Source organism: Serratia sp. B501, assembly GCF_051172315.1.
GTDB classification, from domain to species: Bacteria; Pseudomonadota; Gammaproteobacteria; order Enterobacterales; family Enterobacteriaceae; genus Serratia; species Serratia ureilytica.
Genome location: NZ_JBPIZB010000009.1, coordinates 57,672 through 115,196, shown reverse-complemented (window position 1 = coordinate 115,196; position 57,525 = coordinate 57,672). Strand labels below are relative to the sequence as shown.

General features: G+C 60.9%; 50 protein-coding genes (1 of these 50 cut by a window edge). 27 read left to right on the top strand and 23 right to left on the bottom strand.

Annotated features, from left to right (window positions below):
- Positions 1-142: 142 nt before the first annotated feature.
- Complete coding sequence (locus ACSBQV_RS21865; RefSeq protein ID WP_025159894.1) at positions 143-736, top strand: YhgN family NAAT transporter; 594 nt, start codon at positions 143-145, stop codon at positions 734-736.
- Between the two features lie 30 nt (positions 737-766).
- On the opposite strand, the gene gntK is transcribed toward ACSBQV_RS21865, so the two are convergent.
- The 4 genes from gntK to ACSBQV_RS21845 all read right to left on the bottom strand — a co-directional run bounded on the left by gntK (position 767) and on the right by ACSBQV_RS21845 (position 5,038).
- Positions 767-1,294 (bottom strand): gluconokinase, encoded by a 528-nt coding sequence (gene gntK / locus ACSBQV_RS21860; protein WP_046687937.1) that lies wholly within the window; start codon positions 1,292-1,294, stop codon positions 767-769.
- A gap of 101 nt (positions 1,295-1,395) precedes the next feature.
- On the bottom strand, positions 1,396-2,712 hold the full coding sequence (gntT, locus tag ACSBQV_RS21855) for a gluconate transporter (protein WP_004930830.1): 1,317 nt from the start codon (positions 2,710-2,712) through the stop codon (positions 1,396-1,398).
- A gap of 340 nt (positions 2,713-3,052) precedes the next feature.
- Entirely contained in the window at positions 3,053-4,048 is a 996-nt protein-coding gene (gene gntR / locus ACSBQV_RS21850) for a gluconate operon transcriptional repressor GntR (protein WP_004930833.1), read from the bottom strand.
- 294 nt (positions 4,049-4,342) lie between these two features.
- A complete protein-coding gene (locus ACSBQV_RS21845) occupies positions 4,343-5,038 on the bottom strand; it encodes a pirin family protein (RefSeq protein WP_033651758.1) in 696 nt (231 codons plus the stop codon).
- 390 nt (positions 5,039-5,428) lie between these two features.
- Between ACSBQV_RS21845 and ACSBQV_RS21840 the strand changes: the two genes are divergently transcribed.
- Positions 5,429-5,944, top strand: coding sequence for a GNAT family N-acetyltransferase (locus ACSBQV_RS21840; protein ID WP_099784939.1), 516 nt, complete (start codon positions 5,429-5,431; stop codon positions 5,942-5,944).
- A complete protein-coding gene (locus tag ACSBQV_RS21835) occupies positions 5,937-7,118 on the top strand; it encodes a P1 family peptidase (protein ID WP_047573413.1) in 1,182 nt (393 codons plus the stop codon). The genes ACSBQV_RS21840 and ACSBQV_RS21835 overlap by 8 nt, the downstream gene beginning before the upstream one ends.
- Positions 7,119-7,178: 60 nt before the next feature.
- On the opposite strand, the gene iolE is transcribed toward ACSBQV_RS21835, so the two are convergent.
- The 4 genes from iolE to iolD are packed head-to-tail and all read right to left on the bottom strand — an operon-like array spanning position 7,179 to position 12,055.
- Positions 7,179-8,075 (bottom strand): myo-inosose-2 dehydratase, encoded by an 897-nt coding sequence (iolE, locus tag ACSBQV_RS21830; RefSeq protein WP_033645315.1) that lies wholly within the window; start codon positions 8,073-8,075, stop codon positions 7,179-7,181.
- A gap of 59 nt (positions 8,076-8,134) precedes the next feature.
- The gene (locus tag ACSBQV_RS21825; RefSeq protein ID WP_033645316.1) at positions 8,135-9,019 is read right to left on the bottom strand and encodes a sugar phosphate isomerase/epimerase family protein; all 885 of its coding nucleotides are present in this window, start codon (positions 9,017-9,019) and stop codon (positions 8,135-8,137) included.
- Positions 9,020-9,050: 31 nt separating this feature from the next.
- A complete protein-coding gene (locus tag ACSBQV_RS21820; protein ID WP_047026504.1) occupies positions 9,051-10,073 on the bottom strand; it encodes a Gfo/Idh/MocA family protein in 1,023 nt (340 codons plus the stop codon).
- A gap of 41 nt (positions 10,074-10,114) precedes the next feature.
- On the bottom strand, positions 10,115-12,055 hold the full coding sequence (gene iolD / locus ACSBQV_RS21815) for a 3D-(3,5/4)-trihydroxycyclohexane-1,2-dione acylhydrolase (decyclizing) (RefSeq protein ID WP_033651763.1): 1,941 nt from the start codon (positions 12,053-12,055) through the stop codon (positions 10,115-10,117).
- Between the two features lie 546 nt (positions 12,056-12,601).
- On the opposite strand from iolD, the gene ACSBQV_RS21810 reads away from it, so the two are divergent.
- Positions 12,602-14,533 carry a bifunctional 5-dehydro-2-deoxygluconokinase/5-dehydro-2-deoxyphosphogluconate aldolase gene (locus ACSBQV_RS21810; RefSeq protein WP_099784937.1) on the top strand — a complete coding sequence of 644 codons (1,932 nt, stop codon included), beginning with the start codon at positions 12,602-12,604 and terminating at the stop codon, positions 14,531-14,533.
- A 203-nt stretch (positions 14,534-14,736) separates the two neighbouring features.
- Positions 14,737-15,573, top strand: coding sequence for a MurR/RpiR family transcriptional regulator (locus ACSBQV_RS21805; protein ID WP_099784935.1), 837 nt, complete (start codon positions 14,737-14,739; stop codon positions 15,571-15,573).
- A gap of 38 nt (positions 15,574-15,611) precedes the next feature.
- Here the strand turns inward: ACSBQV_RS21805 and iolB are convergent, their stop codons facing one another.
- A complete protein-coding gene (iolB, locus tag ACSBQV_RS21800) occupies positions 15,612-16,433 on the bottom strand; it encodes a 5-deoxy-glucuronate isomerase (protein ID WP_033645320.1) in 822 nt (273 codons plus the stop codon).
- Between the two features lie 77 nt (positions 16,434-16,510).
- Complete coding sequence (locus ACSBQV_RS21795) at positions 16,511-18,016, bottom strand: CoA-acylating methylmalonate-semialdehyde dehydrogenase (protein ID WP_046687940.1); 1,506 nt, start codon at positions 18,014-18,016, stop codon at positions 16,511-16,513.
- Between the two features lie 556 nt (positions 18,017-18,572).
- Here ACSBQV_RS21795 and ACSBQV_RS21790 point away from each other — a divergent pair.
- Both ACSBQV_RS21790 and ACSBQV_RS21785 read left to right on the top strand, forming a co-directional pair.
- Positions 18,573-20,015, top strand: a complete 1,443-nt coding sequence (locus ACSBQV_RS21790; RefSeq protein ID WP_099784933.1) for a sugar porter family MFS transporter — start codon at positions 18,573-18,575, stop codon at positions 20,013-20,015.
- A 32-nt stretch (positions 20,016-20,047) separates the two neighbouring features.
- Entirely contained in the window at positions 20,048-20,884 is an 837-nt protein-coding gene (locus tag ACSBQV_RS21785) for a TIM barrel protein (RefSeq protein WP_099784931.1), read from the top strand.
- A 35-nt stretch (positions 20,885-20,919) separates the two neighbouring features.
- On the opposite strand, the gene fetB is transcribed toward ACSBQV_RS21785, so the two are convergent.
- The 5 genes from fetB to ACSBQV_RS21760 all read right to left on the bottom strand — a co-directional run bounded on the left by fetB (position 20,920) and on the right by ACSBQV_RS21760 (position 24,355).
- Positions 20,920-21,693 (bottom strand): iron efflux ABC transporter permease subunit FetB, encoded by a 774-nt coding sequence (gene fetB, locus ACSBQV_RS21780; RefSeq protein WP_033645324.1) that lies wholly within the window; start codon positions 21,691-21,693, stop codon positions 20,920-20,922.
- A complete protein-coding gene (fetA, locus tag ACSBQV_RS21775) occupies positions 21,680-22,357 on the bottom strand; it encodes an iron efflux ABC transporter ATP-binding subunit FetA (protein ID WP_033645325.1) in 678 nt (225 codons plus the stop codon). The genes fetB and fetA overlap by 14 nt, the downstream gene beginning before the upstream one ends.
- 189 nt (positions 22,358-22,546) lie before the next feature.
- Positions 22,547-22,834 (bottom strand): FaeA/PapI family transcriptional regulator, encoded by a 288-nt coding sequence (locus ACSBQV_RS21770; RefSeq protein ID WP_033645326.1) that lies wholly within the window; start codon positions 22,832-22,834, stop codon positions 22,547-22,549.
- A 37-nt stretch (positions 22,835-22,871) separates the two neighbouring features.
- On the bottom strand, positions 22,872-23,981 hold the full coding sequence (locus ACSBQV_RS21765; protein WP_241900239.1) for an FKBP-type peptidyl-prolyl cis-trans isomerase N-terminal domain-containing protein: 1,110 nt from the start codon (positions 23,979-23,981) through the stop codon (positions 22,872-22,874).
- Between the two features lie 29 nt (positions 23,982-24,010).
- On the bottom strand, positions 24,011-24,355 hold the full coding sequence (locus ACSBQV_RS21760; RefSeq protein WP_370571642.1) for a hypothetical protein: 345 nt from the start codon (positions 24,353-24,355) through the stop codon (positions 24,011-24,013).
- Between the two features lie 825 nt (positions 24,356-25,180).
- Between ACSBQV_RS21760 and ACSBQV_RS21755 the strand changes: the two genes are divergently transcribed.
- The 8 genes from ACSBQV_RS21755 to ACSBQV_RS21720 all read left to right on the top strand — a co-directional run bounded on the left by ACSBQV_RS21755 (position 25,181) and on the right by ACSBQV_RS21720 (position 32,631).
- Positions 25,181-25,711, top strand: a complete 531-nt coding sequence (locus tag ACSBQV_RS21755; RefSeq protein ID WP_019455211.1) for a fimbrial protein — start codon at positions 25,181-25,183, stop codon at positions 25,709-25,711.
- Positions 25,712-25,802: 91 nt separating this feature from the next.
- A complete protein-coding gene (locus ACSBQV_RS21750; protein ID WP_033651771.1) occupies positions 25,803-26,354 on the top strand; it encodes a fimbrial protein in 552 nt (183 codons plus the stop codon).
- Between the two features lie 71 nt (positions 26,355-26,425).
- Complete coding sequence (locus ACSBQV_RS21745) at positions 26,426-28,927, top strand: fimbria/pilus outer membrane usher protein (protein WP_033645331.1); 2,502 nt, start codon at positions 26,426-26,428, stop codon at positions 28,925-28,927.
- A gap of 24 nt (positions 28,928-28,951) precedes the next feature.
- Positions 28,952-29,698 (top strand): fimbrial biogenesis chaperone, encoded by a 747-nt coding sequence (locus ACSBQV_RS21740; RefSeq protein WP_033645332.1) that lies wholly within the window; start codon positions 28,952-28,954, stop codon positions 29,696-29,698.
- Positions 29,699-29,709: 11 nt separating this feature from the next.
- On the top strand, positions 29,710-30,321 hold the full coding sequence (locus ACSBQV_RS21735; protein WP_033645333.1) for a fimbrial protein: 612 nt from the start codon (positions 29,710-29,712) through the stop codon (positions 30,319-30,321).
- A gap of 14 nt (positions 30,322-30,335) precedes the next feature.
- Positions 30,336-31,340 carry a fimbrial protein gene (locus ACSBQV_RS21730; RefSeq protein ID WP_099785021.1) on the top strand — a complete coding sequence of 335 codons (1,005 nt, stop codon included), beginning with the start codon at positions 30,336-30,338 and terminating at the stop codon, positions 31,338-31,340.
- 18 nt (positions 31,341-31,358) lie between these two features.
- A complete protein-coding gene (locus tag ACSBQV_RS21725; RefSeq protein ID WP_099785023.1) occupies positions 31,359-31,898 on the top strand; it encodes a fimbrial protein in 540 nt (179 codons plus the stop codon).
- Positions 31,899-32,007: 109 nt separating this feature from the next.
- On the top strand, positions 32,008-32,631 hold the full coding sequence (locus tag ACSBQV_RS21720; RefSeq protein WP_099785025.1) for a LuxR C-terminal-related transcriptional regulator: 624 nt from the start codon (positions 32,008-32,010) through the stop codon (positions 32,629-32,631).
- A gap of 15 nt (positions 32,632-32,646) precedes the next feature.
- Here the strand turns inward: ACSBQV_RS21720 and ACSBQV_RS21715 are convergent, their stop codons facing one another.
- The 5 genes from ACSBQV_RS21715 to ACSBQV_RS21695 all read right to left on the bottom strand — a co-directional run bounded on the left by ACSBQV_RS21715 (position 32,647) and on the right by ACSBQV_RS21695 (position 38,172).
- Positions 32,647-33,738 carry a fimbrial protein gene (locus tag ACSBQV_RS21715; RefSeq protein ID WP_168188556.1) on the bottom strand — a complete coding sequence of 364 codons (1,092 nt, stop codon included), beginning with the start codon at positions 33,736-33,738 and terminating at the stop codon, positions 32,647-32,649.
- Positions 33,739-33,772: 34 nt separating this feature from the next.
- On the bottom strand, positions 33,773-36,319 hold the full coding sequence (locus tag ACSBQV_RS21710; RefSeq protein ID WP_099785029.1) for a fimbria/pilus outer membrane usher protein: 2,547 nt from the start codon (positions 36,317-36,319) through the stop codon (positions 33,773-33,775).
- Between the two features lie 59 nt (positions 36,320-36,378).
- A complete protein-coding gene (locus ACSBQV_RS21705; RefSeq protein WP_099785031.1) occupies positions 36,379-37,083 on the bottom strand; it encodes a fimbria/pilus periplasmic chaperone in 705 nt (234 codons plus the stop codon).
- 61 nt (positions 37,084-37,144) lie between these two features.
- Positions 37,145-37,675, bottom strand: a complete 531-nt coding sequence (locus ACSBQV_RS21700; protein ID WP_099785033.1) for a fimbrial protein — start codon at positions 37,673-37,675, stop codon at positions 37,145-37,147.
- 110 nt (positions 37,676-37,785) lie between these two features.
- Positions 37,786-38,172 (bottom strand): winged helix-turn-helix domain-containing protein, encoded by a 387-nt coding sequence (locus tag ACSBQV_RS21695; protein ID WP_158234578.1) that lies wholly within the window; start codon positions 38,170-38,172, stop codon positions 37,786-37,788.
- A gap of 830 nt (positions 38,173-39,002) precedes the next feature.
- Here ACSBQV_RS21695 and ACSBQV_RS21690 point away from each other — a divergent pair.
- On the top strand, positions 39,003-40,496 hold the full coding sequence (locus tag ACSBQV_RS21690) for a PLP-dependent aminotransferase family protein (RefSeq protein WP_099784616.1): 1,494 nt from the start codon (positions 39,003-39,005) through the stop codon (positions 40,494-40,496).
- Here the strand turns inward: ACSBQV_RS21690 and ACSBQV_RS21685 are convergent.
- Positions 40,493-41,407, bottom strand: coding sequence for a DMT family transporter (locus tag ACSBQV_RS21685; RefSeq protein WP_033645389.1), 915 nt, complete (start codon positions 41,405-41,407; stop codon positions 40,493-40,495). The genes ACSBQV_RS21690 and ACSBQV_RS21685 overlap by 4 nt on opposite strands.
- 298 nt (positions 41,408-41,705) lie before the next feature.
- Between ACSBQV_RS21685 and ACSBQV_RS21680 the strand changes: the two genes are divergently transcribed.
- The 5 genes from ACSBQV_RS21680 to ACSBQV_RS21660 all read left to right on the top strand — a co-directional run bounded on the left by ACSBQV_RS21680 (position 41,706) and on the right by ACSBQV_RS21660 (position 48,833).
- Positions 41,706-42,944 (top strand): SrfA family protein, encoded by a 1,239-nt coding sequence (locus tag ACSBQV_RS21680; RefSeq protein ID WP_099784618.1) that lies wholly within the window; start codon positions 41,706-41,708, stop codon positions 42,942-42,944.
- Entirely contained in the window at positions 42,944-45,889 is a 2,946-nt protein-coding gene (locus tag ACSBQV_RS21675; protein WP_168177222.1) for a virulence factor SrfB, read from the top strand. Before ACSBQV_RS21680 ends, ACSBQV_RS21675 begins: the two co-directional genes overlap by 1 nt.
- Positions 45,886-48,066: a virulence factor SrfC family protein gene (locus ACSBQV_RS21670; RefSeq protein ID WP_099784612.1), complete on the top strand. Its 2,181-nt coding sequence runs from the start codon at positions 45,886-45,888 to the stop codon at positions 48,064-48,066. Before ACSBQV_RS21675 ends, ACSBQV_RS21670 begins: the two co-directional genes overlap by 4 nt.
- 93 nt (positions 48,067-48,159) lie before the next feature.
- A complete protein-coding gene (locus ACSBQV_RS21665) occupies positions 48,160-48,570 on the top strand; it encodes a VOC family protein (protein WP_099784610.1) in 411 nt (136 codons plus the stop codon).
- Between the two features lie 8 nt (positions 48,571-48,578).
- Positions 48,579-48,833: a hypothetical protein gene (locus ACSBQV_RS21660; protein ID WP_099784608.1), complete on the top strand. Its 255-nt coding sequence runs from the start codon at positions 48,579-48,581 to the stop codon at positions 48,831-48,833.
- A 17-nt stretch (positions 48,834-48,850) separates the two neighbouring features.
- Here the strand turns inward: ACSBQV_RS21660 and ACSBQV_RS21655 are convergent, their stop codons facing one another.
- A complete protein-coding gene (locus ACSBQV_RS21655; RefSeq protein ID WP_099784606.1) occupies positions 48,851-50,050 on the bottom strand; it encodes an NAD(P)/FAD-dependent oxidoreductase in 1,200 nt (399 codons plus the stop codon).
- 300 nt (positions 50,051-50,350) lie between these two features.
- Here ACSBQV_RS21655 and pitA point away from each other — a divergent pair, with 300 nt between their 5' ends.
- Positions 50,351-51,853, top strand: a complete 1,503-nt coding sequence (gene pitA / locus ACSBQV_RS21650) for an inorganic phosphate transporter PitA (protein WP_033645348.1) — start codon at positions 50,351-50,353, stop codon at positions 51,851-51,853.
- Between the two features lie 73 nt (positions 51,854-51,926).
- Here the strand turns inward: pitA and uspB are convergent, their stop codons facing one another.
- Positions 51,927-52,262, bottom strand: coding sequence for a universal stress protein UspB (gene uspB / locus ACSBQV_RS21645; protein WP_004930978.1), 336 nt, complete (start codon positions 52,260-52,262; stop codon positions 51,927-51,929).
- A gap of 434 nt (positions 52,263-52,696) precedes the next feature.
- On the opposite strand from uspB, the gene ACSBQV_RS21640 reads away from it, so the two are divergent.
- From ACSBQV_RS21640 to ACSBQV_RS21620, 5 genes are all read left to right on the top strand, one after another.
- Entirely contained in the window at positions 52,697-53,470 is a 774-nt protein-coding gene (locus tag ACSBQV_RS21640) for an SDR family oxidoreductase (protein WP_099784604.1), read from the top strand.
- Between the two features lie 104 nt (positions 53,471-53,574).
- Positions 53,575-54,483, top strand: coding sequence for a LysR family transcriptional regulator (locus tag ACSBQV_RS21635; RefSeq protein ID WP_033645350.1), 909 nt, complete (start codon positions 53,575-53,577; stop codon positions 54,481-54,483).
- 267 nt (positions 54,484-54,750) lie between these two features.
- Positions 54,751-55,188 (top strand): universal stress protein UspA, encoded by a 438-nt coding sequence (uspA, locus tag ACSBQV_RS21630; protein WP_004930988.1) that lies wholly within the window; start codon positions 54,751-54,753, stop codon positions 55,186-55,188.
- A 200-nt stretch (positions 55,189-55,388) separates the two neighbouring features.
- The gene (gene gdhA, locus ACSBQV_RS21625) at positions 55,389-56,732 is read left to right on the top strand and encodes an NADP-specific glutamate dehydrogenase (protein ID WP_016930438.1); all 1,344 of its coding nucleotides are present in this window, start codon (positions 55,389-55,391) and stop codon (positions 56,730-56,732) included.
- A 329-nt stretch (positions 56,733-57,061) separates the two neighbouring features.
- On the top strand, positions 57,062-57,525 hold the 5' end (the start) of the coding sequence (locus ACSBQV_RS21620; RefSeq protein ID WP_033636379.1) for an autoinducer 2 ABC transporter substrate-binding protein. Its footprint extends 523 nt past the window's final position; 464 of the gene's 987 nt are visible here — the first part of the coding sequence; the start codon lies at positions 57,062-57,064; the stop codon falls past the right edge of the window.

Sequence of the window (57,525 nt, the reverse complement as noted above, 5' to 3'; positions counted from 1 at the left end):
GATTTGTCATACCCCAGTCACTTACTTGAGTAAGCTCCTGGGGATGCGATCGCTGGGCGCCTAGCTGCAATTTGAAATCCATAGGGTATAGGCAAGGACGCGGCCGAAAAGGCCGAGGCGTTTTCCCGATCACGAGGTCACCATGACAGAGATGATTTCCGCTACGGTATTGCTGTTTTTAATTATGGATCCGCTGGGCAACCTGCCGATTTTCATGTCGGTGCTCAAGCACCTGGAACCGCGCCGCCGCCGCGTGGTGTTGATTCGCGAGCTGCTGATCGCCCTGCTGCTGATGCTGATCTTCCTGTTCGCCGGCGAGAAAATTCTGGCGTTCCTCAACCTGCGCACCGAAACCGTCTCCATTTCCGGCGGCATCATCCTGTTTCTGATCGCCATCAAGATGATTTTCCCCTCGCAGGAAGGAAACAGCTCCGGGCTGTCCGCCGGCGAGGAGCCGTTCCTGGTGCCGCTGGCGATCCCGCTGGTGGCCGGGCCGTCGATTCTGGCTGCATTGATGCTGCTGTCGCACCAGTATCCGCATCAACTGCCCCATCTGGTGGCGGCGCTGTTGATCGCCTGGGGCCTCTCTGCGGCCATTTTGCTGATGTCGAACCTGTTCCTGCGCCTGCTGGGCAGCAAAGGCGTCAGCGCGCTGGAGCGGTTGATGGGGCTGATTCTGGTGATGCTGTCGACCCAGATGTTCCTGGACGGCGTGCGGGCTTACATGAAGCTGTAGGCGCCTGGCGGCGCCGACAACGGCCCGCGCTCAGCGGGCGGTAACGCGGCGAATATAGGCGAGCGTATCGGCGACCACGCCGTCCAGCGGCTGGTTGATGTCGATCGCTTGCACATCCGGCTCCTGCTCGCCCGGCTCTTCCAACGTGGCGAACTGCGAAACCAGCATCTGCGGTTTGAAGAAGTGACCTTTGCGCTGCTTCAGGCGCTCCTCGATCACCGCCTTGTCGCCTTTCAGGTAGAGGAAATGCAGGTTGCTATTCCCTTCGCGCAGGCGGTCGCGATAGCTTTTCTTCAGCGCCGAGCAGACCAGCAGCGACACGGGATTGGTGCGTTGCATGGCGAAGATGGCGTCGTTCAAGGCCGCCAGCCACGGGGCGCGATCGTTGTCGTCCAGCGCATGCCCGGCAGCCATCTTGTTGATGTTGGCGCGCGGATGCAGATAATCGCCGTCCAGCATGGCGGCATCGGCCTCGCGGGCGACGGCGCTGGCTACGGCGGATTTGCCGCTGCCGGACACGCCCATCAGGATAAATACGTGATTCTGCGGATTGCTCATTGTGTCATGCCCTTATGGGAACTGGCGCAAACGCGCCAAATGCGTCCCGACTGATAAAGATACTTTGGAACGCCGACGCCCCGCAGGGCGCCGGATAAAGATTATACGACCGTCGCCAGCAGCAGGCAGCCCACCAGGCCGCACACCGAGATGATGGTTTCCAGCACCGACCAGGATTTGATGGTTTCCATGATGCTCAGGTTGAAGTACTCCTTGAACAGCCAGAAACCCGGATCGTTGACGTGCGAGAAGATAACGCTGCCGGAACCGACCGCAATCACCATCAGCTCAGGGCTGACGCCGGTAGTGGCGATCAGCGGCGCCACGATGCCGCCGGCGGTGATTGCCGCCACGGTGGCGGAACCCAGCGCCAGACGCAGCGCGGCGGCGATCGACCAGGCCATCAGGATCGGCGAAACGTTGCTGCCTTCCATCAGACCGGCGATGTACTTCTCGACGCCGCTGTCCACCAGTACCTGCTTGAAGGCGCCGCCGCCGCCGATGATCAACAGCATCATGGCGATGATTTTAATCGAATCGGTGATGGTGCCCATCACTTCATCCATGGTGCGGCCGCGGTTCAGGCCGAAGGTGAAGATAGCGATCAGCACGGCGATCAGGGTCGCCATCACCGGGTCACCGAAGAACTCGGCGAAGCGCAGCAGGCTGTGGCCCTTCGGCAGCACCATTTCAGCGACCGCGCGCAGCGCCATCAGGATCACCGGCACCAGCGACGTGGCGACGCTGACGCCAAAGCTCGGCATCTCCGCGTCGGTAAAGGTTTTCGGGTTGTACAGGCCTTCCGGCACCGGCTTGTCGATGCCTTTCAGGAAGCGGGCATAGACCGGGCCGGCCAGGATCACCGTCGGGATCGCCAGCAGCGTGCCGTACAACAGGGTTTTACCCATGTCGGCATGGAAGATGGTGGCGATGGCGGTCGGGCCCGGGTGCGGCGGCAGGAAGCCGTGAGTCACCGACAGCGCGGCGGCCATCGGCACGCCGACGTACAGCAGCGGAATGCGCGCGGAGGCGGCGATGGTGAACACCAGCGGCAGCAACAGCACGAAGCCCACTTCGTAGAACAGCGCGAAGCCGACGGTGAAACCGGTCAGCACCACCGCCCATTGAATGTGTTTTCTGCCGAACTTGTCGATCAGCGTGGTGGCGATGCGCTGTGCGCCGCCGCAGTCCGCCAGCAGCTTGCCGAGCATGGCGCCGAAGCCCATGATCAGCGCCAGGCTGCCCAGCGTGCCGCCCACGCCGGCCTTGATGGAGCCGATGACCTTATCGACCGGCATCCCCTGTGCAATCCCGACCGCCAGAGCAACCAGAACCAGAGAGATAAAGCCGTTCAGCTTGAAGCGGATCATCAGCAGCAGCAGCAGCGCTACGCCGCCTGCAACAATCACTAATGGCATAGTTTTTCTCCAACCTTTTATCGCGACTCTCTTTACGATAGGCGTAAAGCGTGCGGTTGTTTTATTTTTAGGCTCTTTCCCGGTGTTTAAGAAGAGCTGTAGGTGTTGTTGATTCAGAGGTTCAGTCTTGCAGCAAGATGACCGTCCGCTCGTTGTTACCGGTATCATGATACCGGTAACAACATAATCCTCGGAACCGGGTAAGCGGCTAAAATTCGCGTTCTGGGACAGAGATCAAACTTATGTCGGCAACGAGCGGCGGGCTTACAGGCGGGATAACCAGCGCGCCTCAGGACGCGCTGAAAAAAGAAAGGGTGTTAAAACAGAACGTTAAAATGGCTCAGATGCTGCCGCCGGGGATCACGGTGAAACCGACGTCCACCATGCGCGGGCACACCGTTTCGCCGCGCAGCCGGGCCAGCAGGCGCTCTGCGCCGATCTGCCCCATGCGTTCGCGCGGGGTCAGCACGCTGGCCAGTTTCGGCACCATCACCTGACCGATGTCATGGCCGTGGAAACCGGCGATCGCCATGTCCTGCGGGATCGACAGCCCCTGTCGCTGGCACTCGAAGGCCGCGCCGATCGCCAGGTCATCGTTGGTGCAGAAGATACTGTCGATCTGCGGATAATCGCGCTGCGCCTGGCGCAGCAGCTCACCGCCGGCGGAGTAGGAGGAAGACCGCGCGGTCATGATGCTGTACGGCTCCAGGCCGGATTCACGCATCGCCTGCTCATACCCCTGTTGTTTGATGATGGTACGTTCATCCTGACGGGCGCCGAAGTAGACCACGTGACGGTGGCCGTGCGCGATGATTTGCTGCGTCATCTGGCGCGCCGCCTCGAAGTTGTTGAAGCCCACCGCCAGATCGATGCACGGCGAGACGCAGTCCATCAGCTCTACCACCGGAATGCCCGCCACCTCGATCATCTTCAGGGTGCGCGGCGTGTGGTGGCGCTCGGACAGGATCAAACCGTCGATATTGTAAGACAGCAGCGAGGTCAGACGCTCTTCTTCACGCTCCGGCAGATAGCCGTAGTGCGCCAGCATGGTCTGGTAGTTGTGCGCGTCGGTCACGCTTTCGATGCCGCGCAGCACTTCGGCGAACACCTGGTTGGTCAGCGACGGCAACAGCACGCCAATCGCCCGGCTGGTGGCGTTGGAGAGAATGTCCGGCGCGCGGTTGGGGATGTAGCCCAGCTCATCCAGCGCGACGGCGATTTTTTGCTGCAGGGCGGCGGAAACCTGGTCGGGATTGCGCAGATAACGGCTCACCGTCATCTTGGTCACGCCCACCTTGTCTGCCACATCCTGGAGTACCGGCCGTTTTTTCTTCATTATCAATGAACTGACTAACCGTGAATGGGCAGTCATTTTAGCAAAAAAAACGGCGCGCCGATATTGTCGGTTATGCGACGGCCAACGCAAAAAGGGCTCACACCGTGAGCCCTTCATACGCAGACAAAGGGGGAAAAAGCGTGGTTTCTCCCCCTTTGTGACGAGCAGCCGAAAATCAATAAATTGATTTTCCTTATTTTTATATGTTTTGCCGGCGTTAAGTCAGGCAACGTCGGCAGGCGAATCACTCACCTCAAGGGCTCACACCGTGAGCCCTTGATATTTACCGCTTAATCACACCGGCGGCAGATCGAACAGCAGGATTTCGCTCTCTTCGTCGGCCTGAATCGTCAGCGCCGATTCATCCCACACCGCAAACGCGTCGCTGATGCCGGCGGCCTGGCCATTGACCGAGACCTTGCCGCGCACCACCTGGATCCAAATGCGGCGGCCGGCGTCGATCGCGTATTCCGCCTGCTCACCTTTATTCAGCGCCCAACGCGACAGCGTCATGTCCTGGAACACTTTCAGTGAGCCGTCACGCGCATCCGGCGACAGCACCAGCTGACGGCCCTGCGGCGCGTCGAACATGCGCTGTTCGTAGCGCGGCTCCAGCCCGACCTGATCCGGGATGATCCAAATCTGGTACAGGTGCAACGGACGATCCTGATTGGCGTTGTACTCGGAGTGACGCACGCCGGTGCCCGCACTCATGATCTGGAATTCGCCGGCCTGGATCTGCTCCTTGTTGCCCATGCTGTCCTGGTGTTCCACCGTACCGCTCAGCACGTAGGTCAGGATTTCCATGTCTTTATGCGGGTGGGTACCGAAACCCTGCCCTGCGTCGATCACATCTTCGTTGATCACCCGCAGCGCCGAGAACCCCATAAAGTTCGGATCGTAGTAATCGGCAAATGAGAAGGTGTGCCAGCTATCCAGCCAGCCATGATTGGCGTGGCCGCGGTCTTCCGCTTTACGTACATAAATCATATTCAACTCTCCTCAATGTTTTTTTACAGTCTAGTCCTGCCAGCAGAATAAGAAAGCGTAAAAAACTCATGCCTCTGTTCAAAAATTTCGATGAAATGAAACGGCGGATGGGCAGCGGATTTGTTGAAGGCGGAAGCGGCTGAAAAATGGCAAAAAAAAAAGCCAGCACCCGAGCTGGCTAAGTAAACACTGGAAGCAATGTGAGCAATGTCGTGCCTTCGCAGCGAGAGTATCAAGGGTTGATGCCCTCCCCGGAACGCATCGCAATAATAATCATTATCATTCGCACCTGTAAAGCGTTTTTTTTGACCCGTTTAAATAATATTGACTCAAGGCAGTAAACGGATAAATTCAGAGGTTATTCAACCGGTAAGCGACAGGAGCAGCGAGATGAGCGAGATCGTGATACGCCACGTGGAAACAACGGATGCGCAGGCCCTGCATCATCTTTATTCTCAGACGCCCGTCTACCGCGATACGCTGCAGCTCCCGCTACCGTCCGTCGAGTCCTGGCAGAAGCGCCTCGCCAATCCCGAACCGGGCACGCATAACCTGGCCGCCATCATCGACGGGCAGCTTGCCGGCCAGTTGGTTGTGATGCTGAATCAGCGCGTTCGCCGCCGCCACGTCGCCACCTTCGGCATCGGCGTCGATCCGCGCTACCACGGTAAAGGCGCCGGCAGCCGCCTGATGCAGGCGATGCTCGACCTGTGCGACAACTGGGCGGCCATCGAGCGCATCGAACTGACGGTGTTCACCGATAACCCGGCGGCCATCGCGCTGTACCGCAAATTCGGCTTTGAGATAGAGGGCACCAGCCGCGCCTATGCCATGCGCGACGGCGTGCTGGTCGATGCCTACCATATGGCGCGTCTGCGCTCTGGGCAGCCACGCGCAGATGCGTGATCTCATCCCCCCGCAGGGGCCGCTGCGCCGGCCCCTTAACATCAACCGCCGAACCTTTTTACAAGCGCTGGCCGGCTTGACGGCCGCCGCCGGCATGTTCTCTCCCCTCACCCCATTAGGTGCCGCTATGCCAACTTCCGCCACCGGGCGCCCTGGCGCCCGCAACCTGATTACCGATGTGCCGGGCCTGAAGGTCGGCGTGGCGCAGGACAGCCGGGTGCGCACCGGCGCAACGGTGATCCTGCCGGACAGCCCGGCGATGGCCGCCGTGGACGTGCGCGGCGGCGGCCCCGCCACCCGGGAAACCGACGCCTTGGGCGAAGACAATCTGGTGCAAACCATCGATGCGCTGACGTTCAGCGGCGGTTCAGTTTACGGCCTGGCGGCGGCGGACGGCGTCGCGGCCTGGCTGGGGCAACAGGGCCGAGGCTACGCGCTGCGCCCAGCGCCCGGCGTGCCGGTCTCCCCGATCGTGCCCACCGCCTGCCTGTACGATCTGGCCAACGGCGGTGACAAAAACTGGCAGCTCACGCCGCCGTATCGCCAGTTGGGCATCGACGCGGTCGGCAAGGCTGGATTGGACTTTCCGCTGGGCACCGTCGGCGCCGGCTACGGCGCCATGACCGGCATGGGCAAGCTGAAAGGCGGCCTCGGTTCGGCGTCTATCGTCGCCGCCAACGGCGCTACCGTCGGCGCGCTGGTGGCGGTCAACAGCCTGGGTGCGGTGGTAGCGCCCGGCACCCGCGCCTTCTGGGCGACGCCCTATGAAATTGACGGTGAATTCGGCAACGGCGGCGCGGCGGCGCTGGCGCAACTGCGCGCTCAGGGCGAAGACTGGATGGTGCAAGAGCCGCAGGGCGGCAGAAAGAACACCACCCTGGCCTGCATCGCCACCGATCTGGCGCTGACGCGCGTGGAGTTGAAACGGGTGGCCATCATGGCGCAAGACGGCATGGCGCGCGCTATTCGCCCGCTGCACAGCCCGTTTGACGGCGACGTGGTGTTCGCCCTGTCCACCGGGCTGCGCGAGGTACAGGGCAGCCGCGAACTGGCGGTACTGCAAATCGGCGCGCTGGCGGCGGACACCCTGGCTCGGGCGATCGCCCGGGGCGTGTATGCCGCCACACCGTGGCCAGGCAGCCAGGTTGCCACCTGGCGAACGCTCGGCGGCTAACGCGCCGCCATCAAAAAGGGGCGCTGGCGGCGCCCCTCGATCTTTATTGCCCCTTACCGCTTAAATGCCGGCGGTTTCCCGAATATAGCGGCGCGCTTTCACCGCATACTCGAACGGGTTGGCCAGCGCCGGATCCTGCTCGGCCTCCACCACCATCCATCCCTTGTAACCGCGCTCGTCCAGCAGCTTGAACACCGGCCTGAAGTCGATCACGCCATCACCCGGCACGGTGAAGGTGCCCTTCTTCACGCCGTCGAGGAAGCTCAGCTTGTTGGCCTTCACTTCCGCCACCACCTCATCGCGCACGTCCTTTAGATGGACGTGGTTGATGCGCGGCAGATACTTCTCCAGGATCGCCATCATCGCCTGCTGGCTGCCTTCCGAATAGTAGGCGTGGCCGGTATCGAACAGCAGGTAGACGTCGTCGTTGACCATACTCATGTAGCGATCGATTTCGGCGGTGGTCTGAATGCCGGTGCCCATGTGGTGGTGCAGACACACCTGCATGCCTTTGCCGGCGGCGATCTTCGCCAGCTCGTTGTAACCGTCGGCCACCCGCCGCCACTCTTCATCGCTGAAGTACGGCTTCTCTTCGAACACCCCTTTGGTGGTGCCCTGAATGCTCTTGCTCTGTTCAGAACAGCCGATCACCCTGGCGCCCATGGCATGCAGGAAATTCATGTGGTTGATAAATTCATCGATGGTTTTGTCTTTTTGGCCGTCGGCGAAAAAGGTGCTGAACCAGGCGTTGCAGATCTGGATGCCGCGAATATCCAGCATCGGTTTCAGCACCGCCGGATCGCGTGGGTATTTGCTGCCCACTTCGCTGCCGGTGAAGCCGGCCAGCGCCATTTCGCTGACGCACTGCTGAAAGGTATTTTCCTTGCCCAGATCGGGCATGTCGTCGTTGGTCCAGCCGATCGGCGCAATGGCCAATTTCACGTTGTCTTTATTCATGGTCTGCCTCGGTCCTTGGAGGGCCGCCGGTGCAAACGCCGCCGGCGAGCCGAATAAGATTAGTTGCCCAACAGCTCTCTTTCGATGCGCTCTCTGGTCGCCACCGCCTGGCTCGGCATCTTTTCCGGATAGCCGAACAGCGAGGTGCAGATGATCGATTCGCCGCCGACCTTGAAGCTGCGGTTGGCGAATTCCATGTCGCGCAGCGTCTGGAACAGGGCGTCGAAATTCACCTCGCCTTCGCCGATGCCGACGTGCTGGTGCACCGCGGCGTCAACGCCCGGCGGGTTGACGATATAGCGGCAGTGCTTGGTGTGGTTCATGGTGTCGGCGATCAGCACGTGGGAAAGATCGTCCCCGGCGTACTTCAGCATGCCGGCCACGTCGCCCTGCCCCTTGTCGTAGTAGAAGGTGTGCGGCACGCTGTAGAGGTATTTGACGTGGTCGCTGCGCAGCGATTTCACCAGATCGGCGGTTTCGTTGCTCAGCTCACAGAAGTCCCACGGATGCGACTGGATCTCCATACGGATGCCCTCACGCTCGACGATCGGCAGCAGCTCCTCCATCGAGCGATACCACAGCTCCTCGCAGATCTCCGGCTCGTTGGGGTTGCCGGCCAACTCGGTGTTGATCACCTGCACGCCCATCTCCACCGCGATTTCGATCATCCGTCGCCAGTTTTTGACCGCCGCCTGGCGGCGATCTTCCCCCGGCCCGGACCAGCGATACACCACGATAAATGAGGATATTTCCACGCCGGTCGCTTTCAGGGCGTTTTTATACTCCGCCATGATTTCGCGGCTGGCCTTCGGATGCTTGTAAAACGGGTTGATCTGCGGGTGCGGCGACTGCTCGATGTACTTATAGCCCCAGTCCGCCACCTGCTGAACCATTTTGGTCACGCCCAAATCCCGGATAACGTCGACATCAAAAGCGATCTTCATGGTCACTCCTCTGCAATCGTGGGTACGGGGTTCAAGCCGATGGCTTGTTGTAAAACGCCGGGCGCGCCGGCAGGGTCACCGGTACGATCTCGCCGCTGAGCTGGGCCGCCACGCAGGCGTCGGCGGTCACGGCGGCGGCGTAGCCGTCCCAGGCGGAAGGCCCGGTCAGTTGGCCCGCGGCCACGTCGTTGATGAACCCCTGCAGCTCGACGTCATAGGCGTCGATAAAGCGATCCTTCCAGTCGGTCAGGATTTCGGTCGACAGGCGGGCGCCGCTGCGCAGCTGCACCGAGGACGGCTCCGGCAGTTTGGCGATGCCGGTTTCCCCCACCACTTCACACTGAATGTCGTAGCCGTACTGGCAATTGACGAAAATCTCGACGTCGATGCGGGTGCCTTTGGCGGTTTCGAACAGCACAATCTGCGGATCTTTCAGATGCGGGAACGCCTTCGGGCTCTTGCGCGGGAACACCACCTGCACCGACACATAGTCGTCGTCGAGCAGCCAGCGCAGCACGTCGATTTCGTGGATCAGGGTGTCGGTGATCGCCATATCGGTGGTGTAAGCCTCGCCGACCGTCGGGTTGCGGTGCGCGCAGTGCAACATCAGCGGTTCGCCGATCTGGCCGCTGGTCAGCACCTGTTTCAGCGCGCGATAGCCCTGGTCATAGGGGCGCATGAAGCCGACCTGCACCAGCCGCTTGCCGTACTTCGCTTCGGCATCGACGATGTTTTTGCAGCCCTGCGCGGTCACCGCCAGCGGTTTCTCGCAGAACACCGGTTTGCCGGCGGCGATGGCCGCCAGCACGAATTCTTCGTGACTCGGCCCCCAGGAGGTGACCAGCACCGCCTGCACGTCGGCGGCCTTGATCAGATCGTGGCCGCTGTCATACACCCGCGCATCCAGCTGCAGATCGTTCACCGCCTTGGCGGCGTTGTCGCGATTGATGTCGTTCACCGCCACGACGCGGGCGCCCTGCAAAACTTTGCTGCAGCGACGGATATGATCGCGGCCGATGGCGCCGGTGCCGATAACCCCAATGTTCAAAGTCATTTTCGCTACCCTCTGGAAAGTGTGTTGTGTTCGAAAACGAATCAGTAATCGCGCGCCTTATCGATGTTTTCCTGCAGTTTGCGCGCCACTGCGACGATTTTCTCGCTGTCGGCCACCTGAGCGCCGCCCACGCGCCACCAGCTGAGGTACTTGTGCACCATGGTCTTCGGCAGCACTTTGATGTCGAGCAGCGTGGACACGGTTTGCCTGCGGGCGTCGGCCAGCGCGTCGAGCAGCTGCTGCTCGGTGGTGACGCGATAGGTTTTGCAGCCGTAAGCCGCCGCCAGCATGGCGAAATCGACCGGCACCAGTTTGCCGTCGAGCTTGCCGCCCTCTGGATTGCGGAAGCGGAATTCGGTGGTGTAACTGTCCATGCCGTGTTCCATCTGCAGGTTGTTGATGCAGCCGTTGGTCATGTTGTCAAACAGCACCACGTTGATCTTGCAGCCTTCCTGAATCGAAGTGACCAGCTCGGAATGGAGCATCATGAAGGCGCCGTCGCCCACCATCGCGTACACCTCGCGCTGCGGCTCGGCCAGCTTGACCCCCAATGCGGCGTTCACCTCGTACCCCATGCAGGAGTAGCCGTATTCCACGTGGTAACCGTGCTCGCCATGGTTGTGCCACACCCGCTGCAGGTCGCCCGGCAGGCTGCCGGCGGCGGCGACAATCACGCTGTCCGGCGGCAGCTCACGGTTCAGCACCCCCAGCACCCGGCTTTGCGTCATCGCCGAGTCGGTCTGAGCGATAAATTCGGCGAACACCCGTTCGCGATCGAGGTGATCGTCTATTTCCGGCACAAAGCCTGCGCCGCTGTATTCCACCGCGTAAACCCGCTCGGTCTCTTCACGCTGGGCGCCGCGCGCCGCGGCGATGGCGTCGCCCCAGCCGGCGCGATAATCAGCCTGCGCCAGCAGCGCGCTCAGTTCGCTCAGGCCCTCGCGGGCGTCCGCCAGCACCTGCACGCCGTCGAGCTTGCCGGCGTCAAAGGCGCTGACGTTGATATTGAGGAAGCTGACGTCCGGGTGTTGGAACAGCCATTTGGACGAGGTGGTGAAATCGGTGTAACGGGTGCCGACGCCAATCACCAGATCGGCCTGTCGGGCCAGCGTGTTGGCCGCCAGGCAGCCGGTTTCGCCGATGCCGCCGAGGTTGAATTCATGATCGCTCGGCACCGCGCCTTTGCCGGCCTGGGTCTCGGCGAACGGAATGCCGAAGCGCTCGGCGAATTCGCGCAGCGCCCGCCCGGCCTGCGAGTACTTCACGCCGCCGCCGCACACCAGCAGCGGTTTGCGTTTGGCCGTCAGCAGCGCCAAGGCGTCCGCCAACATGCCATCGGTCGCCGGGCGGCGATCGAGCCGGTGCACGCGTTTTTGGAAGAAATAGTCGGGGTAGTCGTAGGCTTCCCCCTGCACGTCCTGCGGCAGACACAGCGTCACCGCGCCGGTTTCCGCCGGATCGGTCAGCACGCGCATCGCGTTGATGCAGGCGCTCATCAGCTGTTCCGGCCGCACGATGCGGTCCCAGTACTTGCTCACCGCGCGGAACGCGTCGTTGGTGCTGATGCTGAGATCGTAAGACTGTTCGATTTGCTGCAGCACCGGATCCGGCTGGCGGGAAGCGTAAACGTCGCCCGGCAGCAGCAATAAAGGGATGCGGTTGGCGGTGGCGGTAGCCGCGGCGGTGATCATATTGGCGGCGCCGGGGCCGACCGAGGAGGTGCAGGCGTAAATCTGCCGGCGCAATTTCTGCTTGGCGAAGCCGATCGCCGCGTGGGCCATCCCCTGTTCGTTACGGCCCTGGTGCACCCGCAGATCGCCACTATCCTGTTCCAGCGCTTGCCCCAACCCCAGTACGTTGCCGTGGCCGAAAATCGCGAAAATGCCCGCGACGAATTTGGTTTCCACCCCGTCGGCCAGCAGATACTGGTTATCGAGAAATCTGACGAGCGCCTGCGCCATGGTTAGCCTGATCTTGCCCATTTACTCACCCTTTAGATTGAGGGCCGCCCCGGAAAGGGCTCGCGCCGAGCCGACAATCCCGTGTTTGTGTTACGCGGCGGCAGCTATTATCTTGAGCAGGCGATGCCCGCTGCTCACGAAGTCGACAACCTGAAACGTGAAGCGATTATAAACAAATATATTTTTCATAAAATCACATTACAGAAGAAACATTTCATTTTGCGATAAAGATCGCATATTAGATGAAAAGCCCGTTTCATCTCGTGGTTTGGCCTTTACCGGCTTAGCGCCGCGCACCGGCCGGGGAACGCCATCAGCACGCAGGGCGACCGTCTTTCATCCTTCCCCGGCGCCTCTTTGCCGCACGCCCTCCGCCACCCTCTCATGGCGACTTAATCCGCTTTTTCCGCTCCTCCGTCGATGTTTTAAACGCATCACATTTTTGGGGTGTAAATTTCATTCCATATTGAAATTGAAATTTTCATTCCCCATACTGTTCCCATGCTTCCTGCAGGGCGCCACGCTCGGGCCGCCGCCGGAGTTTTGCTTAAACAGAAGGAAACGGGTATGGCTACACAAGAAAAACAGCTTGATGTCATTTGTCTCGGACGCATCGCCGTCGATTTCTATGCTCAGCAGATCGGCGCGCGTCTGGAAGACGCCGGCACATTCGCCAAATACCTCGGCGGCTCTTCCGGCAACGTGGCCTACGGCACCGCCATTCAGGGGTTGAAATCCGGCATGCTGGCCCGCGTCGGCGATGAACACATGGGCCGCTTTCTGCGTGAAGAGCTGCAGCGCGTCGGGGCCGATACCCGCTGTCTGATCACCGACAAACATCGGTTAACCGGCCTGGTGATCCTCGGCATCAAGGATCAGGAAACCTTCCCGCTGATCTTCTACCGCGAAAACTGCGCGGACATGGCGCTGACGCCGGACGACATCGACGAAACCTACATCGCCAGCGCGCGCGCGCTGGCCATCACCGGCACGCACCTGTCGCACCCGAACACCCGCGCCGCCGTGTTGAAGGCGCTGGAATACGCGCGCCGCCACGGTTTGCGCACCGCGCTCGACATCGATTATCGCCCGGTGCTGTGGGGGCTGACGTCGCTGGGCGACGGCGAAACCCGCTTTGTGGAATCGGCACAGGTGACCCGCGAGCTGCAGGAAGTGCTGCACCAATTCGATCTGATCGTCGGCACCGAAGAGGAATTTCATATCGCCGGCGGCAGCACCGATACGCTGACGGCGCTGAAAAACGTGCGCCGGACGACTGCGGCCACGCTGGTGTGCAAGCGCGGCGCGCAGGGCTGCTCGGTGTTCGAAGATGACATCGCCGACGACTGGGCGCAGGTGAAGCTGCACGCCGGCGTGCGGGTGGAGGTGCTGAACGTGCTGGGGGCCGGCGACGCCTTTATGTCCGGTCTGCTGCGCGGCTATCTGAACGATGAGGGTTGGGATCAGGCCTGCCGCTACGCCAACGCCTGCGGCGCATTGGTGGTCTCGCGCCACGGCTGCGCGCCGGCCATGCCGACCAAACGGGAGCTGGACGACTACCTGCAGCGTGAACAACAGGTCACGCGCCCGGACCGCGACGCGCGCCTGAACCACCTGCACCGGGTCACCACCCGCAAGCAACAGTGGCCGGAACTGTGCGTGTTCGCCTTCGATCACCGCAAGCAGTTGGCGGACATGGCGCGCGAAGCCGGCGTCGGCGAGGAACGCATCCCGCGTCTGAAGACCCTGCTGCTCACTGCGGCGCAACAAGCTGCCGCTCAGGCCGGCCTCGACGGCAACAGCGGCATTCTGGCCGACACCACCTACGGGCAGGCGGCGCTGAACGAGATCACCGGCCAGGGATGGTGGATCGGCCGGCCGGTGGAGCTGCCCAGCTCGCGCCCGCTGCGCCTGGAGCACGGCAATATCGGCTCGCAATTGATCGACTGGCCGCAGGAGCACGTGGTGAAGTGCCTGGTGTTTTATCACCCGCACGACGCGGCGGAACTGCGCCGCGAACAGGATGCGCTGATCGCCGACGTCTACCGCGGCTGCTGCAAATCCGGTCACGAACTGCTGCTGGAGGTGATCCTGCCGGACAGCAACGCCGACAAGGACGAGCGCTATTACCTGGAGATGATTGAACACTTCTACCACATGGGCATTCAGCCGGACTGGTGGAAACTGCCGCCGCTGAGCGCGGAAAACTGGCAGCGGGTCGGTGCGCTGATCGACGCCTGCGATCCCGACTGCCGCGGCGTGCTGATCCTGGGGCTCGACTCCCCGGAGGCGGTGCTGAAGGCGGGCTTTGCCGCCGCCGCGGATGCCCGCTGGGTGAAAGGCTTCGCCGTCGGCCGCACCATTTTCGGCCAACCTTCACGCCGCTGGCTACAGGGGGAAATCGACGACGCGGCCTTGATCGAGCAGGTGAAACAAAAATACCTGACGCTGATCGGTTTCTGGCGCCAGTACCGTCCGCAGGCGGGCGGCGCGCACTGACAACAAGCGCGAGTTCACGTCCCCTTAAGGCCATTTCGCCGCTTTAAGGGGATTTTTTTGCCCATTTTCTGTGAAGTCGCGCAATGTGCGATCGAATAAATCGCTTTTTGAGGAAATGAAATTTCCGCTCCGTCTGTTAAAATACCCTGTCAATATTTCAGGCGTCAGGCCAATGCGCCTTCACCCCACTGCGAGCCGAATGGATGAACAACCCAACTCAACTTTCGCTGTTACAGGACGAGATCCGCCACCGTTATGAAACGCTGAGCAAGCGTTTGAAGCAGGTGGCGCGCTACATTTTGGATAACAGTAACAGCATCGCTTTCGATACCGTTGCCTCCATCGCCGCACAGGCCAGCGTGCCGCCCTCCACGCTGATCCGTTTCGCCAACGCCTTCGGCTTCAGCGGCTTCAACGAAATGAAGCAGGTGTTCCGTCAGCATCTGATGGAAGAGACGGTGAACTATACCGAGCGCGCGCGCCTGTTCCGCCAAACCTCCACCGACGACAACGTCGCGCCGGAGAAACCGGCGGAGATTCTCAACGTATTCACCATGGTCAACGCGCAGGCGCTGCAGCAGTTGGCGATGCAGATCGCCCCCGAGCAGCTGGAACGCGCCGTCGATTTGCTCAATAACGCCGAAAACATCTACGTGATCGGCCTGCGCCGCTCGTTCAGCGTCGCTTCCTACCTCACCTATGCGCTGCGCCATCTGGAGCGCCGCGCGTTTCTGATCGACGGGCTGGGCGGGATGTTCACCGAACAGCTGAGCATGGTGAAACCGAAGGACGTGGTGATCGCCATCAGCTATTCGCCGTACGCCCGCGAGGCGGTGGAACTGGTGGAATTGGGCGCCAAGCGCGGCGCGCAGCAGATCGCCATCACCGACAGCCAGGTCAGCCCGCTGGCCGCCTTCAGCGACGTCTGTTTCGTGGTGCGCGAAGCGCAGGTGGACGGGTTCCGTTCGCAGGTGGCCTCGATGTGCCTGGCGCAGACGCTGGCGGTCTCGCTGGCGCTGAATAACGCCCGGGACGAGTAAAGCTGACAAAAAAGCCCGGCAAGCCGGGCCTCAAGCGCCTATTGCGCGGCGGGGTAGCCGTCGCCGTTAATCCAGGCGTGGTCTTTTTCCCAGGTGAACTTCCACTGCCGCACCGGCCCGGCCATCACGTTGAGGTAATAGTTGTCGTAACCCGCCAGGGTCGCCACCGGGTGATAACCGCGCGGCACTTTCACCACGTCGCGATTGTAGACCGGCATGCACTCGTCGAGCGTGCGGTCGTCGGTATAGACGCGCTGCATGCAGAACCCTTGCTCCGGCTGAATGCGGTGATAGTACGTCTCTTCCAGATAGGTTTCGTCCGGCGAGTCTTCTTGATCGTGCTTGTGGCTCGGGTAGGAGCTGGTGTTGCCCTCGTCGGTGTAAACCTCCACCACCAGCAGACTGTCCGCCGGCTCGCTATCCGGCAGAATGTTGTGCACCAGCCGCTGGTTGCGCCCCTTGCCGCGCCGCTCCACGCCGATATCCGCCGGCGTGATCAGCCGTGAAGGCAGGTGGCCGCCGCCGGGCGCGCTGCACACCGCCAGCTCCAGATCGGTTTCCGCCCGCACGTCGATGCGATCGTGGTGCGGCACATACACCGCGTAAGGCGGCGTACGTTCGAACGGGCTCATGCGTTTGCCGATATGCGGGTATTCGGCGCGCCGCGTGGCGACGGAGGCGATACCGGCCACCAGCACCAGACACAGTTCCTTGTCGCCGCATTCCAGCTGCAGCGACTGCCCGGCGGCCAGGCGGTAAACGTCAAAGCCGACATAGCGCCAACCGGCATTTTCCGGCGTCACGTGCTGAATACGCCCCTCGGCGTTCGGCGTCTGACATTTGGCAAGCAGTGAAGACATCTCGATTCTCCTGTTAATGACCCGTGCAAAGGCCGCTGCCCCGAAGGAGCAACGGCCTGGTCTGAATATGACAGCGCTTAGCCCAGCGTCGGCATGCTGAATTCGGACACCGTCTGCTGCCCGGCCGGCCAGCGTGCGGTGGCGGTCTTCATGCGCGTGTAGAAGCGCACGCCGTCGGTGCCGTGCACGTTCAACGCGCCGAACACCGAGCGCTTCCAGCCGCCGAAGCTGTGGAACGCCATCGGCACCGGTACCGGCACGTTGACGCCGACCATTCCGGCCTGCACGTCTTGCACGAACTGGCGCGCATAGTGGCCGCTACCGGTGAAGATGGCGCTGCCGTTGCCGAATTCGTGGCCGTTCACCGTGTCTATGGCGGTGCGGTAGTCCGGCACCCGTACGATGCCCAGCACCGGCCCGAAGATCTCTTCGCGGTAGATGCGCATGTTCGGCGTCACATGGTCGAACAGCGTGCCGCCGACGTAGTAGCCTTCAGGATAGCCCGGCACCTGATAGTTGCGGCCGTCGGCCACCAGGGTGGCGCCTTCTTCCACGCCCAAATCGATGTAGCCCAGCACCTTTTTCTGGTGAGCGGACGACACCAGCGGCCCCATTTCATTCTCTTCGCCGCCCTGCTGCAAGCCCGGCCCGACGCGCAGCTGCGCGATCAGCGGCTTCAGTTTGGCGATCAGTTTATCGGCAGTGTCGTCACCGACCACCACGGCGATCGGCAACGCCATGCAGCGCTCGCCGGCAGAGCCGAACGCGCCGCCCATCAGCGCGTTGACCGTGGCGTCCAGATCGGCGTCCGGCATGACGATCGCCTGGTTCTTCGCCGCGCCGAAGGCCTGCACCCGCTTGCCGTGCGCGCTGGCGGTGGTATAGATATGTTCCGCCACGGTGGAGGAGCCGACGAAGCTCACCGCCTGAATGCGCGGATCGGTGCACAGCTGCGCCGCATCTTCATTGGCGCAGTGCACCACGTTGAACACGCCGTCCGGCAAACCGGCTTCCTTCAACAGTTCCGCCAGGCGCACCGAGGCCGAAGGCACCAGCGCCGGCGGCTTGAGGACGAAGGTGTTGCCGCAGGCCAACGCGATGGGGAACATCCACATCGGCACCATCGCCGGAAAGTTGAACGGAGTAATGCCCGCCACCACGCCCAGCGGCTGCATCAGCGAGAAGCTGTCGACGCCGCTGCCGACGTCCGGCGAGTACTCGCCTTTGATCAGATGCGGGATGCCGCAGGCGAATTCGACCACTTCCATGCCGCGCGTCAGTTCGCCCAGCGCATCCGAATACACTTTGCCGTGCTCGCTGACGATAAGCTCGGCCAGCTCGTCGCGGTGCTGTTCCAGCAGCGCCTTGAAATTGAACATGATGCGCGCGCGGCGCAGCGGCGTGGTGCGCGACCAGTCGGCGAACGCCCGGTGGGCCACGTCGATGGCCTGTTTGACTTCGGCGGCGGTGCTCTGCGTGACGCGCCGCTCAACCTGTCCGCTGGCCGGGTTGTGCACGTCGACGGTTTGATTGCTGCTGCTCAGGCACACCTGCCCGTCAATAAAATTACCCACGGTTTTCATGTCACGCCCTCTTTTCAAGTCCGCTGTCGCCTGGCCACACCCAGGCGGCGCGGCGTTAATCGTCCCGCTCGCCAAACCCCGTCGGCAAGCCGGCTACATCCTGACCGGATGCAGAAAACTCTATTTCATTGAAAAAAAAGTTTCAAATAAATTGTTTTGAAAAATTTGTTTTTAGTGCGTGAGGTCGCAATTTTGCGGTGTCGATCGGGTTGGCGCTTTCATTACCGCGCCAATCAAGGCGCGGTTTCGCAGGAGAGTCCATCGCTGATGCATACTGACTTTGCTACAGAAAATCCGCACTGCGCCTGACCTGCGGCCGTTACCGCCTCCCTCCGAGCGCCCAAGGCGCCCGGATCGCTCGCGACGGTTTTTTTTGAACTGGATCTAAAAATCAATATTCCATTATTCACTAATTATGAAATAAATGTTCTTGTTTGTTCCAGCATTTATCAACGACATCGCCTTGATGACAGGCACGGTTCACACCCTTCCGCTCGCCCTCTTCCCGACACCCTAACCGTGCGGACGGAAGCCAGGATAAAAATCGGAGCAACACATGTCATATCAGCGTAAGCACAATACCGGTTACATATTGCGAATTTGCGGCATCGCCGCCCTGGGCGGCATTCTGTTCGGCTACGACACCGCCGTGATCTCCGGCGCGATCGAAGCGTTGAAAACCTATTTCGATCTCAGCCCGGCCGAAACCGGCTGGGCAGTCTCCAACGTGGTGATTGGCTGCGTGGTCGGCGCCTTCGCCGCCGGGCCGCTGGCGGCGCGCTGGGGCCGTAAAAAAGCGCTGATGCTGGCGGCGCTGCTGTTCACCGTTTCCGCCGTCGGCGCCGCATTGGCCCCGACCTTCACCTGGTTCGTCATTTACCGCATCATTGGCGGGCTGGCGGTCGGCATCGCCGCCACCGTGTCGCCGATGTACATGTCGGAAGTGTCGCCGAAAGACATGCGCGGGCGCGCGCTCAGCATGCAGCAGTTCGCCATCGTGTTCGGCCAGATCGTGATTTTCTACGTCAACTTCAAAATCGCCAGCCTCGCCAGCGAAGCCTGGCTGGTGGAAATGGGCTGGCGCTGGATGTTCGCCTCAGGCGTGATCCCCTGCATTCTGTTCTGCATCCTGGTGTTCGTCATTCCTGAATCGCCGCGCTGGAACGTGATGATGGGCCGCGACGATCAGGCGCTGGCGATGTTGACCAAGGTCTCCAACGCCGCCCACGCGCAGAATCTGCTGAAAGAAATCAAAGACTCGCTGCAGCAGGATCAACAGCAGCAGCACCGGAAGCTGAACTACGGCGATGTGCGGGTGCGTTTCATCCTGTTCGTCGGCTGCATGATCGCCATGTTGCAGCAGGTGACCGGCGTCAACGTAATGATGTATTACGCGCCGGTGGTGCTGAAAACCGTCACCGAAAACGCGCAGGAAGCGCTGTTCCAGACCATCTGGATCGGCGTGCTGCAGCTGGTCGGTTCGGTCATCGGCGCCATGCTGATGGATCGCATGGGCCGCATTCCGCTGATGCGTTACGGCACGCTGGGCGCCATCGCCGGCCTGCTGCTCACCTCGTACGCGCTCTACACCCAGGCCACCGGTTATTTCGCGCTGTTCGGCATGCTGTTCTTCATGGTGTTTTATGCGCTGTCCTGGGGCGTCGGCGCCTGGGTGCTGGTATCGGAGATCTTCCCGAACCGCATGCGCGCGCAGGGGATGAGCATCGCCGTCGGCTGCATGTGGGTCGCCAACTTCGCGGTGTCGCAGTCGTTCCCGATGATCAACGATCACCCTTACCTGTTCTCCCATTTCCACGGCGCCTTCCCGATGTGGATCTTCGCCGCCTGCTGCCTGTTCAGCTACTGGTTCATCGGCCGCTATATCCCGGAAACCAAAGGCGTCTCACTGGAAAAAATGGAGCAGGTGGTGCTGGCCAAACGTCATCGTCATCCCCTGCCCGACGGCAAGCCGCTGCCGCTGGAAAACGGCAAATCCTGATAACTCAACCCTGACCGCTGGAGTCATGCCCCATGAACATTGCGCTGGACCGCTTCTGCATTAACCGCAAGATCGCGCCGAATCTCGATCTGGACCGTTTTTTCCGCCTGGTGAAACGCTGCGGGCTCAGTAAGGTAGAGCTGCGCAACGACATGCCCAGCGGCAAGGTGACCGACGATCTGAGCAACGCGCAGCTCAACGCGCTCGCCGCGCAATACGGCATCGAGATCGTCACGATCAACGCCCTCGGCAGATTCAATCTGATGGATGACCCGGCGGCGCTGCAGCAGCGCGCCGAAGCGATGCTGGCGCAGGCGCAGGCCATCCGCAGCCGGGCGCTGGTGCTATGCCCGCACTGCAGCGCCGACGACACGCGCAGCGAGCAGCAAAAACGCGACGACACCCTTGCGGCGTTGCGGCTGCTGGCGCCGCTGTTTGCGCGCTATGGCGTAGAGGGATACGTCGAACCGCTGGGCTTCGGCATCAGCTCGCTGCGATCGTCGCTGTTGACCCAGGCGCTCATCCGCGACTCGGGCGCGCCGTACCGCATCGTGCTCGATACGTTCCACCACTACCTGAGCGACGTGACGCAGGCCGACTTCGACGCGCAGATCCAGGTGGCGCAGATCGGCCTGGTGCATCTGTCCGGCGTGGAGGACGGGCGGGATAAAAGCGCGCTGAGCGACGAAGAGCGCATCATGCTGAGCGAGGGCGATCGGCTGGAGAGCCGCCGCCAGGTGCAGAACCTGGAACGCCTGGGCTACACCGGCGTCTATGCCTTCGAACCGTTCTCTTCACAGCTGGACCGCTGGAGCGAGGCGGATATCGAACGAGAAATCCGCCAGAGCATCGCCCTGCTGCAAGGGTAAAAAAACGGCCTCCGCGGAGGCCGTTTTTCATGGCGTTACTTCAGGTTGCCGACCACCAGCTGATGGCGCTCATTGTAAAACTTACGGTAGGCCAGATAGCAGGCGATGATGGTCGACAGGCTGGCGGTGGAAAGCAGCATGAAGGTCACCATAATCTGATATTTGATCGCTTTCACCGGATCGATGCCGGCGAAGATCAGCCCGGACATCATGCCCGGCAGGCTGACCAGCCCAACGGTTTTCGCCGAGTCGACGGTCGGGATCAGCGAAGCGCGGATGCTGTCGCGGATCAGCGCCGCCGACGCGAACTTGGGCGTCGCCCCCAGGCTGAGCATCTCCTGAATCTTCTGCTGCTCGCTTTTGAAACGCTGGCCGAGGTTGGTGTAGCACAGCCCCACCGCCACCATGGCGTTACCGGCGATCATCCCGGAGATGGGGATCACCTGCATCGGCGTAAATTCGATGGAGCCGGTCAATACCAGCACCGCCAGCGTCAGCACCGCGCCGGTGGTGATGGCGATAAACGACGTCACGAACGCGTGTTCGACGTACTTGCTGCGTTTCTTGGCGTTGTAGGCCGCGTTAAAGCAGATGAACAGCACCATCAACACGGTGAGAACGGCGTTATCCAGGTCGAAAATATACTTCAGCACGTAGCCGACGATGATCAGCTGCACCACCGCGCGGCAGATGCTCCAGATGATGTCCTTTTCCAGCGCCAGCTTTTCCCGGTGGCTGATCAGGATGGCGACCACCACCAGCACCATCGACAAGCCCAAGGATTCGTTGGTGATATTATGCTGATTCATGCTGTTGCTCCTGTGGCTCGGCGCCGTGCGCGCGCAGGGTGATCACCTCGTCCGCATGCGCTATCTCTTCGGTATCGTGCGTCACCCACAGCACCGCCAGCCGGTGTTCCGCCACCAGCTGATGCACGATTTCGTTGACGTTGCGCTTATTTTCCTCGTCCAACGCGCTGGTGATCTCATCGAGCAACAGCACCCGCGGCATAAACTGCAGGTTGCGGATCAGGGACACGCGCTGCTTCTCCCCGCCGGACAGTTCATTGATGCTTTTCGTCAGCATCGCCTCCGGCAGGCCGAAACGCGCCAGATCGGCCTTCATTTTTCGCTCGGCCGGCGGTTCCTGGCGGATCTGATACGGCAGCGCCAGATTGTCGTAAACCGTATTGCCGAACAGCGCCGGCGTCTGGAAGCAATAAGAGACCTGCTTGCGATACGCCTCCGGCGACATCTCGTCGATCGCCTGGCCGTCGAAATAGAGGCTTCCGCTGGTCGGATTCATTAAGGAAGAGATGATTTTCAGCAGCGTGCTTTTTCCGCAGCCGGAAGGCCCGGTGATCAGTTTGAACTCGCCCTCACCCAACGTGAAAGAGACGGAGTCCAGGATCACCTGGCGGTCTATTTGATAATGAATATCATCCAATCTCAGTATGTCTTTCTTTTCCTTCATTACGATGCCGGCTCCCTACACCTGTTCCCGTCTGAGCGATAAGTATATGGTCGCAAAAAACATCTTAGCAATGCCTGCGCGGAGGGCGGAAAGCGGAGAGGAGGATTGGCGGAGCGAAACGCCCCGCCAAATAATAAGATTAATTAATGTTTAGCTGTAAGATAGTCAAAAGCGACCGTCAGGGTCGAATCACTCTTTTTTTATCGCTGCCTGTTCGTCGCAGCTGTACCAGCGTAGAGAATTGTTGATGCTGCGGTGGGTGCAGCGGACCTTGCCCTCCTTTTCCAGCGCCAGCAGCAGGGTGCGGGTGGTATAAATGTTTTCACCGCATTTATCCGCCAGCTCGCGGGTCTTCGGCCACTGCTCCGGCGGGGGATGATGGCCGCCGGAGCCTTCCACACGATCCCTGCACAATCCTTGCAACACATTCAGCATCAGCGATTTTCTGCTTTCAAACGTTTTCGGCGCCTTGGCCATAGCATTCCTCCTGAGTGGTTACTGCTGAGCTCCCCGCTCACGACTGCACGTCAGCGATGCGCAGGGTATAAATCATGGTGGCGTCCGGAGGGATCGCCGGCGGGCTGCCCTGCTTGCCGTACGCCAGCGCCGGCGGCACCACCAGCGTGATCGAGCCGTGGCGCTGCAGCTTCTCGATAGCCGCACGAAACAGCGGCGGATAGCGCGTCAATGGCTGCGAGATCACCGTTCCCGCCAGCTCCATGTCTTTGATCACCCGGCCGTCGGTCAGGCTTTCGCGCACCACGATATCCACCCGATCGTCGGCGCCGATCGCACCACTGCCGGCATAGTCCACCCGGTAGTAGAAACCGAGCGCATCTTGCTTGACTCCCTCCTGGCGGGCGAAATCGGCCAGATAGGCCTTGCCGTCCGGAGGGGGAGCCTGTGTCGGTTGCGTCTGCTGCAAACGTTGCTGCGCCGTGCGCAGCGCGCTGTCGATGGCGGCCTCATCCAGCCGCAACCGCCCGGCCAGGGTATCGGCGATGCCCGCCAGCAAAAGCCGCCGAGCCGCCTCCAGTCCCGCACGCCGGTTCTCCTGTTGCAGATGCAAAATATCGCGCCCCAGCGATACGCCGGCGGCATACGCCTGCTTGTCCGCCTCGCTGGCCAGCACCGGAGCCTCAGCCGCCTGCCGCCGCTCAGCCAGCAAGGCGTCTACCCGCTGCCGTTGCCGTGCCAACTGCGCCGTCAAGCTTGCGCTGCGCTGTTCGGCCCGCGTGAGCGAAGCGGCCAGCGCGGTGACCTCAGGCAACGGCGCAACGGCCTGCCGCAACGCCTTCAGGGCATCGGCCAACGGCCGAATATCGACATCGATCCGCTCGCTTTTCGGCTCCGCGGCGGCCTGAGCCGCCGCCAACTGGCGCTCCAGCTGACGGATTTTCTCCGCCTGCTGTTGCACAGAGTGCTTCAGAGAAGTTAAACGAGCGCCGTCTGCCCCCGCGACGGCGGCCGGTTTGGCGGCCGGTGCGGGCGCCGGTTTACGCGCGGTTTCCTCCTTGAGCGTGGCCGGCGGAGCCTGCCGCTGTTCGGCAAACTTCAACAGGGCGGGAATGCCGTCGTCAGCGGCGCAAACGGCGCCGCTCAGCGCCAACAGCCAAAGCCCCATCGCCCATCTTTGCGCGCATCGCTTCATGGCTACAGATTCTCGACCCGGTTGGACAGATCGGACATCAGCTCATGTTCAACGTCGGCGCAGAATTTCTCGGTTTTATATTGATAAAGAGCATCAATCGCTTTACGGGTGCTTTCATCCACATTGCCGCGCACGCCGGCATATCCGGAAGCGTTGGAAAGCAGACCGTTAAAATAGGCAATGCGTTTTTGGTAACTCTGCGGATTAATATTTTTTAATGAGTTAACCCGTTGCTGGCAAAGCGCGATACGTTGTTCATCGGATTTATCATTAGGATTGTTCTGTGAAAGTTTTTTCACGGAATTCAGGTTTGTCTTGCTACCGCTCACGCAGCCTGACAGCGACATGACAGACAGTAAAAATATAGCAGAAACTACCGTGCGGCGGCCGCCGCAAGCATTAATCATCGTTATCATTCCGTTTATAATCCTTTAATTGTCACTTAGGTCATCATTATGTGGCGAACAGCAACGGCACATGCCTTAATTTGATTAATCAAAATGGGTTAGGCAGTGAAAATCCCTATGTCGCAGTGCGATAGAATAATTCACTACCGATGACATTGTTATTTAATTGTTAATGAATTAGACCTAAACGCGGGCTAAACACGAATAAAAAAGCCAATCCCTTAGGGGGAGAAAACCACGAAACAACAATAAAAACAATAGACTATGTTTTATATTTTGTTTCTAAAGGGAAATTCATCATCTGCTGCCTCAGGGCGATATTAGCAAAACAATATGGCGAATTGTAGGTATCAGCCTATTTCCCCCGATCTAATATCTCGCATATCGTTATTTACATAGTGATTTATACTGGATAATATTTGTATACGATCTATTGGTTTTAAAGCAAATATATTTCTTTTTCCTTTTGGTTTTATATTCTGAACTTGACTTAATTTAATAAAATCTATTTCCAAGCAATACTATTATTTGCAAGAATATTCCCAGCAACACGCCACACGTAAAACTCGTGTTTTATTTACCAGAAAATCCATTGTCGATTTTCCCAATCTCGTTATTTCTCATAAATAACGGATGTTGGCGTATTGCCCAGAGCAAAAGGATCTGGCTCCAACCGTACGGCCGGCGACATGACGTTGCCACCGCTGCGGGGGATTTAGATGTGCTGTTCTTTTTATTTAAAAACTCTCTACAGGAACCTGAGAAATGAAACTGAATAAATTAATGCTGGCAACCGTGATTGCTTTCGCTTCTGCATCTGTTGCTCACGCCGCATCTAATCAGGGCAGCGGTAAAGTCACCTTTACCGGCGAAATTATCGATGCGCCATGCAGCGTCGCGCCGGAATCCGTTGACCAAACCGTACCAATGGGCCAAATCAGCAGCCGCATCCTGGCTAACCAGGGTAAATCCAGCATGCAACCTTTCAACATCGAACTGAAAGATTGCTCCATCTCCACCATGAAAAACGTCAAGGTGACCTTTACCGGCACGCCTGATCCGGTCAACAACAAACTGCTGGCTCTGAGCGGCACGGCAACCGGCGCCGGCATCGTGATCTACGACAACCTGCACTCCAAGGAAGTGGAACTGGGCACGGCGACCGACGGTCAGGGCCTGAACGACGGCGACAACTCGCTGAAATTCGCCGCTTACCTGCAGGGCAGCAGCGCCTCCGCCGCCGTGGTGCCGGGCGACTTCACCAGCGTGGCCAACTTCACCCTGGCTTACCTGTAATACCCCACAGGGGATGTCTCAGGGCATCCCCCGCTTGATTGCATGCCGACGAGAGCGGCAAGGGAACAGGGCAAGACAGGGAGACGCCAGCATGACTATCCGCCTTTGCGGCCTGTTGCTCATCGCGCTCAGCGTCGGCAGCGCGGCGGCGGCAGTGAAAAATCAGGGCCACGGCAAAGTCAGCCTGGGCGGCACCATCGTTGAAACGCCGTGCGGCATCGCCAGCGACAGCCTGGATCAAACCGTCGATTTCGGTCTGATCGCCATGACCGATGCCTCGCAGGACGGGCAATCGGTGCTGATCGGCAGCCGCCGTCATTTCACGATCAAACTGGTGAACTGCGAACTGGCCAGCCAGGTGAAGCCTGACTTCATCTATCGCGCGGCCAACGTCACCTTCGACGGCACCGCCGACAGCCGGGATCCTTCCCTGCTGGGCGTTTACGGCGAGGCACAGGGCGTGGCTATCGAGCTGTTGACCGATGCCGGCACCCCGATCCCGCTCGGCAGCACGACGGCGGATTACCAGATCGTCGCCGGCGACAACACGCTGCGTTTTGGCGCGCAGTTGCGCCTGCATCCCGATAAGGCACGGGCGGGCGGCTTCAGCTCTCTGGCCAAATTCACCCTGTCTTATCTCTAGCGCCGGCGGGCGCTGCACAGCATTACGTATTCAGGTCGCACGGATGACCTGCTATTGGGCGCGGACTTGCCATGAGTGATTATGCTATGACGTCATTACTGACACGGAAACACCTACCTCTTCTCGTCATTCTATCTTTCCTCTGGGTGCGTCCGGCATTTTCCGCCACGGAATTCAATACCGACGTCCTGGATATCGGCGAGCGCAGCAAAGTGGATCTTTCGCGTTTCTCCGATGCCGACTACGTCATGCCCGGCGCTTATTTGCTGGACATCAAGATCAACCAGAAAACGCTGCCCCAGCGCAGCATTCAGTATTTCCCGTCGCCGGATAACAAAAGCGGTAGCCAGGTGTGCCTGCCGCCTGATCTGGTGGAAAAAATGGCGCTGAAAGAAGAAGCGGCCAAAAAAGTCACCCTGTGGCACGACAACCAGTGCGCCGACATTCGCGGCATCAAAGGCGCGACCGTCTCCGATCGCATCGGCGGCGGCGTGCTGGCGATCACCATCCCGCAGGCGTGGATGAAATACTCCGATCCCGACTGGACGCCGCCCGAGCAGTGGGACGACGGCATTCCCGGCCTGCTGCTGGACTACAACCTGAGCGGCCAGTTAGGCAAGCAGAATCACAACAACAACACCGCCCAGAACCTGAGCAGCTACGGCACGCTGGGCGCCAACCTGGGCCCCTGGCGCCTGCGCGCGGACTACCAGGCCAATTACAATCAGCAGGCCGGCGATCGCAGCACCGGCTTCGACTGGAATCAGATCTACGCCTACCGCGCGCTGCCGATGCAGGCCGCCAAGCTGACGCTGGGTGAGATTTATCTCGACTCCGGGGTGTTCGACGCCTATCGCTTCACCGGCCTCAATCTGGCCAGCGACGAGCGCATGCTGCCGCCGAACCTGCAGGGCTACGCGCCGGAAGTGCGCGGCATCGCCAAGAGCAACGCCAAGATCACCGTCTCGCAGGAAGGCCGCACGCTGTACGAAACCACCGTGCCCGCCGGGCCGTTCGCCATTCAGGATCTCAACAGCTCGGTGCGCGGCAAGCTGGACGTCAAGGTGGAAGAGCAGGACGGCACCGTCTCGACCTTCCAGGTGGATACCGCCACCATTCCGTACCTGACCCGCCCGGGCTACGTGCGCTACAACGTGGCGCTCGGCAAAACCTCTGCCTACGACCACCGCACCCAGGGCCCGCTGTTTTCCGCCAGCGACTTCTCCTGGGGGCTGAGCAACGCCTGGTCGTTGTATGGCGGGGCGCTGCTCGGCGGCGACTATAACGCCTGGGCGCTCGGCCTCGGCCGCGATCTGAACGTGTTCGGCGCCATGTCGCTGGACGTCACCCAGTCGATCGCCCGTCTGCCCGGCGAGCCAACCGCCAGCGGTATGTCGTTCAAGCTCAACTACGCCAAACGCTTCGATGAGCTGAACAGCCAGATCACCTTCGCCGGCTACCGCTTCTCGCAGCGCAAGTTCATGAACATGTCGCAGTACCTGCAGGAGCGTTACGGCGATTACGACAAGAATTACAACGGCCGCCAGAAAGAGCTGTACACCATCACCGCCAGCAAAACCTTTATGGCGGAAGACAGCGCCAAGGCGATCACCGCCTACCTGACCTACTCGCACCAGACCTATTGGGATGCGCGAACCCAGGACCGTTACGGGCTGTCGGCCAGCAAGCTGTTCAGCGTCGGCGATATCAGCAACATCACCGCCTCGCTGTCGGCTTACCGCACCTATTACCAGGGCCGCACCGACGACAGCGTGATGCTCAACTTCACCGTACCGATCGGCGACCGTCGGCGCGTCGGTTATGCGCTGCAAACCAACAACGGCGATGTCACGCAGACCGCGTCGTACAACGACTACAGCGATCCGGACAATACCTGGCAGGTCAGCGGCGGCTTTAATCAGTCCGGCAAATCGCTGGCGCGCGGGTACTACACCCACAACGCCTCGTTCGGCTCGCTGAACGCCAGCGCCTCTTACCAGCAGGACAGCTACTCGTCGATCGGCGGCTCGTTCCGCGGCGGCCTCACCGCCACCCGGCACGGCATCGCGGCGCATCAGAACTCGAGCAACGGCGGCAGCCGCATGATGCTCGACACCGACGGCATCGCCGGCGTGCCGATCAACAACGGCCGCGCCTACAGCAACCGTTTCGGGCTGGCGGTGATTTCCGACATCACCAGCTACTACAACACCGACACCCGCATCGACGTCAACAAGCTGGCGGACGACGTCGAGGCCACTCGCGCCGTGGTGCAAGGCACGCTGACCGAAGGCGCCATCGGCTACCGCCACTTCGAGGTGGTGAAAGGCAGCAAGCTGTTGGCCACCATTCGCCTCGCGGACGGCAGCGAACCGCCGTTCGGCGCCGCGGTGCTGAGCGAGAAAGGCCGCGAGGTCGCGGTGGTCAACGACGGCGGCTCGGTTTACCTGACCGGCGTGCAGCCGGAGGAAAAACTGGACGTCGCCTGGGAAGGCCAACGCCGCTGCCGCATCGTGATCCCGGGCGCCGCCAAGCCGCTGGACCAGCTGCTGCTGCCGTGCGCCACCCTGTAATCCGTAACGCTGAGAAATAATGACATGAACAAACACCCGATAACGCTACTGACCGCCGCCGGCCTGGCCCTGAGCGCCGTACTGCCCACCGCCGACGCGGCGATATCGCTGGATCGCACGCGCGCCGTTTATGTGAGCGACGCCAAATCGATCAGCCTGAATATCGTCAACGAAAACAAAGAGCTGCCCTTCCTGGCGCAATCCTGGCTTGAGAACGAGCAGCACCAGAAAATCACCTCGCCGCTGGTGGTGCTGCCGCCGCTGCAGCGCGTGGAACCAAGCGAGCGCAGCGTGGTGCGCATCACCAAGACGCCGGAGGCGGATCGCCTGCCACAGGATCGCGAGTCGGTGTTCTACTTCAACCTGCGCGAAATTCCGCCGAAAAGCACCAAAACCAACGTGATGCAGCTGGCGCTGCAAACGCAGATCAAACTGTTCTATCGGCCGAAAGCCATCGTCGCGCCCAAGGGCCAGGTGTGGCAGGAAAAGCTGGTGTTCCGTAAAAGCGGCGGCGCCATCACCGTCGACAACCCGACGCCGTTTTACATCACCCTGACCGGCATGACGCGGCAGACGCAAAAACAGGGCGGCGGCGCGATCGGCGGTTTTCAGCCGCTGATGCTGAAGCCGAAATCCAGCGAAAGCCTCAAGCTGCAAGAGACCGGCATGAACAGCTTCGTTATCACCTACATCAACGACTACGGCGGCCATCCGGAGCTGCGCTTCGTCTGCAATGGCGGCGTTTGCACCGCCGTGCCCGAGAAAAAATAAGGAGGTCCAGCATGGCTGAATTCACCGATCGACTGCGCCCGCTGCTGCTCGGCGCACTGCTGTGCGGCGGCGGCGCGATGGCGGCAACGCCGCTGGGCGTGATCGAAGGCACCACCGGCACCGTCAGCTTTCACGGCGGCCTGCTCAGCTCCCCCTGCAGCCTGACGCCGGACAGCCGGGATCAATCCGTCGATCTGGGCGACGTCAGCGCACGCGACTTCCGCAACGCCGGCGATCGCAGCGCGCCGGTGCGTTTTCGCCTCTCGTTCCGCAACTGCCTGCTGGGCGCGCGCGCGCTGGCGGATAACCCGGCCGGCCCGCGCAACGGCGACGCCGGCCGCCTCTACCTGCAGGGAGAGCAGGCCGCCACGCTGGTGTTTCTCGGCGAAAGCGATGTCGACAACCCATCGCTGCTGAAGCTGAACGGCGGCGTGCAGGGCATCGGTCTGCGGCTGCAAGACCAACAAGGCCAGGCGCTGGAGCTGAATCAACGCAGCCGCCCTTACATTCTGCAACCCGGCAGCAACACCCTGTGGTTCAGCGCCAGCGTGGAATCCACCCAGCGGGCGGTGATGGCGGCCGGGTTCGCCGCCGTGGCGCACATTCAGGTGATTTACCTGTGAGGTTCGAGAACGCGATGAAAACTCAACTGACCAAATTCTGCCTGCCGCTGGCGATCGCGCTGGCGGCCCCCGCCGCCTGGGCCAACGGCTACGTCACGCCGGATGGCGGGCCGAAACAGTTCTATATCGATCTGAATCAAAGCAACATCACCAACCAGGTGGGGTTCACCAAACTGTTTCCCTATGATCTGGGCGGCACCTATACCGGCAAGGTGTATTGCGATACCCCCATCCCCACCAGCCCACACTTTTACAAGTCGGATTCGGCGTTGCCTCCCTCCGACTATGGCAACGGCTATTTAAAACTGAATGACTTTCTGGATTTAAAGGCCGAGGTGTGGATCGCCGGCAACAAGAACGCCTATGTCACGGTGCCTTTTTACAACGAATCGAATTTGCTCAATCAGCACAGCTGCCGGCCACCGTACTTGCAGGTCAATAACTACGGTAGCGGTTCCAAAGGCAAGATCACCTTCCGAGTGCGCAAAAAGATCATCAACGGCGTCGAGATTAACGATCGGCAGATCATCGAGATGTACGGCCGCCTCGGTTCGACCGACGGCGGTTTCGGCCCCAATCCGATGGCGCAGGTGTTTATCCAGTCCGCGATCCTTTACGTACCGGATAAATGCGTGGTGAACGAAGGCCAGCTGATCAACGTCGAGTTCGGCGAAATCGGCGGCAGCGATCTCAACGGCTCGAACTACCCGCAAAGCATTCCGGTGCGCTTCCAGTGCGAGGGCGGCAGCTTCGAAGACGGCACGCTGAACATCAAGCTGGCGGTCTCGGGCACGGCCGCTTCCTTCAGCAACGAGGTGTTCAAAACCGACAAGAACGATCTCGGCATCCGGCTGACGCACAACGGCCAGTTGGTCATCCCAAACGAGTTTTACCCGGTGCCGAACATCGGCAACGGCGGCTCCTGGAACCTGGTGGCGGCGCCGTTCGCCAACGGCGGCGCGGAGATCGGCGAAGGGGAATTCAACGCGTCGGCCACCATCGTGGCGGCATTCCAGTAACCGAGGGAGGAACGGAAAATGCGTCTACGCGCTTTAGCGCTGCTCAGTTGCGCGTCCTGGTGGTTTGTCGCCATGCCGGCGGCGGCGAACACCGAGCTTATCGGCGCGCCGGTGCAGTTCCACGGCACCGTGGTGAGCCGGCCGTGCAATATCGAACCGCAGTCCGCCGATCAGCTGGTGGAGATGGGCACGGTGATCGTCAAAACCCTGTATCGCTACGGCCACACCACGCCGGTGCCGTTCAGCATCAAGCTGACCGACTGCAAGACCACGGTGTTCAAATCCGTCAGCGTGACCTTCAGCGGCACCGAAGACGGTGAGCTGCCGGGCAAGCTGGCGATCAACAACGGCGCGAACGGCGCCGCCATCGCCCTGTTCGATCATCAGGGCGTAGACATCGATTTGAATAAGGCCACCAGCGCCGTCGCGCTGCAAAACGGCCCCAACAGCCTGAATTTCACCGCCTATGTGCAAGGGCGGCCCAGCGCGATTCAAAACCAAAGCATTACCGAAGGCGAATTCACGTCCATCGCCAATTTTGTGCTGGCATACCAATAAGCCCCGCACCGTCCCAGGGAAATCAGGAAAACGACCGGCGCGCGAACGCCGGCGATGGGCCGTCACCGTTTGCTCCGGCGCGGCGCCACGGCCTTTTAAGGAGTCACCCATGCCAGATATTCGCTTCACGCTGTTCGACAGCGATAACTTCTACCAGCAGGGGCTGCGTCTGCTGCTGCAGGACTATCTGCACTCCCTGAACGAATGCCACCGCCGGTACCCGCAGTTCTCGCCGCTGGCGCTGCAGGCGTTGGATAACATCGAAATCGTGTTCCGCACGCCGGAAGAGCGCTGGGGCTGCGCCTGTTGCTATCAAAGCCCTCACGGCATCCCGCGCCAGCGGCAGCTAACCCTGCTGATCCTCGACGACGCGACCCAGCAACAGGTGAAAAACCTGCCGCCGCTGTTCAGCATCCATCGGCGCGATTCGGCCTACGCCATTCGCCTCAAGCTGCAGATGGCGTTGGAAAAGTTCATCCTGCATCCGTGGGTGGCGCTGCACGCCGCCGGCATGTGGAAATGCCAGGCCTGCCGCATCGCCGCGCTCAGCCACTGCGAGAAAAAGGTGCTGGGTTTGATGAGCAGCGGCATGTCCGCCTGCAGCATCGCCGGCCTGCTGCAGCGCAGCCAGAAAACCATCAGCGCCCACAAACGTTCGGCGATGCGCAAGCTGAACGTGCGCAAAAACAGCGAGTTGAATCGGGTGCTGCTGAATCAGCGGGGGCTGAATTAACCGCCCCGTGCCGGTTCAAAAGTAGTTGATATTGAAAGTGACGGTCGCGTCGGCGGTGCCCGGCGTCACCGTGGACTCGGTCTGAATATAACGGGCCCGCAGCGGGATGGTGAAAGCGCTGGGCGTCGTGACGGGCAGCGGAATTTTAATCGCCCGCGAGAACCGCACGCTCTGCGGCGAAGACGCCCCATACCCCAACTGAATGCCTACGCCACCGGCGCTGCCGCTGCCCTCTTTCACGCTCATGATGCCGTTGGCGTCATCGATCACTGCCGTATTGGGCGTCAATGAAAGCGTCAGGCTGTTGCCGGTTGTGCCGCTGATGCTGCCAGTGCCGTTATCGGAATACTGAGCCTCGACCGTGCCGTGAAATTTCGGGCAATTCAACAGGCGGATAGACGCATCTTTCCATTCGGTCACGCTGCCTTTGCCGGTGAAATAGCGGCCCATATCATACTTGCCCATGGCGACGAACACGTCCGGCGTGGTGCAGGTTTGCGCCTCCACGTTGATCGCACCGGTAAAGCACAGCCGCATCGCCGTAAAGGGCGCCGCGGTCGGCCCCACCCGTGTCATCAAGCAGGGCAGATCGGAGCCGGTGACCGCACCAGGCTGAATATTCCCTGTCTTGATTAAACGAATGCGATATTTGAACACGTTGCTCGACCAACCGTTCTCCTCCACCACACGCGTACCGTTGGAAATATACGGCAGGAGGAACGTGTCCAACGCGTGGTTATCAATAAATACCCCCACACCGGGCAACCCGGTCTCATACACTTTGCCGAATGCCCCGGAGCTCCATGCCGATAGGGGATGAGGCGGCGTGTCATAATCCATGACCAGCGCGACGAACGTCTGCGGCGTATCGCATTTGACGAACACGTTTCTGAATGACGGATTGAAGTTTTGGGTATAGATGACCGTACCAACCGGCACGTCGGCGCCAATGGTGATATTGCCGGCACCAAAAGGCATATCGATATGCAGATCGTTTTTAATGTCGGACTTATCGCTGTAATAACAATCGGCCCAGGCCGAATGGGTCAGGAGCAGCGCCAGTACGACCAGGCTCCGCCAAATGACGTTGATATTTCGCTGTTTCACGCCGCTATCTCCTCTATTCCGGTTTACGATCATGTCAATTTTCCGTCCCATCGCCGCTGCGACAGGGCAGCCGAAAACGCTGCAACGCCTGGCGAGCTCCCGGCTGCTGCGGTATCAGCCGATAGCCCAAACGGCACTGATTGGCACCGCCGCTACCCCAACGGAGCGTCAGGCGTCCCCGATCCTTGCTGACCCGCGCATACGCCAGCCCACCTTGCCCCACAGCACCAACCACGGCACCGCCCTCGTCGAGCACCTCGGCGCCGAACGGCGCCGGTGCACCGGCAACGGCGGTATCGATCAGAATCGGCGTGCCTTTACGGGCGTGATATTTCACTTTCACCAAGGCGCCAGCGTATGGCGCCACTTTCTGCGTGGTCTCATCCAGCTCGATATCGGACGCCGCCCCTTGAGGATCCAGATTGATTTCATTGAGCTGGTACGGATTCAGATAAGGCACCAGCGCGTAACCGCGCGCATCCACAAACACGCCGGGATAGTTCGAGACGCCCGCGCCTTCGGCCCCTTTCGCCTCCACCAAAGCAAAGGTCTCCGAGCCGTAAGAACTGAACACGATGCCGCCGGCATGGCCCACCACGGTGCCGCTGAGTCCGGCGGAAGCGCTGCGGTAGCGGCGGCCCGTGCTGTAAGCGCCGCTCAACAGCGCGGCCCGATCGCGATACTGGCCGTTCAGCGAACCGCTGGAACCACCGTGAGAGGTATTCATCGCGCTCAGGCCATAGCTGAATTGGCGATCGGCACCGGCGTTGCCCGACACGGTCGCCTGCTGGCTCGATGATCCGCTGCTGTCGCGAGCCAGTCCAAGGCGCAACTGGGGCGTTGTAGCATCACCGCGGCGGCCCAGCGGCAAACTGACGCTCAGCAGATAATTGTTTTGCGCGCGGCCGAAACTCGATTGGCTGCGCGTCATGCTCAGGCTATAGGCGATGGCGTCATAACTGTTGCTGTATCCCAACTGATACTGCTTATCGCGCCCCTCTCCGTTCCAGTAATCCTGCAGCGAACCGCTGACATAGAACTGCCCCCACCCCGACGTCAGCCCCTGCGAGATGGAAAACGTCACCCGATTACGGACGCGCAAAATATCGCCCTCTTCGCCGCCTTGCCTTATCCGATCGCGCGTTTGCATCGCGGTCATGAAATCCATGTAGCCGGAGGTGGAAAAGCGGTAGGCGGCCAGCGACAGGCTGCTGCCGGTTTCATTGACGGTTTTGCTGTAGCTGAGCCGATAGCTCTGCCCCCCCTGCCGCCGCTCGCGGCTCAGCCGGCTGTCGCTTTGGGTCACGTCAAGCCCGACTGCGCCTAACGAAGAGCCGACGGCCGCCCCCAGTTGCACAGCCTGATAATTCTCGGCCCCCTGCAACCCGCCGTAGGCGGTCAGCGCATTGGACAGGCCGCGCTGGTAGGTGGCCTGATACAGCCAGGGCTTATCCCGCAGGCTGTCATTGTCTGCCTTGCCAAGCACGACTTCGTAGCGATCGGCGCCCGGCCGCAGCAGCTGAGTGACCGCCGCATACGGCACGCTGAACACGCTCAGGGAACCGTCTGCTTCACGTACCGTCACCTCCAGATCACCGCCGTAGCCGGTGGGGTACAGATCGTCTATCAGGAATGCCCCCGGCGTTACCGCGGTCTGATAAATGACTTGCCCCCCTTGCCGCACGGTGACCTGCGCATTGGTTCTGGCGATGCCGCGGATTTCCGGCGCATAGCCGCGCTGCGACTCCGGCAGCATGCGTTCGTCACTGGCCAATTGCACGCCGTTGAACGCCAGCGTGTCAAACAGTTGGCCGGTGGTATTGGACTGGCCGATCACGCCCCGCCCCTGCCACGCGGGAATATCGCGCTGCAGGTAGGTGTTAATGCTGTCGTATTGAGACGGGCCGTTTTGCGTCCAACTATAGACGCCGTTATGGCGCAGATACCAGGCGCCGAGGTTCGCGCCGCCGGATAGGCCGGCGTAAAACGAGTTGTAGTCCCCGCCGCGCGACGAACTGGTATAGCCGTTCAGGTTGTAATTCATGAACAGGGCCGAAACGCCGCTGTCCCATTGCGCCGAATTGACGCTGCCGCGCGCGGCCTTGTGCATATACATTTGCGGGATCAGGATATCCAGCCGCTGCTCGCCGCTGTCGAAATTCACCTGCGCATCGGGTATCTGCCGAGACAAATCAAAGCAGGCTTCTCCTTGCGCCAGCGGCGCCAAGGCCCCCTTTGGCAACGTGGCGTCGTTAAACGCAATGCCCTGCACCAGAGCCGGCGTCAGGCACGGATACAGGCTGCTGTCGGCACGCGTCTTAAACTCGATCTCTTTATTGCCGATGCTGTCGCCGTTGAGATAAACCGCGACCCGGTGTTTACCGGCCAGCCCGGAGGCGCCGCGCACAAAGCGAGATAAATCCACCGCGTCACGTTGGCCTACATTAAGAAATGACGGATCGAATTCGACGCTTTCCGCCCCGGCATGGCCGCTGAACGCACCGATGGCGCACCACAATGCCGGCGTCAACCGCGCAACCATGGCCAGGCCGCCGCGCGCAACGCAAAAATAGTCGGTCATGTTCATTTCCCTGCAGAAGCGGCTACTGCCGGTGATGCATTAATGGCAACGCTGGCCGCTCATTTCACCCGCGTTTCAAACTGATGAATGGCGCCGTGATCGTTGACGAATTCGACACCAATATTTTTCCCCGCCACGGCGCCGAGACCTTTAAATTCCAGGGCGGATTGCGGGGCGATCATTTGCCCTTCGATCTCTTTGCCATTGGCCTTCAGGCTCACCAGCGAGACGAAATACGGCGTCGGGTTGAAAGCTTTGATTCCCCCCGCCGTCGCGGACCAGTTCAGTCTCTTCGCCGCTTCATTGGCGTTGCCGCTCAGCCCCGCAGGGCGGAAGAACAGTTTGATACGCGATCGAAAGGCCATTTGCAGCGCGCTTTCATCCGCCCGCAGCGCTTTTTTTGCCGGAATTTCCAGCACGTTCAGCCAGAACACGCTCTCTTTATCTGTCGGCAATGCCGTGCCGGTATAGCTGAGACGCAGCGTTTGCCCCTTGCCGGCATCAACGCGATTAATCGGCGGCGTCAAAATAAAGGGGACGTTGATATTTTCCGGTTTTGCCTGAGGATCGCCGTCATCGATCCAGCTCTGAATTAATACCGGTGATTTTCCGACGTTGCTTAATTTAACGGTGACGTCTTTTTCCTCAGCGGAATAAATAACCCGCGTCCCGTTAATCACCATGCTGGCATTAGAAGCAGCAGAAAAAAAAGTAACACATGCCAGAAAAATCGCACGCGAAATAGTACGAGCCTGACTGCCCATAATATGATTACCCCACTCTCGTGTAAGATATAGGGGGAAAGCTCCCCCCCTGAAATCGCCGTTATTTGTATTGCAGCGTATAGACGACGTTGCTGACCACCGTGCCGGCGGTCGCCGCACCCATGGCGTAATACTCAACCACGTACGGCAACGTGGCTATGCCGGTAGAAGGGATGGTGTAGTAAGTCGCGTTCGCTATCTGGCTTGGGCTACCCGCCACGATAGGGCTGTAAGAGCCGGACCCTTCTCGCAGCTGCAGCACGACGTTTTTGGCCGTACCTGAGAGGTTGCGCAAGCGGCCGGCGGAGTCCACGCTTGGACCAGCCTCGAAGAATGCGGCCGCGCTCTTCAGCGCTCCCTGACAGTTTTGCAGACTCAGCTGAAACGCCGTACGGCCTGCGGTCCAGCTCATCACGCTTAATTGGCTGTCGCTGACGGTAGGCAGCGTCACGATCCCACTATCACCATCAAGTTTCACATCGCATGTCGTGGCAGTCACGGTGCCGTTAAAATTGATCGTCCCGGCACTGGCGATATGGCTCTGACCCGCCAAACCCAATAGGGTAAACAATATCGCGGAGGATCTTTTCATATATGCTCCTGATTATTTTAACTATAACGCATTTATTTCCGTAGAGGGTATCCAGCGGGAACCGATCGTATTGCCCTGTGCGGCTTACGCCTGACACCAGTTAAATACGATCACTCATAGAACAAAGGCGTAACGATAGGGTTATTTAGGGTATAACCCGCCCCCTTCACATTAACAATGAAGTCATGCGGCAAACCGAGCGCATCCAGTCTGAGCCGCAGCTCTTTCACGGTTTGCCAGAGTTTTTGGCTGGATGATGAATAGCTGTTGTCATCCCAGACCTTTTTCAATATTTCCGTTTTAGTGAGCCTTTGCCCTTTGCCGTGTTGTTGCAGTAAAAACACCAGCAAACGCACCATAGCGTCGTTTAATGTGACGGCGCTAAAATGCACCCACTTTTCCGGCGACAGTGAATTGATTTTCACCAACCGTTTATTGGCGATATCCAGTTGAATATCGTTATCAATAATAAAACCGAAAAGATTGCGTTCCATCATTAGAATTCCCTGAAAAAATATAAAACACGTCATTTAGAATCATAATGGTGACGAGCCATTATAAATTCAGAAATCTCTTGGGCAATCCCCGCAAATTAATCAGTTATGGTCATCAAATAGCGATAATAACAGCGATTTCTATTAAATAAACACGCATGCACCCTATTTTCAACTCCGTAATTTCGTCACCAAGTCAATAATCATGATTCTCATCGCCATTAAACAGTGAGTTTTTAATCCTGCATTTAAAATAAAAGCAGTGGCAAATGCTAATGAAATAGCCAAGGCTCTGTCGCTTTCTCCCCTTATCCGCGCCGATATACATTTCAAAAACTGATGATATTGGCCAGTTAAATTCCATAGACCCATATTACACGAAAGCAATTGCACTCAGTCTTATATATCGATAATTACACAAAAAACAAGATATAAATCCGATAAAATAATATAAATAGGTTTTTATATATTAAAATTAGAAAAAAAATAGAACGCATAGAATATCAGACTTATACAATTATCTTATTTTAAGCCCATTTGTAGACTCTCGTGCCGTCAGTGTCTGCATTCGCTGCAGAAATAGCGTAAAAATCCCCTTAACGGCCGATAATAACGACGGTACGCGTTAAAAAATAACGTTGTCAATATATCGACAAGCAACGCCCCATAAGGGCCGGACAGGGATCGAATACCGTCATCGTCATGCCACAGCGCTGAGGAGTTTTACAGCAGGCGCGCGTTCTGTTTTCAATCATGCGCGGCGCATTAGCGAACAGGGCAACAGTGGTTTACTCTGAATATTCATTTTCGCACTGTAAAGCGAGCCGGAATGCATGCCCAGAACAGCCAAAGTTGTTGACGTCCCCGCCCTCGGCGAGATTGACCGCCAGGCGGGGCAGCTTAGCCACCAACTGGCGCAGGCCCTGCGCCGGGCCATCCACAAAGGCGATCTGAAAGCGGGCGATCTGCTGCCTTCGACGCGCCGGCTGTCGGCGGCGCTGAATCTGGCGCGCGGCACGGTATTGGAGGCGTTTGCTCAGCTGACGGCGGAAGGCTTTCTTGAACCGCAGCCCGGCTCCGGCACCCGGGTCGCCCACTATCAGGCGCCGCACCGCACGCCACACGCCACGGTGCAAACCGCTCCGGCCACAGCCGTGCCGCTTTCTTCACAGGCGCAGCATCTGGCGCGCTTTGCCGCCCAGGCGCGGGCGCTGCCGCCGGTGCCGTTCACCGTGTCGGTCCCGATCGGCGATACCGCGCCCGACGATGTCTGGCGGCGGCTCGGCAACCGCATCCGGGCGCGCGGCCCCGGCGCCCCGTCGGGCTATGGCGATCCGTTGGGCGCCCTGCCGCTGCGCGAAGCCATCTGCGATTATGTGCGCCGTTCCCGCTCGGTAAACTGCACGCCGCAGCAAATCCTCATCACCGCCGGCACCCAGCAGGGACTGTATCTGGCCGCGCAGATCCTGTTGGACGCCGGCGACAGCGCCTGGGTCGAAGATCCCGCCTACGCCGGCATCACCGCCATTTTCGACAGCCTGTTTCGCGATCGGCACATGATTAGGGTACCCGTCGCCGACGACGGCATCGACGTTGCCGCCGGCGTGCGCCTGGCCGCCGACGCCCGCGCCGCCTTTGTCACGCCGTCGCATCAATATCCGCTGGGCATGCCGATGAGCATGGCGAAAAGAAGCGCCCTGCTGGCCTGGGCCAGAGAACGGCAGGCCTGGATCGTGGAAGACGATTACGACAGCGAGATGCGCTACGCCGGCCACCCGTTCCCTTCGCTGCAAGGGTTGGCGCCCGAGCGGACGCTCTATCTCGGCACCTTCAGCAAGGTGCTGTTCCCTTCGCTGCGGTTGGGTTACGCCATCGTGCCGCCGCCGCTGGTCGACGCCTTTTGCGGCGCCCGGATCCTGATGGATCGTCACCCTCCCAGCGCGGATCAACACGTACTGGCCGCCTTTATCGCCGAAGGGTATCTCGACCGGCATATCCGCAAAATGCGCGGCGTCTACGCCGAGAAACGCCGGGTGCTGATCGAGGCGATCAACGTGCGCATCCCGGCCGCGTTGGGGAGGGTGCAGCCCTGCGATCAGGGCATGCACATGGTGCTGTGGCTGAGGAAAGATCTCGACGACGTGCAGGTCGCCCAGCAGGCCAACGAAGCCGGATTGGCGCTGCGGGCGGTATCGCCGATGTATGCGCCCGGCCACGGTGAGCCGGGTCTGGTGCTGGGATTGGGCGGTTACGATGACCGCCAGGTGCAGCAGGCGGTGGAACGGCTCGGCGAGGTGATCCGCGCCTGCGCCCGCAACGGGGCCTAGCGGGAAAAGCGCTTGGCGCCGAACACGCAAACCACCACGCCGGCCATCACGGCGATCATCATCGGCTGGACGGTTTCCTGCAGCAGCCAGCCCGCCAGCGCCAGGCCGAAAAACGGCTGCAGCAGCTGCAATTGCCCGACGGCGGCGATGCCGCCCTGCGCCAGGCCGCGATACCAGAAGATAAAGCCGATCCACATGCTGAACACCGAGACGTAAGCCAGTGACAACCAGGCGGCACCGCTGACGACGGGCCAAGCGGCCGGCGCCGCCCACCACGCGGCCGCCAGCGTCAACGGCAACGCCGCCACCAGCGCCCAGGAGATCACCTGCCAGCCGCCGATCCGGCGCGACAGCACCGCGCCTTCGGCATAACCCAAACCGCACAGCAGCACCGCGCCGACCATCAGCGCATCTCCCTGCCAGGCGCCGCCGCTCCCCTGGCTCAGCGCGAACGCTCCCACCAGCGCGGCGCCGATGCCCGAAAAAGCCCAAAAAGCGGGCTTGGGGCGCTCACCGCCGCGCAAGACGCCAAAACCGGCGGTTGCCAGCGGCAGCAGGCCGATATACACCAGCGAATGCGCCGAGGTGGTGTGCTGCAGCGCCAACGCCGTCAGCAGCGGAAAACCGATGACCACGCCGAGCGCCACAAACAGCAGCGGCGGCAAATCGGCCCGCGTCGGCCGCGCCTGGCGAGTGATCCGCAGCGCGCACAGGGCCAGCAAAGCGGCGATCGCCGCCCTGATCGCCGTCAGAAACAGCGGATCGAGCTCCAGCACCGCCACCCGGGTGGCGGGCAACGAGCCGCTGAAGATAATCATGCCGAGGAAACCGTTCATCCAGCCCTGAGCCGAATGCCCGACGGCGGGATGAGCAGGGGTAACAACAAGCGTTTTTTCAGACTGACTGTCCATCATGCGAATGCTCCGCACGCCTGAGGCATACCGAAATCGGCAACCCGCGAGGCGAGGTCATAGTGAAAGAGAACATCGTTCCCCCGGCGTCGCTTGCCGGGGCTGCGTTCTATTTTTCAGATAAAGCGGTTCACAGACAGGTCCAGATAGCGAGATTTTCACTGTGCCGGTTGCCAAAGTGCGCCGCTAACGCCAAAGAAGGGCGTTTTTCGGGCTGTCCTTGGCCGTTTGGCGGCATCGCCGGCGGGGTACCATGGACTTTTATGCGTTTTTGCAGAACAGGACAAGGTGCGGCGCCGTGGTGAAACCCTTCTTACGCAGTGGCAGTTTGGATGATGTGCTGGCTTTAGGCGAAAACGGGCAACCGATCTACGCCTGCGCGCAGCAGCTGCGGGAAACCCTGCGTCTTCGCCGACAGCAGCAGGCCGCCGACTGTCTGGCGATCCCCCAGCCGAACGAAAGCGGCACGCGCATCGACTGGTATGCGCCCTTTCCGGGCAAGGTGACCTCCTGGCTGGCGGCAAGCGATGCCCAGCGCGCGCAGGCGGTGCGCCACCTGGAACACTGCCTGGCGACCTTCCGCAGCCTGACCGAACAGACCCGGGCGACCGATCACCCCAGCCACCGCCTGTTCGGCGCGCTGCTGGCCAAAGCGATGCACATTCCCGATCCCAACCACGTCTACCTGGTGGACGATCGGCCGGTGCTGACCTTTTGGGGCTTTATCAAACCGCAGGCGCAGAGCCCGGACGATCCGTTAGCCTGCCTGCGCCCGCTCGAATCGGAAGTGGAAAAACCGGCGCCGATCGCCGCCGCTCCGCGCAAACCGGCCGTTGTCGAACCGGTAAAACCGGCCCCGGCCGCCGAGCCTGAACCGGTGCCCGCCCCGACGGCGCCCGCCGAATCCCCCGCCGTTGTTCGCCCGCGCCGACGTCACGCGCTGTGGCTGTTGCCGGTACTGCTGCTAGGCAGCGCGGCGCTGGCCGCCTGGCTGCACCGCTCACCGCCGCCGCAACCGGCGATGCCGGCTGAGGTGCGCCATCCGGCAGCGCCGGAAAAAACCGCCGCGCCGTTGCCTGAGCTGCGCTTGCCGCTGGCGCACGCCACGCTGATGCCGCCGCCCCCGGCGCCGGTCATCCCGCAGCCGGCGGACAAAAATGCGCTGGTGCTGCCGCCCGAGGCGGTGAAGGCCGGCTCCACCCGTTTCCTTAACGGCAAATGGCGCGCCACGGTGGCGCTGAAAGATCCGATCACCGGCAAGCGCCCCAGCCTGCAATACCGCCTGAACGCGGGCAAAGGCAGCGCCGTCATCGCCTACGGCGACGGCGTCACCTGCCGGGTGGCGGTCGAGGCCGGGCTGATGCAGTCCGGCAATCTGGTGATCAACAGCCGCACCAAGGCGCGCTGCAGCGACGGCAGCCGCTACCAGATCCCGGAAATCGTCTGCCGCCAGGGCGAGACCGGGGCCGCGGAATGCACCGGCCGCTACGATGCGGACACCACCTATCCCATGACGTTCAAGCGCGAGAGTAAATGATGCTGGCACCCCTTACGGACTACAAACACGGCATTACGCTGATTCAGGACAGCGGCATTCAGTTTATGGACTTTGCCCTGACGCCGCGGCTGGACGCCGAGTTTCCCGGCAAATTCGTGCGCAAGACCGCCAGCGGCCCGCTGCTGCGCCTGCAATGGGAGGCCGAGAGCGGCAAATACCAGCTGCCGGCCGAGGGTGGGCAAGCCGCCGAAGTGGTGCGGCCGGAGTTCAGCTACCCGCTGCAGCAGTCGCTGCGCCTGCTGGATAAACTCTGGCTGCCGTTGCCGTTCTTGCGCTATACCGCCTCGGGGATATTCTTGTCGGGCCCGGATAACTGGGCTCGCCTGCAGGTGGTGCAGCTGGATGAACCGGATCAAGATGGCAACCTGCTGCGGGTGCTGCTGGCCTTCGATACCCGCGCCGCCGCGCCCGGCCAGGAAGCGCTGGCGCCGGGCGAGAGGGATCTCGGCGCCGGTCTGAGCTTTGCGCTGGCGCACCGCAACCACGAACTGGGCGAGTTCCTCGATCTGACCTGGGTGGACGGCTGGCTACGCGAGGCGTTCAGCCAGCGCGCCGCCGAGTTGGAACAGCGCGCCGAGGCGGAGATCAACGCCGGGCTGAAAACCTTCGAGTATCAGGCGCACTACCTCAACCTGTTGCACATGCTCGGCCATCAGCTGACGGTGCCGCAGATAAAAATAGCGGCGGCGACGCTGCAACAGCCGGCGATCGACGTCGATCTGGTGTTGGACGTCGGCAATTCTCACACCTGCGGCGTGCTGGTCGAAGACCATCCGGAAGAGAGCAACGGCCTGAAGCAAACCTATGAGCTGCAGCTGCGCTCGCTGTCCGAACCGCATCACGTCTACAACGAACTGTTCGAGAGCCGGGTGGAGTTTTCTCGGGCCGCGTTCGGCAAGCCGCATCTGTCCTTCCAGAGCGGACGCGACGACGCCTTCCAATGGCCGTCCATCACCCGCATCGGCCGTGAAGCCGCGCAATTGGCGCAGCGACGCGAAGGGCATGAAGGCACCACCGGCATCTCCAGCCCGCGCCGCTATCTGTGGGACGAAGAGCGCTATGCGCCCGGCTGGCGCTTCAACGAGCGGCACGAGCCGATGGCCGCCGCCGCGCCGTTGACCACCTTGATCAACGACGAGGGCGTGCCGCTGTCCGCCCTGCCGACGGCCGAACGGCTGCCGGTGTTCGCCGCCCATTACAGCCGCAGCGCGGTGATGAGCCTGATGCTGAGCGAGCTGTTGGCGCAGGCGCTGATGCAGATCAACAGCATCGCCCAGCGCAGCCGCATGCCGAACGCCGCCGCCCCGCGCCGTTTACGCGCCATCATCCTGACGCTGCCGTCGGCGATGCCGAAGCCGGAGCGCGAGATCTTCCGCCGCCGCATGCAGGAAGCGATCGGGCTGGTGTGGAAAGCCCTCGGCTGGCACCCGCAGGATGCGCCGTTCGACGGCGCGCACACTCGCTTCCCGGCGCCGCAGGTGCAGATCGAGTGGGACGAAGCCACCTGCGGCCAGATGGTCTATCTGTACAACGAAACCCAGGTGAACTTCGCCGGCCGCACCGACGCCTTCTTCGCCGCCATGGCTCGGCCCGATCGGCCGCTGGCACCGGGTGAACAGCCCGGCAAGACGCTGCGCATCGCCTCCATCGACATCGGCGGCGGCACCACCGATCTGGCGATCACACACTACTCGCTCGATGACGGCGTAGGCAACAACATCAAAATCAACCCGCGCCTGCTGTTCCGCGAGGGCTTTAAGGTCGCCGGCGACGATATCTTGCTGGACATCATCCAGCAGTTTGTCTTGCCCGCCGTGCAACAGGCGTTCGAGGCCGCCGGCGTGAGCGCCGCCGCGGCGCTGATGGACAAACTGTTCGGCAACGAAGGGCGCATGGACGGGCTTTCCACCCTGCGTCAACAGGCCGCGCTGCAGATCTTCATGCCCGCCGGACGCGCGCTGCTCGCCGCCTATGAGCAGTACGATCCGCTGGACAGCCGCGCGGAAATCGCCGCCGGCCTCGGCGATCTGCTGCCGCAGCGGCCGACGCCGCAGGTGCTGGCGTTTATCAACGGCGAAGTGCAGCGCGAAGCCGACAGCGATGCCTTCGATATCCTGCACACCCCGTTGGTGATCCGTTTGGCCGACCTGCACGCCGCTTTCTTGTCCGATCGCATCGGCATCGGCCGCTGCCTGCGCCTGCTGGCCGAAGTGGTGGCACTGTACACCTGCGACGTGTTGCTGCTGACCGGCCGCCCGGCGCGCTTCCCCGGCGTGCAGGCGCTGCTGCGCCACCTGCAGCCGCTGCCCGCCAGCCGCATTCTGCCGCTCGAGGGGTATCACACCCGCAGCTGGTATCCGTTCAACAAACGCGGCCGCATCGACAACCCGAAATCCACCGCTGCCGTGGGCGCCATGCTGTGCCTGCTGGCGATCGATCTGCGGCTGGAGAGCTTTTACTTCAACGTCGGCGATTTCCAGCCCTACTCCACCATTCGCTATCTGGGCATGCTGGACGGCAACAACATGCTGGCGGACGATAACGTCTATTACCGCGACATCGATCTGGATCGCGCCGATTTCGCCCTCGATCCCGCCGGCAGCTTCCAGCTTCGCGGCCCGCTGCGTCTGGGCTTCCGCCAGCTGGACAACGAACGCTGGCCGGCCTCGCCGCTCTATACGCTGACCATCAATGACGCCCAGCTGGCGCGCAAGCTGGCCGGCGACGCGGTGATCGGCCTGCGGCTGGCCATCACCGCCAGCGCCGAGCAGGGCGCCGAGAGCGTCAAGATCGCCCAGGCGCTGCTGGCCGACGGCAGCCCCGTCCCGGCGCACCACCTGCAACTGAAACTCAATACCCTGGCTGCCAGCGCCTCCGGTGCGACCCACTACTGGATAGACAGCGGGAGCATTTACCCACGATGAACACGCAAACCCTCGCCCCAGCGGCCCCGAATAACGCGCTCAGCGCCGGCATTTTGCAGGCGATCGACTGGGTGGACACCGCACGCCGTCACTCCGCCCGCCTGGAGCGGGAAGCCGATCGGCTGATACAGCGTTTGCGGCGTTGCCATAACCGCGCCGTACGGTTGGAAAATACACGGCCTGCGCAGGTCGCCATCGGTTTATATGGCCACAACGCCGCCGCCAAAGCCCATCTGTTGGCGGCGCTGGCGCCCGGCGCGAAACGCTTCGATGCGGACCTTTCGCTCGCGGTGCGCTACTGCACGGCGGCCGAGACGGGGCCCGCCGATTATCCGATCGCCCTCGCCTTGCTCGATGAAGCGCACTGGCTGGCCATGACGATTGACGCCGCCGCGATGAGCGGCTTCCGCCCGGACTGGGACGCCCGCGCGATCGCCGACCACCTGCAAGCGCTGACGCGCCACCGACAGGCGGTCGCCATCGATGGCCTCGACGGCAATGCCGTACTGGCGCTGTGGGACAGCCTGTGCCGCCACTGCGACAAAGAGCAATCCACGCTCGACAGGCACTTCTGGCCGCAGGCGGTGACGCTGGCGCCGCTGTTGAGCATCGATGACCGCGCGCGCCTGTTTGCGCCGCTGTGGGGAGAAGAAGCGACGCTGACGGCGCGTTACCGCCAGCTGGCGCACACGTTGCAGGCGCTCGACGGCAGCAGACGGGTTCATGCCCCGCGCCGCGCGTTGGCGCAGCTGACCGCAAGCGCCGCACCGGAAAACGCCACGATCGCCGTCATGACCGAAAACGGCGATAAACGGGAGATCGCACTGAGCGATCTGGCCTGGCTGACCGCAGAAGTGACCACCCTGCTGCCGCAGACGGCGCAGGCAGGCTTGCCCGCCGACGTGGCGCTGATCGACCTGCCCGGCAGCCGCACCTGTCCGCAAGCGGAGCCGGCGCAGCGTCTGCAGCAGGCGAAGCGCGCCCATTTACTGGCCCGTTGCGCCGACGGCCTGCACGCCAGCCTGCTGCTGGTGACCGATGCCGCCGCAACGCCGCAGGACGCCGCGCGCGTCGGCCAGGCGCTCGCCGATTGGGTCAACCACACCCAGGGGGAAACCCCGGCGCTGCGCCAGCGCCGCAAGCCCGGTTTAATCTGGGCGATCACGCCGTTCGACCTGCGCCAGGAAGGCAAAGCGCGGCCCGACGACGCCGTCCAGCGTCAGGTCGGCGAGCCCGGCGACAGCTGGGCCACGCTGCTGGCGCTGGATGAACAGGACTGCCGCCGGATGGTGAACTACCTGGCTGCACAGGCGCGCCCGGCCCACAAACAAGCGCGCTTGCTCGAACAGCGTGAAGAGTTGCAGCGCGAACTGACGGAAAGCCTGCTCGGCAACTGGCTCTCCGTCGCCGATCCGCACGCGGCGCAGCAACGCGCCCAGCAGCTGTTGCGCGCGTTGCAGGCGCAGGCCGGCCGCCACGGCGAACTGCTGGAACGGTTGTTGCCCCAGCGCGATACGCTGCGCCAGCTTTATCAGCAACAGCAGCATACGACGCCGTCCCAGACGACGCCGCCTTCGCCGTTTGGACTGGATATCGATCTGTTCGGTGCGCAAGACCCTGCGCCGCCCGGCGAGCAGCCCGCATCGCCTTTCGCCGCGCGGATCTTCGCCGACTGGGTCAACCATCTGCGCGCGCTGCCTGACAGCCGCCGGTTGCTGGATCTGCTCGGCGTCGACAGGCCGCACCTCGAACTGCTGGTCGATGCGCTGATCGGCGCCGCCTGCCGCCTGCGGCTCGACGACGAACTGGAGCGCGCGCTGTGCGCCGGGAGCTTGCCGGAACAGGGTGAAGATCGGCAGATCAGCCAGGCGCTGGCGCTACTGGGCGACTTCGTCGCCTGGCTCGGCTTCCAGCGGCGCGACGCGGCCACGCGCCCCGAGAGCCGCGTCAATCCCGGCCAACCGATCTTTACCCCACCGCCGCAGCCGGCGGTGGACTGGAGCGGCCAGCAGCGGCTAACCCGGCTGGCGCCGACGCCGACCAAAAATACCGCGTTTTATATTTATGACTGGCTGATCGGCCTGCAAACGCTGCTGGCGGAGAATGCCGCGATGGACAGCGCGCTTGGTGAGGCGCAGCGTGCTGAGCTGGAGGAGATCGTGGCCGCTTTGCGATAAGCGGCGGCGCTGACGGCAATAGGGGAGAAAAGAGGATAAATCGGGCGCGACCGCTTAAGCTAAAGAATCACGTACCGCTCTTGGGAGAGAACCATGCCCCCTTTCAGCCTGAAGAATATCGATCATGTGGTTCTGCGCGTGCGCGATATGCAGAACAGCCTGCGTTTTTATACCCAGGTCATCGGTTGTGATATCGCCAAACAGCGGCCGGATTTGGGGCTGGTGCACCTGCGCGCCGGCGCCTCCATGATCGATCTGGTGGACGTCAACGGCATGCTCGGAAGAAAAGGCGGCATGCCGCCCGATGTCAGACAGCAGAACGTCGATCACTTTTGCCTGCGCATCGATCCGTTCAACGAAGACGCGTTGCTGACCTACCTGCGATCGCAGGGGATCGACGCTGATCCCGCCGAATCGCGCTACGGCGCGGAAGGCGACGGGCCGTCCATCTATTTCAGCGATCCGGACGGCAATCGCGTGGAATTGAAAGGGCCGGCAGGTTGAGAGAGAAAATGGAGCCTAATCAACTGAGAAAACCGATCGCCTCGGTGATTTTTGTCCTGGTATTCGCTGTCTTGCCGAACATCATCCCCTCTCGGCTGCTGCCGACACCGGACATGGCGTTGGAAATGGTTCACAAGTCTAATGAATGGGGGCTCGGCGATCCGCAAGCGCTTTCGACAGCCTACCTGCTGATGCTTTATGCAGCAGCAGCGGCGGCGCTCGCTGGGTTGTATCTGCGTTTTATGCCAAAAAAATCGGCCTGACCCGTCACAGCTGAACGTTAACGCCCCTGCGCCGCCAGCGCCTGGGCGCAGGCCCAGGCCGAGCTCCAGGCCCACTGGAAGTTGTAGCCGCCCAGCCACCCGGTCACGTCCACCACTTCGCCGATAAAATAGAGCCCCGGCGCCTTGTGGGCTTCCATCGTCTTGGAAGAAAGTTCGTTGGTGTCGACGCCGCCGAGCGTCACCTCCGCCGTGCGATAACCCTCGGTGCCGTTCGGCTGCACGCGCCAGTTCTGCAACAGATCCACCAGCGCCGCCTGCTGCGGCGCATTCAGCTGCTTCAGCGTCGCCTCCGGCAGTTGCCCCAACGTCTGCAAGCATTCCACCAGCCGCTTCGGCAAGTGCAGCGCCAGGGTGTTTTTCAGGCTTTGATTCGGGTGTTGCCGACGCTGTTCATCGAGGAAGCCCGCCAGATCCAGCTCAGGAAGTAAGTTAATGCTCACATACTCACCAGGCAGCCAGTAGCTGGACAGCTGCAATACCGCCGGGCCGGACAGGCCGCGATGGGTGAACAGGATGCTTTCACGGAAGCTGACGCCGTTCTCGGCGGTGATCACCGCCGGCACCGACACGCCGGACAGCGTTTGCACATGTTCCAACAGCGGCTTATGCAGGGTAAACGGCACCAGCCCGGCGCGCGTCGGCAGCACCCTGAGGCCGAACTGCTCCGCCAGCTTGTAACCGAACGGCGAGGCGCCCAGCCCCGGCATGGATAATCCGCCGCTGGCCACCACAAGCGAGCGAGCACTTACTTTTTCGCCATTGAGCGCCAGCGCGTAGCCGTTCTCGGTTTTCTCCACACCCAGCACTTCGCTGCGCAGGCGCATCGTCACCTGGCCCAGCTCGCACTCTTTGACCAGCAGATCCACCACCTGCTGCGCCGAATCGTCGCAGAACAGCTGCCCCAGCGTTTTTTCATGGTAGGCGATGCCGTAACGGTTGATCAGATCGATGAAGTCCCACTGGGTGTAACGCGCCAGCGCCGACTTGCAGAAATGCGGGTTGTTCGACAGATAGGCCGCCGGTTCGGCGTACATGTTGGTGAAGTTGCAGCGCCCGCCGCCGGACATCAGGATCTTGCGGCCCGGTTTTTTGCCGTTGTCGAGCAGCAACACGCGGCAACCGAGTTGCCCCGCCTGCGCGGCGCAAAACATGCCGGCGGCGCCCGCCCCAATCACTACGACATCAAACTGTTCCACCTGAGCCTCACTTATCAAAACCACAATCGCGACAAAAGAGCGCCATATTACGCCGTTTCGCCGCCGGTCACCGCCAAATTCACGGCGGCAGATTGTAAAGCCCCGGCAGCGCCAACGCCATAGTAAGAAAATATTACAGAGGTCAGAGCAGATTAACGCGTTGATATTCCATATTTTTGTTATAGACACGCCACCATTTCGTCATGTCCAAATCAAAAAAACGTCATATTTTCCTTTTCCCCGGCACCGGTTGTCACTGATAATGCGCGGCGTTCATGTCCACAAACTGGCGTAACGCTTATGCTGCATTTGTTCGCTGGCCTGGATTTCCATACCGGCCTGATGTTAATTCTCGCATTGTTGTTCGTGTTGTTTTATGAAGCCATCAACGGTTTTCATGATACGGCCAATGCGGTCGCTACAGTTATTTATACCCGCGCCATGCGCTCGCAACTTGCGGTCGTGATGGCAGGTTTGTTCAACTTTCTTGGCGTAATGCTCGGCGGTTTGAGTGTTGCTTACGCCATCGTCCACTTGTTGCCTACCGATCTGTTGTTGAACGTCAGTTCAGCACACGGATTAGCCATGGTCTTCTCCATGCTGTTGGCGGCAATCATCTGGAACCTCGGCACCTGGTATTTCGGTTTGCCGGCGTCCAGTTCCCATACGCTGATAGGCGCAATCATCGGTGTCGGTTTAACCAACGCCCTGATGACCCACACTTCGGTCGTGGATGCGCTTAACGTCCCGAAAATGATTGGCATTTTCCTTTCTCTGCTGTTCTCGCCGCTGGTCGGCATGATGGTGGCGGGAGTGATGGTGTTCGCCTTGCGCCGCTATTGGAGTGGCACCAAGAAACGCCAGCGTATCCACATGACCCCAGCGGAACGTGAAAAGGTCGACGGCAAACGCAAGCCGCCGTTCTGGACCCGTATCGCGCTGATCCTGTCGGCGATTGGCGTCAGCTTCTCGCACGGCGCCAACGACGGTCAGAAAGGCATCGGCCTTATCATGCTGGTGCTGATCGGCGTAGCCCCGGCCGGCTTCGTGGTCAATATGAATGCAACCGGTTATGACATCACCCGTACGCGTGACGCCGTGACCCACTTGCAGCAATATTACCAGCAGCACGGCGACGCGCTGTCGCATGCGGTGTCGTTGACGCCGCTGGTGCCAAGCCCGGATGACGAAGCCACGCCTGGCAAACCGGCCGAGTTCCACTGCGACAGTTCGCGCGCCATGCCGGCGATCGAGCTGGCTCAGGGCATGCTGACCAACCTGCAAAGCTACGATCAGTTGACGGTTGAGCAGCGCAGCCATTTGCGCCGCCTGCTGATGTGCGTGACCGACACGGCGGATAAAGTCGCCAAGCTGCCGGAAACCTCATCCGCCGACCAGCGCTTCCTGAAGAACCTGCGTCAGGATCTGCTGCAGACCGTCGAGTACGCGCCGATGTGGATCATCGTCGCCGTCGCGCTGGCGCTGTCGCTCGGCACCATGGTGGGCTGGAAACGCGTAGCCACCACCATCGGCGAGAAGATCGGCAAGAAAGGCATGACCTACGCCCAGGGCGTATCGGCCCAGATGACCGCGGCGCTGTCGATCGGCGTGGCGAGTTATACCGGCATGCCGGTCTCCACCACCCACGTTCTCTCTTCGGCGGTTGCCGGGACGATGATCGTGGACGGCGGCGGCGTGCAGAGCAAAACCGTGAAGAACATCCTGTTGGCCTGGGTGCTCACCCTGCCAATCTCGATTCTGCTTTCCGGTGCGCTGTATTGGGTCGCGTTGAAGCTGATCTAAGCGACAAGCATCATGAGGAAGGCGGCCGCATGGCCGCCTTTTTTTTGCCTGCATCAAGGGAAACAGAAAGGCATTAATACCAAATCATCATCGCTATCAGGCAGATGACCACCAGGCCGCACAGGGCCGAAGTCAGCATAAACTGCCCGCGCACCCGCTCGCAGCGGCGAATAAACTCCGGATCGTGGTGCTCGACATAGCGCTGCGCGAAGATATAACGCACCAGCCTCAGCTGCTTGCTGGGTTGGCCGTGGGCGGTAAAGAAGCCGCCGCCGTCGACATATTGGTACAACAGCGGGTCACAGCCGCGCAATACCACCAGCAGCGCGCGCAGAGAAGAGTAATACCGCACCATGTTAACCACACACACCACACACAAGGCCCAAAACAGCGCGACGGTACTGATCATGATTGCCCCCTCAAGGCGTTGTTATCCGCGGCCATCCGCCGGGTCCAACCGCCCTACCTCATTACCCGATACTCTGCTGGAGCTTACCGCTCTCATCCCCTTTTTTTGCCTGCTCGGGCCACGCCCATAACCCACCGCCTCCAAAGACGTTGCCGCACCGCACAGAGAGATTTGCACGGCATGGTTCTACTCAGAGGAGAAATGGTGAGGCCCATATCCATCATTGTAGGTTAATGAAACGCAAACTGGCCTGAGCAGTGGATAAAATTTACCGCCCTGTGCCGAAAAGTCACCTGCCGGGGCGTTATAAGTGATAACCGCCCGTTTTCGATTAGGCTGTTTTTATGGATAGTCTATCCCGCGCCACGCCGCTGATCTTTCCCCCCACGCTGGCTAGACTCAGGTTTCCGTTACGCTTATCCAAGGAAACTGTTATGGCAAACCATTCAATCAAGGGAAAAACCGTCCTGATCGCCGGCGGCGCCAAGAACCTCGGCGGGCTGATCGCGCGCGATTTGGCTGAGCAAGGCGCCAAAGCGGTGGTGATCCACTACAACAGCGCCGCCTCCAAAACCGAGGCGGAGAAAACCGTCGCCGCCATTCAGGCCGCCGGGGCGCAAGGCGTCGCGCTGCAGGCCGATCTGACCACGGCGGGCGCGGTCGAGAAGCTGTTCGCCGATGCTGTCGCCGCCGTCGGCAAGCCGGATATCGCCATCAATACCGTCGGCAAGGTGCTGAAAAAGCCGCTGATCGACATCAGCGAAGCCGAGTACGACGAGATGACTGCGGTCAACGCCAAAACCGCGTTCTTCTTCCTGAAAGAAGCGGGTAAGCACCTTAACGACAACGGCAAAGTCTGCACGCTGGTCACCTCGCTGCTCGGCGCCTTCACGCCGTTCTACGCCGCTTACGCCGGCACCAAAGCGCCGGTGGAGCACTTCACCCGCGCCGCCGCCAAGGAGTTCGGCGAGCGCGGCATCTCCGTGACGGCGGTCGGCCCCGGCCCGATGGATACCCCGTTCTTCTACCCGGCGGAAGGCGCGGACGCCGTGGCCTACCACAAGACGGCGGCGGCGCTGTCGCCATTCAGCCAAACCGGCCTGACCGATATCGAAGACGTGGTGCCGTTCATCCGTCATCTGGTCAGCGACGGCTGGTGGGTAACCGGCCAAACCATCCTGATCAACGGCGGCTACACCACCAAATAAACCCGGCGGGGGCACCTATCGCCCCCGCACCTGCTCGCGCGCAACCGCGCCATGCGGCTACACTCTCTGTCAGAAACGGCGCCAAGGAACAGCAGGTCAACGAGATGGACAGATTCAATCAATACCGCGTATTCGTGCAGGTGGCGGAGATGGGCAGCTTTATCCGGGCGGCCCATGCTCTGGAGGTGCCGCGCGCCTCGGTGTCCGCCGCCGTTCAGCAACTGGAAACGCAGCTGGGCGTGCGCCTGCTGCACCGCACCACACGGCAAGTGCGGCTGACCGCCGACGGCGAACAGCTGCTCGAACGGCTGCGCCCGCTGCTGGCCGAGGTGGAAGATATCGATCAGTCGTTTCAGGCCAGCCAACGGCAGGCCTCCGGGCGGCTCAGCGTCGATGTGCCGAGCCGCATCGCCCGTCGGCTGATCGCGCCGGCGCTGCCCAGCCTGCTGCGGCGCCACCCTCATCTGCAGCTGGTGCTCGGCTCCGCCGATCGCGCCATCGATCTGGTGCAGGAAGGGGTCGACTGCGCGGTGCGCGTCGGCGATCTGCACGACAGCAGCCTGGTGATGCGCCCACTCGGCCATATCGCGCTGATCAACTGCGCCAGCCCCGCCTACCTGAGCGAATTCGGCCATCCTCTTCATCCCGCCGATCTCGCCGAGGGGCACTGGAGCATCGGCTACGCCTCGCCCAGAACCGGCCGCGAATCCCCCTGGGAATACCTGACCGGCGACGGCCACACCCAGCGGCTCGACTTGCCCAGCCGGGTGGTGGTCAACAACGCCGAAAGCTATATCGCCTGCTGCCGCGCCGGGCTGGGATTGATGCAAATCCCGCGCTACGACGTGCAACACCTGCTCGACGCCGGTGAACTGGTGGAAGTCCTGCCCGGTTACCGCGCCGCCTCCATGCCGATCGCCCTGATCTACCCCCATCGCCGCCAGCGTTCCCGCCGTTTGGCGGTGTTTCATGAGTGGTTTGAAAGCCTGCTACAACCGCATCTGGAGCGCTGATTGCACATTTAGCGCTATACTTTGTTTAATAACGCTTATAATTCAAGCGGTCAGACCGTTAAAACCCGCATAACCCTTAGGCTTTTTCGCCGCGCGGGTGTACAACGAAAGGTATCGTGCGCAGAGATTTTCGATGCGGCGCAGTGTGATCGCCCCAACATATCATTGCGTTATCCGAATGATACTATGGAACCAAAAGCGCCAGGCGGGTACACGGAACGCCTGCTAACCCTTTTTAATCGGCATGTTTATGGAAGGAGTATTCTTATGGCTTACAAACACATATTGATCGCGGTAGACCTATCCCCGGAAAGCAAGATCCTGGTAGAAAAAGCCGTCTCTATGGCGCGGCCGTATAACGCCAAAGTTTCTCTGATCCACGTCGATGTCAACTATTCCGATCTCTATACTGGCCTTATCGACGTCAATCTCGGCGACATGCAAAAGCGCATCTCTGAAGAAACTCACCAGGCGCTGACCGAGCTGTCGCAAAACGCCGGCTACCCGATCACCGAGACCCTGAGCGGCAGCGGCGATCTGGCGCAGGTGCTGGTGGACGCCATCAAGAAATACGACATGGACCTGGTGCTGTGCGGCCACCACCAGGACTTCTGGAGCAAGCTGATGTCTTCCGCTCGCCAGCTGATCAATACCGTGCACATCGATATGCTGATCGTGCCGCTGCGCGACGAAGAAGACGAATAAAGTAAGCGCTTGCTAACTTAACTGCCCAACGCCCGCGCCCTGCGGGCGTTTTTCATGCCGCCACGCCGATTAATCGCTTGATAATCAACCGCCCTCCGATGATATAGTCGCTAAAGACACAACATCCTCCCCCGGGCATCACCTATACCCAAATCTATAAGAAATAGCGGGGGAAAATTTAATGCTAAAAGGAGTTATCCATGGAATATGCCGTATCGGTAGAGTCTTTCCTGTCCTCGTTACAGCGCCATAACCCCCACCAGCCGGAATATCTGCAGGCCGTGCGCGAAGTGTTCACCTCGCTGTGGCCATTTATCGAGCGCAACCCGCGCTATCGCGAACAGGCGCTGCTGGAGCGCCTGGTGGAGCCCGAGCGCATCATTCAGTTCCGCGTCAGCTGGGTGGACGATCGCGGCCAGGTGCAGGTCAATCGCGCCTTTCGCGTCCAGTTCAACTCGGCCATCGGCCCCTACAAGGGCGGCATGCGCTTCCACCCGTCGGTAAACCTGTCGATCCTGAAGTTCCTCGGCTTTGAGCAGACCTTCAAGAATGCGCTGACCACCCTGCCGATGGGCGGCGGCAAAGGCGGCTCCGATTTCGATCCGAAAGGCAAAAGTCAGGGCGAGATCATGCGTTTTTGCCAGGCGCTGATGACCGAGCTGTATCGCCACTTGGGCCCGGACACCGACGTGCCGGCCGGCGACATCGGCGTCGGCGGCCGTGAAGTCGGCTTTATGGCCGGCATGATGAAGAAACTGTCCAACAACACCGCCTGCGTGTTTACCGGCAAAGGGCTCTCCTTCGGCGGCAGCCTGATCCGCCCCGAGGCGACCGGCTACGGCCTGGTGTACTTTACCGACGCCATGCTGCAGCGCCACGGCCTGGGCTTTGAGGGGATGCGGGTGGCGGTGTCCGGCTCCGGCAACGTGGCGCAGTACACCATCGAGAAAGCGTTGGAGCTGGACGCGCGCGTGATCACCGTGTCGGATTCCGGCGGCACTCTGGTGGACGAAGACGGCTTCACCACCGAGAAGCTGGCGCACCTGGCGGAGATCAAAAACCAGCGCTACGGCCGGGTGGCGGACTACGCCCGCGAACGCGGCCTGACCTACCTGGCGGGCCAGCAGCCGTGGAGCGTGCCGGTGGATATCGCCCTGCCGTGCGCCACCCAGAACGAACTGGATCTCGAGGCGGCGCAGACGTTGATCCGCAACGGGGTGAAAGCGGTGGCGGAAGGCGCCAACATGCCGACCACCATCCAGGCCACCGACGCCTTCCTCGACGCCGGGGTGCTGTTCGCGCCCGGCAAGGCGGCCAACGCCGGCGGCGTGGCCACCTCGGGGCTGGAGATGGCGCAAAACGCCGCGCGCATCGGCTGGCGGGCGGAAAAAGTGGATGTACGTTTACAACATATCATGGCGGATATTCACCATGCCTGCGTGGAATACGGCGGCGAGGGCAAGCAAACCCACTATGTACACGGCGCGAATATCGCCGGTTTCGTCAAGGTCGCGGAGGCGATGCTGGCCCAGGGCGTGCTGTAATCGGGCGCAAAGGTGATCTTGTTCACACATCGATTAAATGCTTCAATGCCGGCGCCTTCGCCGGCATTTTTTTCCGCGTCCAAGCCATCAACATGATGCACATACGTTAATTAAAGGTTAATAAAAAGTTATTTATAGCCGTTTAATTGGTAGTAAATTTACCACCGCCAAATAATTAAACATTTATTTAACACTAAATACGCCAGTATTTTATTTAAATGTGCACAGATCACATTTAATTAACTTCGGCTACGCTCCCTCTTCCATTCCTTTGTAATCTGCAGCGGTGGAAAAACCGCCACCCCTACAGATAAAAAAAGGTACAGCTAATGAAATTTAACCTCGCATTATTAAATGCATGTGTGGTTTCTGCGTGCATGTTATCGACAACACCTGTGTTCGCCGCTGATAAATATGAGATTGCCGTGGTCGCCAAAGTGACTGGCATTCCGTGGTTCAACCGCATGGAAGTGGGCGTCAACGAAGCGGCGAAAAAACTCGACGTCAACGCTTACCAGACCGGCCCGTCTACGCCGGATCCGGCCGCGCAGGTCAAGGTGATTGAGGATCTGATCGCCAAGAACGTCAACGCCATCATCGTGGTGCCGAACGACGCCAAGGTGCTGGAGCCGGTGCTGAAAAAAGCGCGCGACAAAGGCATCGTGGTGCTGACCCATGAATCCCCGGACCAGCAGATCGGCCAGTGGGACATCGAAACCATCGACAGCGAGAAATACGCGCAGGCCAACGTCGATGAGCTGGCGAAAGACATGGGCGGCAAAGGCGGCTACGC

What these genes read in the sequence shown, in the direction of transcription:
- pitA (WP_033645348.1), top strand. Translation starts at nt 50,351, where the DNA reads ATGCTGCATTTGTTCGCTGGCCTGGATTTCCATACCGGCCTGATGTTA.
- ACSBQV_RS21755 (WP_019455211.1), top strand. Translation starts at nt 25,181, where the DNA reads ATGAAACTGAATAAATTAATGCTGGCAACCGTGATTGCTTTCGCTTCT.
- ACSBQV_RS21835 (WP_047573413.1), top strand. Translation starts at nt 5,937, where the DNA reads ATGCGTGATCTCATCCCCCCGCAGGGGCCGCTGCGCCGGCCCCTTAAC.
- ACSBQV_RS21795 (WP_046687940.1), bottom strand. Translation starts at nt 18,016, where the DNA reads ATGAAAACCGTGGGTAATTTTATTGACGGGCAGGTGTGCCTGAGCAGC.
- ACSBQV_RS21735 (WP_033645333.1), top strand. Translation starts at nt 29,710, where the DNA reads ATGGCTGAATTCACCGATCGACTGCGCCCGCTGCTGCTCGGCGCACTG.
- ACSBQV_RS21705 (WP_099785031.1), bottom strand. Translation starts at nt 37,083, where the DNA reads ATGGGCAGTCAGGCTCGTACTATTTCGCGTGCGATTTTTCTGGCATGT.
- ACSBQV_RS21810 (WP_099784937.1), top strand. Translation starts at nt 12,602, where the DNA reads ATGGCTACACAAGAAAAACAGCTTGATGTCATTTGTCTCGGACGCATC.
- ACSBQV_RS21710 (WP_099785029.1), bottom strand. Translation starts at nt 36,319, where the DNA reads ATGACCGACTATTTTTGCGTTGCGCGCGGCGGCCTGGCCATGGTTGCG.
- ACSBQV_RS21640 (WP_099784604.1), top strand. Translation starts at nt 52,697, where the DNA reads ATGGCAAACCATTCAATCAAGGGAAAAACCGTCCTGATCGCCGGCGGC.
- ACSBQV_RS21675 (WP_168177222.1), top strand. Translation starts at nt 42,944, where the DNA reads ATGCTGGCACCCCTTACGGACTACAAACACGGCATTACGCTGATTCAG.
- ACSBQV_RS21695 (WP_158234578.1), bottom strand. Translation starts at nt 38,172, where the DNA reads ATGATGGAACGCAATCTTTTCGGTTTTATTATTGATAACGATATTCAA.
- ACSBQV_RS21670 (WP_099784612.1), top strand. Translation starts at nt 45,886, where the DNA reads ATGAACACGCAAACCCTCGCCCCAGCGGCCCCGAATAACGCGCTCAGC.
- ACSBQV_RS21820 (WP_047026504.1), bottom strand. Translation starts at nt 10,073, where the DNA reads ATGACTTTGAACATTGGGGTTATCGGCACCGGCGCCATCGGCCGCGAT.
- ACSBQV_RS21700 (WP_099785033.1), bottom strand. Translation starts at nt 37,675, where the DNA reads ATGAAAAGATCCTCCGCGATATTGTTTACCCTATTGGGTTTGGCGGGT.
- ACSBQV_RS21825 (WP_033645316.1), bottom strand. Translation starts at nt 9,019, where the DNA reads ATGAAGATCGCTTTTGATGTCGACGTTATCCGGGATTTGGGCGTGACC.
- gntT (WP_004930830.1), bottom strand. Translation starts at nt 2,712, where the DNA reads ATGCCATTAGTGATTGTTGCAGGCGGCGTAGCGCTGCTGCTGCTGCTG.
- gntK (WP_046687937.1), bottom strand. Translation starts at nt 1,294, where the DNA reads ATGAGCAATCCGCAGAATCACGTATTTATCCTGATGGGCGTGTCCGGC.
- ACSBQV_RS21750 (WP_033651771.1), top strand. Translation starts at nt 25,803, where the DNA reads ATGACTATCCGCCTTTGCGGCCTGTTGCTCATCGCGCTCAGCGTCGGC.
- ACSBQV_RS21740 (WP_033645332.1), top strand. Translation starts at nt 28,952, where the DNA reads ATGAACAAACACCCGATAACGCTACTGACCGCCGCCGGCCTGGCCCTG.
- ACSBQV_RS21785 (WP_099784931.1), top strand. Translation starts at nt 20,048, where the DNA reads ATGAACATTGCGCTGGACCGCTTCTGCATTAACCGCAAGATCGCGCCG.
- uspA (WP_004930988.1), top strand. Translation starts at nt 54,751, where the DNA reads ATGGCTTACAAACACATATTGATCGCGGTAGACCTATCCCCGGAAAGC.
- ACSBQV_RS21760 (WP_370571642.1), bottom strand. Translation starts at nt 24,355, where the DNA reads ATGTCGCTGTCAGGCTGCGTGAGCGGTAGCAAGACAAACCTGAATTCC.
- gntR (WP_004930833.1), bottom strand. Translation starts at nt 4,048, where the DNA reads ATGAAGAAAAAACGGCCGGTACTCCAGGATGTGGCAGACAAGGTGGGC.
- ACSBQV_RS21730 (WP_099785021.1), top strand. Translation starts at nt 30,336, where the DNA reads ATGAAAACTCAACTGACCAAATTCTGCCTGCCGCTGGCGATCGCGCTG.
- ACSBQV_RS21805 (WP_099784935.1), top strand. Translation starts at nt 14,737, where the DNA reads ATGAACAACCCAACTCAACTTTCGCTGTTACAGGACGAGATCCGCCAC.
- iolE (WP_033645315.1), bottom strand. Translation starts at nt 8,075, where the DNA reads ATGAATAAAGACAACGTGAAATTGGCCATTGCGCCGATCGGCTGGACC.
- ACSBQV_RS21840 (WP_099784939.1), top strand. Translation starts at nt 5,429, where the DNA reads ATGAGCGAGATCGTGATACGCCACGTGGAAACAACGGATGCGCAGGCC.
- ACSBQV_RS21720 (WP_099785025.1), top strand. Translation starts at nt 32,008, where the DNA reads ATGCCAGATATTCGCTTCACGCTGTTCGACAGCGATAACTTCTACCAG.
- fetB (WP_033645324.1), bottom strand. Translation starts at nt 21,693, where the DNA reads ATGAATCAGCATAATATCACCAACGAATCCTTGGGCTTGTCGATGGTG.
- ACSBQV_RS21635 (WP_033645350.1), top strand. Translation starts at nt 53,575, where the DNA reads ATGGACAGATTCAATCAATACCGCGTATTCGTGCAGGTGGCGGAGATG.
- ACSBQV_RS21865 (WP_025159894.1), top strand. Translation starts at nt 143, where the DNA reads ATGACAGAGATGATTTCCGCTACGGTATTGCTGTTTTTAATTATGGAT.
- ACSBQV_RS21765 (WP_241900239.1), bottom strand. Translation starts at nt 23,981, where the DNA reads ATGGGGCTTTGGCTGTTGGCGCTGAGCGGCGCCGTTTGCGCCGCTGAC.
- gdhA (WP_016930438.1), top strand. Translation starts at nt 55,389, where the DNA reads ATGGAATATGCCGTATCGGTAGAGTCTTTCCTGTCCTCGTTACAGCGC.
- iolB (WP_033645320.1), bottom strand. Translation starts at nt 16,433, where the DNA reads ATGTCTTCACTGCTTGCCAAATGTCAGACGCCGAACGCCGAGGGGCGT.
- ACSBQV_RS21745 (WP_033645331.1), top strand. Translation starts at nt 26,426, where the DNA reads ATGAGTGATTATGCTATGACGTCATTACTGACACGGAAACACCTACCT.
- iolD (WP_033651763.1), bottom strand. Translation starts at nt 12,055, where the DNA reads ATGGGCAAGATCAGGCTAACCATGGCGCAGGCGCTCGTCAGATTTCTC.
- ACSBQV_RS21845 (WP_033651758.1), bottom strand. Translation starts at nt 5,038, where the DNA reads ATGATTTATGTACGTAAAGCGGAAGACCGCGGCCACGCCAATCATGGC.
- ACSBQV_RS21685 (WP_033645389.1), bottom strand. Translation starts at nt 41,407, where the DNA reads ATGGACAGTCAGTCTGAAAAAACGCTTGTTGTTACCCCTGCTCATCCC.
- ACSBQV_RS21725 (WP_099785023.1), top strand. Translation starts at nt 31,359, where the DNA reads ATGCGTCTACGCGCTTTAGCGCTGCTCAGTTGCGCGTCCTGGTGGTTT.
- ACSBQV_RS21770 (WP_033645326.1), bottom strand. Translation starts at nt 22,834, where the DNA reads ATGGCCAAGGCGCCGAAAACGTTTGAAAGCAGAAAATCGCTGATGCTG.
- ACSBQV_RS21660 (WP_099784608.1), top strand. Translation starts at nt 48,579, where the DNA reads ATGGAGCCTAATCAACTGAGAAAACCGATCGCCTCGGTGATTTTTGTC.
- ACSBQV_RS21790 (WP_099784933.1), top strand. Translation starts at nt 18,573, where the DNA reads ATGTCATATCAGCGTAAGCACAATACCGGTTACATATTGCGAATTTGC.
- fetA (WP_033645325.1), bottom strand. Translation starts at nt 22,357, where the DNA reads ATGAAGGAAAAGAAAGACATACTGAGATTGGATGATATTCATTATCAA.
- ACSBQV_RS21665 (WP_099784610.1), top strand. Translation starts at nt 48,160, where the DNA reads ATGCCCCCTTTCAGCCTGAAGAATATCGATCATGTGGTTCTGCGCGTG.
- ACSBQV_RS21690 (WP_099784616.1), top strand. Translation starts at nt 39,003, where the DNA reads ATGCCCAGAACAGCCAAAGTTGTTGACGTCCCCGCCCTCGGCGAGATT.
- uspB (WP_004930978.1), bottom strand. Translation starts at nt 52,262, where the DNA reads ATGATCAGTACCGTCGCGCTGTTTTGGGCCTTGTGTGTGGTGTGTGTG.